Raw genomic sequence first — 55275 nt, 5'->3', positions numbered from 1 at the left:
ACGTCACAGGTGATCTCGACGTGGCAGGCGCGCCCCGGCTGCGCGCGGAGCTCGAGCAGGCCCTGGCGGCCGCCGACCCGCTCAACGTCGTCGTGGACCTGACGGAAGTGCCGTTCTGCGATTCGGTGGGGCTCGGCGTGCTGGTGTCCACGCTCAATCACGTCCAGGAGTTCAACGGGCGCATGATTCTGGTCCTCGCGCCCGGAATGATCCGCCATTTGCTGACCATCACCAATCTCGACCGGCATTTCGAGACGAGCGATTCCCTCACCGAGGCGCGCGCCGCGCTGGCCAGCGCCGCCTGAGCAGCACCTCGCCGAGCACGGGCGAAACCGGTAAGAGGTGTGCGAGAACATGGTCATGTCATGTTGGGCACACCTTCCCACGAGCCGTGCCGACGTCACGGGCGTCGCGGGAGAGCCCCCTTGAGGTGCGGAGGCTTTCACGTTGTTCGACCAGTTCCCCGAGCCTGCTCGCTCCCAGCTCCGCGCCGCCTTCGACGAGGGCAGGACCAGGCCGGAGTGGTGCTTCGCGGAAGGGCAGGCCCGCCTGGCCTACTGGGCGCCCTTTCCTGGCTCGGATCCGGCGATCGTCTGGCAGTTCGACCCGGGCCCCGACCCCGTCGCGGCCGGTGACCTGCTGCGCCGCAGCCTCGCCGCGATGGGCCTGACCAAGGTGATCCACGACATCTCGCTCCAGCCCGGGCTCGACCCCGCCGTCGATCGCGCGGTGGAGCACGAGGCGCTGCTCGAGGCCGGGTTCGTGATGGAGGTCGAGCGGCTGCTGCTGGAGTGGGTGGCCGTGAGCGGCGTCCCCGACGATCCGGGCAGGCTGACGTACCGTCCGGCGCGCCGCATGGACCCGGCCGAGGTGATCGACCTGCTCGTGCGCATCTCCCAGGGCTCGCTCGACCACGACACGCAGGTGGAGCTGGCCACGTCGGGCGCCGAGCACGAGGCCCGCTGGATGTACGACGACCTGATGAGCCGCAAGGCCAAGCCCGGCTGGTTCGTCATCGGCTACCTCGGCGACTCCCCCGTCGGGCTGGTCGCGCCCGACGACCACTCGATCGCCTACATCGGGGTGGTGCCCGAGCACCGCGGCCACGGCTACGTCGACGACCTGCTCGCCCGGGGCACCCGCACGCTTGCCGAGGCCGGCCTGCAGCGCGTCGTGGCCGCCACCGACGTCGCGAACGTCCCCACCGCCAACGCCTTCCTGCGTGCTGGATACTCGGAGACCGGACGGTTGTTCCGCTACTACTGGAGGGCATCGTGAGACTCGGCGTCATGTTCGACCGGGGGCTGCCGCCCGAGCAGCTCGTCCCGTTCGCGAAAGCGCTCGACGAGACGACCGTCGACGACCTGTGGGTGGTGGAGGACCTGGGCTGGACGGGCGGCCTCACCTCGGCCGCCACGGCGCTGGCCGTCACCTCCCGGCTGCGCGTCGGCCTCGGCATCGCCCCCGCGCCCCTGCGCAACCCGATGCTGCTGGCAATGGAGCTGGGCAACCTCGCGCGCGTGCACCCGGGGCGGCTGGCGGCCGGGATCGGGCACGGCGTACAAGACTGGATGCGCCAGGTCGGCGCCGCGCCCGCCTCGCCGCTCGCCCTCCTGGAGGAGACGATCACGTCCGTGAGCGCGCTGCTGCGCGGCGAGACCGTCACCCTGCACGGCAAGGAGGTGCACCTCGACGAGGTGTCCCTGGTGCACCCGCCGGCCGAGCCGCCGCCCGTGCTGGCCGGGGTCAAGGGCCCGCGCTCGCTGGCGCTGTCGGGCCGGCTCGCGCAGGGCACGATCGTGCCCGAGGGCGTGGGGCCCGGCCAGGTGCCCGGCATCGTCGAGACGATCGGCGCCGGCGAGGATCACGAGCTGGTCGTCTTCACGTTCCTGCGCATCGGCTCCGACAGCGCCGAGGAGGTGGCGGCGATGGTGGCCGGGCAGGCCGGGTTCCTGGGGGTGCCGCCCGAGGACGTCGCGATGGCGTCCGGCGGCGCCGAGGGGGCGGCGGCATTCGTCAAGAGCCTGTGGGTGGCCGGGGCCGCGACGGTCGTCGTGCGGCCGCTCGGCGCCGATCCGCTCGGTCAGGTGAACGCGCTGCTGTCGGCGCTGTAGCTCGATTGGCCGAATGGCCGAGGCGGGCCTGGAGCGGGTCGGCCGGACGGTCGATGGCCGGGCCGGGCCGTTCGGCCACGATCGGTGCCATGAGGCGAATCGCGGCATCAGCGGCATGTGCGGCGCTCCTGGCGACAGTGGTCGCCGGCTGCGGCATGGACCTGGAGGCTGAAGAGGTCCATGCCGCCCAGTCGTTCCCCTTCAGCGGGACCGACCTCAAGATCAACGCGTCCCTGGGCGGCGTGCGCGTCCTCCAGGGCAGCGCCGGCACTGTGCAGGTGGAGCGCTGGGTGCGCGGCAAAGCGGCCGACGCCCCCTCCTGGTCACTGCGGGACGGCGCCCTGCGGCTGTCCGCCAGCTGCACCATCGTCTTCGGCGACTGCGGCGCCCGCTACCACGTCAAGGTCCCGCCCGGCGTGCGGCTCTCGATCGACGTGCCGGACGGGCTCGTCCTCGACGACCTCACCCAGGACGTCGACGCGAAGAGCCGGGAGCGCATCCAGGTGACCGGCGCCTCCGGCCGGCTGCGGCTGCGCAGCGACGGCTCGATCAAGGCGCAGGGGCTGAAGTCCGCGTACGTGCGCTGCCGCACCTCGGACGGGTCGATCGACGTGGCCTTCGCCACCCCGCCGACCACCCTCGACCTGCAGTCGAAGGACGGCGGGGTGACGGCGAGAGTCCCCTCCGGCACCTACGCGGTGACGGCCACCAGCAAGGACGGGAGCACGCGCTCGGAGGTCCAGAACAACCGGGACGGCAAGCGCAGGATCTCGGCCGCCAGCACCACGGGCGACGTCCGCATCCTCACGCGGTGAGGCCGCCGGCGCTGCCCCGAGGAGGCCGCGGTGCGGCCGTGCCGCCTCTGGCGCCGGGTTCTTACTGCCAGATGGCGGCGTACTTGCCGTTCTCCGCGTTGACCTGCACCGGCGCGAGCCCCTTGCCCTTGAGCTCGTCGAAGCGCCGCTGGTAGCCGGCGGCGCTCATGTCCACGTAGTGCGCCCAGGACTTCACCCCGTCCTTGCGCCACACCGCCGTGTACGTTCCGTCAGGCGCCACGGCCACCTTGACCGGCCGGAACCCCTTCTCCTTCTTGGCGTACACCTCGGCCTCGTGCTGCTTGAGCGACTTGCCGTAGGTGTAGTACCAGGCGCCGCCGCTGTTGGCGCTCCACACGCCGACGTACCGGACGTCGTCGGGGGTGCCGTAGGCGTCCACCGAGGTCAGCGCGAGCCCCTTGGCGGTGGCCTGCTTGTTGGCGGTGGCGAAGGCGGACGGGGTCAGGCCGGACCTGGCGAGGAACGCGCCGGACTTCTTCTCGAAGACGGCGGTGAACACGGCCGAGTCGGCGGGCCCGGTGGCGGAGACGCTGACCGGCTGCGCCCCTTCCTTCAGCCCGGCGTCGAACCGCTTCTGGAACCCGCCGGCCGACATGCCCTGCCAGATGCCCCACTCGTTGGACGACCCGCCCTTGACCCAGACGGCGGCGTACCGCTCCCCGTCGGAGACGTTCACCGTGATCGGCCGGTAGCCCTGCTCCTTGAGCTGCTTGACCCGGGCGACGCTCTGGCTCGCGCTCAGGTTGTGGTAGGCCACCCACGCCCCCTGCGCGGCCTGCGCCGTAGCCGTCATGGGAACGGCGGCCCCGGCCAGCACCGTCGTGATGATCGCGATCTTCCCAGCGGTCCGCATGACCCTCCCAGGCAGAAATCTTTACTCGTTCACGGGATAAGGCTCGACCCTAACAGCCCTTACTGGCTGTCCGCAGGCGGGTCATGCGGAGGCGAGGGAGACCGCGCGGCGCGGTCAGCCGAGGCGCTCGAACGGGGTCGGGGACTGGCCGGTCCAGCGGTAGAGCTGGGCGGTGCCGGTGTGCTTGGAGACGCCGTCCTCCGTCACCTTGTCGGCCTTGGCGACGTAGTAGCGGCCGCCGCCGAGCGAGATCAGCCCGTACTCGCCGTTGAACTGCCACCCGCGCACGCCCGTCGCCGCGTCCTGGAGACCGCCGGGCGCCAGCGTGAGGAGCTTGCCGCGCTCGGCCTGCGGCTGGCCGGCCAGCTCGCCCGTCCTGGGGCGGGCGCCGCCGTCCACCATGAAGAACGGGTAGTTGGGGAACTGCGGCTTGGTGCCCTTGTAGACGCCCATCATCCAGTTGCCGGTGTGCTCGTCGTACTGGAGGTTCTGGACGCCGTAGGTGGTGTTGCCGGTGTAGGCGAAGTACTTGCCGTCCACCCGCTCGGGGCCGCTCTTGTGCGGGTCGCTCTCGGTGAGCGGGCGCTCGTACTTCTTCCACTGCTGGATGTCGTACTGGAGCAGGACCTGGTAGTCGTTGTCCTGACGGGTGGTGTTGGCGTAGATGCCGTAGGCGACGGTCAGCTTCTGCTTGCCGTGCTTCTTGCCGAACTCGGGGCCGAAGGAGACGCCGTCGATGCCGCTGCAGCCGTAGCGGTGGTCGGGGGTGTTGCCGACGTTGCCGTCGAACTTGCCGTCGCCGTTCATGTCGGCCACGTAGTCGTCCACGACCTCCTTGAGGTAGACGGTCTTGACCACGTCGGTGGTCTGGGCGTCCATGTCGGGGGCGGTGATGCGGTCGACGTCGAAGATCGCGATGTAGAACGACTCCTGCTCCTTGTACTCCAGCGAGCCGTACACGCGGCCGTCCTGGGTGTTGAAGTCGAGGTCGCCCAGGTGGCCGGTGAAGCCGGTGACGGAGCCGACGAGCTTGCCCTGGAGGTCGGTCTTGACGAGGAGGTTGGTGAAGGAGAAGTACATGAACCCCTTGCGCTGGTCGATGGCCATGCCCTGGACGTGGCCGGCCGTCCAGGCGCCCCCGTAGACCTCGGACGGGAGGTCCCGGGGCGGTCGGCGGCGGTGGCCGGGGTGGCGGTCAGGAGGGAGAGGGCGGAGGTGGCGGCGAGGGTGAGTGTCAGGACCTTGCGCATTGGTGCGGTACCCCGTCTTCGACGTTCGGTGATCAAAGGCAGACGTTATACCGGCTTCATGCTGATGTCTGACAATTTCCTGAACTAAGAGTGAAGTGGCGTCGAATCCTGATTCGTCACGCCATGGCGGTTTTGTCCGATACGTGACCGGGCCGCCCCCGCTCAGGCGGTCATGTCGCCTGCCGGAGCCCGTCCAAGAAGTCGGCCATGTCGGTGCGCAGCTCGGCGTCCGGCTCTGACGCGTGCGCCGCCCGTACCCATGCGACCGCCTCCTCCGGCGGGCGCAGCCAGGCGCGCACCGCCCGCAACCCGCACCGGCGGGCCCGGACGCCCCGGCCGGCCAGCGCCGCCCGGATGAGCGGCAGACCCAGGCCGGGGTGCCACTCCAGCTCCGACACCACCAGCTCCAGCGCGCGCTCGTGACCGTTGCCGACGACGACCCGCTCGGCCGGCCCGCAGGCCAGGGCGTCCAGCGGCAGCAGCTCCTCCGCCAGCGCGACCAGCGTGCCGGTGTCGGCCAGGCCGAGGACGTCCTGCCAGGTCGCGTCGTCGGCGGCGTCCACGCGGAGGCGCGCCACGAGCTGCGGCAGGATCGGCAGGCCCAGCCTGGACGCGCAGCGCCGGGCCAGGTCGAAGCCCACCCCCTCGGGATCCTGGACACCCGCCAGCGCCAGCTCGGTCCAGCGCGGCTGGCCGATCACATCCGAGTAGCGCCGCCGCAGCGCCGCCACGTCCCTGTCGAGCCAGTGCCCGGGGGGCTGGTGCAGGTGCCGGCGGATGGTCAGAAGGTGGTCGAGGCGCTGGAGCGTGGCCCGCCCCGACGCGGCCAGGTCGGCGTAGCGGGCCAGGGCGGGCACCGCCTCGCCGTACGCGCTGAGCCCCGTAGTGGGGCCGCCCTCGCCGCGAGCCAGCGCGGCCAGGATGCCGCCGGCGCCGTCCACCAGCGCCTCGTCCGGCTCGGGGTCGAGCAGCGCCGCGTACAGGTCGCCGGTCGTGGCGGCGAGCGGCGCGAGGTACTCGTCCATGACGCCGTTGCGGAAGCCGTCGCGCAGCAGCCACGCCTTGATCTCGGGGTCGTCGGTGTCCTCCAGGCGTTCGACGGCATGGATGCGGCCCCAGCCGCTCACCCGCCTGGCCAGCTCGTACACCGCCCGCTCCCCCTCCCCGGCCGGCTGGGTGCGCAGCAGGGCGACGACCGCGTACAGGGTGAACTCCTCCAGCGTGCCGAGCAGGAGCAGCAGCTCCCGGTCCCGCTCGCTGCCGGACACGCCGACCAGCACGATGCCGACCTTCACGGCCTCGCGCCGCGTGCCGTGCTCGGCCAGCCACCGGCCGGCCTCGTACACCTGCCGCCGGCCCAGCCGCCTGCCCACCAGCTCCCGCACCAGCTCGTCGCTCAGCTGCAACGCGCCGGCGTCCGCGAGGCGGTCGTGCAGCCTCCGGTACGGAACCCGCTCCTGGAGCAGCCCGGCGACCTCCCGGGCGGTGTCGCGGTCGGGGGTGAAGGCGAAGTGGTGGGTGCGGACGCCGTCCATGACCACGGAAGGCATGTACGGGACGCCGTCCGGGCGAGGAGGCTCGTCGGGAAGGTCCGCCATGGCCTGCGCCGGCCAGGGGCCGGGGCCGTGCCTGTCGGACATGGAGATCGCGTGTGCCAGGAAGGTGAGCCGGTCGCCGCCGTCGCTCAGCTTCCTCGTGCCGGGCCTCACCGGCCGGGGCGGTGGCCGCCCTTTCCATAGATCATGAACGTCATGATGCCGCCGCCCGCGCCTCCCTGTCCACCCGCTCTTCACGGTCTTGCCACCAGCTCCACCTCGAACCCGTCCCGATCCTCCAGGTAGGCCGCGTAGTGCCCGTCCCCGCCCGCGTACGGGTGCCGGTCGGCGAACATGAGCGTCCAGCCGTACGCGGGCGCCTGCCCGGCCAGGGCGTCCACCCGGTCGCGGGTGCCGGCGTGGAAGGCCAGGTGGTTCAGTCCGGGACGGCGGCGGTCGTGGCGGGCGGCGGTGAGGGCGGGGGACTGCTCGATCACGACGTACGTGGCCCCCAGACGCCAGCTCCGCCCGTCCGGCCAGCTCTGGTAGAGGGTGTAACCGAGCTGCTCCAGCAGCCACCGCCAGCTCGCCTCGGCGCGGCCCAGGTCGGGGACCCAGAGCTCGACGTGGTGCAACTGGCCGGTGGCGGACGTTTCTGTCATGCGGGGACCCTATGGCCCGTCGGGGCCCGCCGCTCGCCTACTCGTCCTCAAGGGGGGTCTCGCGCCACTTTTCGACCGCGCGGATCATGTCGTCGCTGAGCTGGCGGAGGTGCCGGCCCATGTTTTTGAGGCGGGCGCCGGCCGGGGTGGTGGGGCCCAAGGCTTGGGCGCCGTCGTGGGCGACGTCGGCCAGGTGGGCGCTTCTGCGGGCGCTCGCGAGCCACGACTGGTACCAGATGTCGCCGTCGATGACGTAGCGGTCGCGGCGGCGGCGGGGGTCGCGGTCGCGGCGGATGAGCTGCTGCTGTTCGAGCTGGGCGACGGCCATGGAGATGGAGGCCGGGCTGACCTGGAGGCGCTGGACGAGCTCGGCGGCGGTGAGGGTGCCGCTGTCGGTGAGGTAGAGGGCGGCGAGGACGCGGGCGGGGGTGCGGGCGAGGCCCGTGTCGACGAGCATGGTGGTGAAGCGTTCCTCCAGCGTCCTGATGGTGGCGGGGTCGCGTCCGTCGGCGGGGGCCGGGCGTGGCGGGCGGGTGGTCGTGCCGCGGCGGGCGCGGGTCGCGGTGGCGGCGTGGGCGCGGTCGGCCTGGTAGGCGGCGGGACCGCCGTTGCGGGTGACCTCGCGGGTGACGGTGGAGACGGGACGCTGGAGGCGGCGGGCGATCTCGGAGTAGGTGAGCCCGTCGGCCAGGCCCTGCTCGATGGTCCGGCGTTCGTCGTGGGTGAGCCTGCCGCCTGGCATGGGGGGTACGCCTCCTGGGCTGGGGTCGGGGAATTCAGTTTGCCTTCAGCGGCATCTCATTGCAAGCCCTCCGTTTTTGCGTTCAGCTCCATCGTCATTGCAATGACCTGCGGAAATGCGAGCCGAAGAGTTGACGGGGAAGTGAAAGCAATCTAGCTTTCAGGAATGACTGAAGACGTAATATCTCGTCATCGGCCCGGGACCGCCGTGTCCGCCAGGTCCCTCGCGCCCGATCTCGCCCGCGGCGTGATGCTGCTGCTCATCGCCCTCTCCCACGCGCCCGCCTTCGTCGACGACTGGAACACGGGCCCGGCGTGGCTGGACGCCGGCGCGAAGTTCGTCAAGTCGCTGGTGGCGGACAACCAGGCCAGGAACATGTTCGTGTTCCTGTTCGGGTACGGCCTGATCCAGTTACTCGCGAGTCAGCAGGCCAGGGGCAGCGACTGGCCGGACGTCAGGAGACTGCTGCGGCGCCGGGGGTGGTGGCTGATCGTGATCGGGTTCCTGAACGCCGTGGTGTTCGTGCCGATCGACATCGTCGCCGTCTACGGGCTCACCCTGCTGGTGCTCGCGCCGATCGTACGAGCCCGGATCGCGGCCCTGTGGTGGACGGGCGGCCTGACGCTCGTGCCGGCGACGCTGCTCCTGGCCTGGCAGAGCGTGGCCGCGCAGGACGACCCGGCGACCATCGCCGAGATCATGGAGCCGACGTTCGCGGCCCACCTCGTCGCCGCCCTGCCCGCCTGGCCCGTCAACACCGTCGTCTCCACCGTCATGGTGGTGCCCGCCATGGTGCTGGGCGTCCTGGCCGCGCGCCGCCGCCTGCTCGACGAGCCGGAGCGGCACCTGCCGCTGCTGCGCCGCATCGCCGCCCTGGGGCTCGGCCTGGCGCTGGCCGGGCGGTTGCCGTCCGCGCTGATGGCGGCGGGCGCGTGGACGACGGACTCGGCCGCGGTGAGCTGGGCGGTCGCGGTCGCGCACGACCTGACCGGGTACGCGGGCGGCATCGGCCTGGCCGCCGCCATCGGGCTCGTCGCGGCCGGCGACCGCGAGGGCCGCCTCACCACGGCCCTGGCCGCGCTGGGCCGGCGGTCGCTGACGTTCTACCTGTTCCAGGCGCTGGTGTGGGTGGTGCTGTTCTATCCGTTCACGCTGGGGCTGCACGACGACATGGGGTACGCGGCGGCGCTCGGCGTCGCGGTGGCCGTCTGGGTGGTCTCGATCGTGCTGGCCGAGGTGATGCGCGTGGCCGGGCACCGGGGGCCGGCCGAGATCGTGCTGCGGCGGCTGACCTACGGCCGCCGCCGTACCGGATGACGCCGGTCCTCAGGGACCGGCGCCGACAGCGGGCTGGGCAGCGTGGACGGGGCGGCCTGGGCCAGGACGAGGGTCAGGTCGTCGTCGGCGACCGGCCCGCCGGTGTACTCGTCGAGCGCGTCCAGCAGCTCGTCGAGGGCCTGGTCCAGGGTGGGGGCGGCCAGCGCGGCGTGCAGGCGGTCGTCGAGGCGGAAGAACGCGCCGCCGGGCGTGCGGGCCTCGGTCAGGCCGTCGGTGTAGAGGAGCAGGCGGTCGGTGGGCAGGAGCCGGATCCGCTGCGGGTACGGGTCGGGCGACAGGCCCAGCGGCGGGGACGGCCGACGCACGCCGAGGGTGTCCAGGGTGGCGCCGATGCGGATCGGCGGCGGATGCCCGCAGTTGACGAGCGTCACGTGGTCGCGCCCGAACTCGGCCAGCAGCACCGTCACGAAGTCCTCCTCCCCCAGCTCGCCGGCCAGGCGGGTGTCGAGCTGGCGGGCCAGGCAGGTCAGGTCGGGGGCGGTGAGGGCGCTGCGCCGGAAGGCGGCCAGGACGGCGGCGGCGTGACTGAGGGCGTCGATGCCGTGCCCCTTGGCGTCCCCGACGATCAGGCGCAGGCCGGTGGGGGTCGCGATGGCCTCGTGCAGGTCGCCGCCCAGGCGGGCGCCGGGCGTGGCCGAGCGCGTGCGGGCCGCCAGGTTCAGGCCGCCCAGCTCCGCGGGCAGCGGCGGGCTGATCGCCTGCTGCGTCGTCTCGGCGAGGCGGGCCAGGCGGGTCACGGCGATCCGGTACTCCCGGTACCTCCGCACCGTCAGCACCGCCCACAACCCGCTGGTGGCCACCAGCAGCACGCGGACGAGATGGTCGGGCACCATCTCGGGGGTGACCAGCAGCACGGCCAGGGCGAGCGCCGTTCCCGCGGCCAGGGCGGTGAGCCTGGGGCTGAGGAGGCAGTGCGCGGCGACCAGCGGCCCGATCAGCAGGAGCCCCGACATCGAGACGGTGACGGCCGCCTCGTCCGCCACGGCGATGGCGACCTCGGCGAGCAGGATCGTCGGCAGGATCCAGCGTTGAGACCTCGAAGTCATGCCGGCAGGCCGGCTCCGGCAGCGCCGCTCGCGTACGCGATCCCGACGTCCAGCGGGTCGGCGTCGTAACCCGCCTGGTAGGCCCTCTCGTACGGGGCGTCCCCGATCAGGCTACGCGCCTTGGCCTCGCAGTCCTGGCGCGCCTCGACCCAGGTGGCGATGCCGATCTGCGGCCGGCCGATCCGGTTCCACACCTGCTGGGCCAGGCCGAGCAGGCAGGCGGCCCGCTCCCCCTCGCCCAGCGCGGCGGCGGCGCGGGCGAGCATGTCGAGCAGGACGGCGCCGCCGAGCGCGTCGTTCAGCCGATGCTTGATCTTCAGCGCCGAGCGGGCGTAGGACTGCGCGACGTCGGGACGGCCGCGGCTCAGCTCCGCATCGGTACGGACGACGTCGCTGTGCGAGCGCATCAGGCGTTCACCGTGGCGGTCGCAGTCGCGGTCCAGCAGCTCGCAGACGGCCAGCGCCTCCTCGTTGGAGCTGTAGAAGTTGTAGGCCGCCGCCGCGCACAGGGCGCTCAGGCAGTAGGCCAGGGTCAGCTCGCCCTGCCCGCCCTGCTCGGCCTGCTCCTCCTGCTCGGACATGTGCGCGGGCACGCCCTTCGACAGCATGTGCGCGTGCACGTCCCTCGACAACGCCATCGTCTGCTCGGCCTCGCCCGAGATCAGCGCGGCGGCCATGTAGACGCTCTGTCCCGCCGCCAGCGCGGCGGCGTCGTCCTGCTGCCGGGCCGCACGCATGCTCTCCCGCGCCAGCGCCGTCCCCGCGCGCCCGTCGCCCTGGATCGTGCTGATCAGGCCCGCCACCCACAACACCTTGGTACGGGCCCGCCCCGGCTCCGTCTCGGCGGCCAGCGCCCGCGCCAGGAAGTGCGCGCCCTGCTTGGCGATCCCGCAGCTGTACCAGTAGAACCACAGGTCGCCGGCCAACTCCAGCGCGGCCTGGTCCCCCGGGTGGGCGAGGGCGAACTCCAGGGCGGAGCGCAGGTTGTCGTGCTCGGCGGTCATCCGGTCGTACCAGGCGAACTGGTCGGGCCCGAGCCAGGCGGCGTCGCCCGCGCGGGCGAGCGCCCGGTAGTGGTCGAGGTGGCGGTGGCGCAGCTCGTCCTGCTCGCCGAGCTGGTGCAGGTAGAAGGCGCCGAACTCGCGGATCGTGTCCAGCATCCGGTACCGCTCGCCGCCGCCGGTCGGCTCCCAGATCAGCAGCGACTTGGCGGCCAGCGCCGACAGCAGCTCGGGGATCCGCTCGCCGGGCAGCCGCTCGTCCCCGCACACCTGGGCCGCCGCCCCGACGTCGAAGGAGCCGGCGAAGACGGACAACCGCGCCCACGTCAGGCGCTCCTCGGAGGTGCAGAGCTGGTGACTCCAGCCGATCGCGGTACGCAACGCCTGGTGCCACGGCGGGACGGTGCCGTACACGGCCTGCGCGGTGTCGCCGAGCAGGGACAACCGGTCGGACAGCCGGGTGGCCAGCTCCGCCATCGACATCTCGGCCAGGCGGGCGGCGGCCAGCTCGATGGCCAGCGGCAGGCCCTCCAGCCGCCGGCACACCAGGGCCGCGGCCTCGCGATCGCCGTCGTCCAGGGTGAAGCCGGGCAGCGCGGCGGCGGCCCGTTCGGACAGCAGCCGCACCGCGTCCGCCTCCTCCCGCGCCCCTGCCGTCTCCTCCAGCGCCCGTTTGCCGGAGACCGGCACCGGCAGCGTCCCCAGGACCAGGGTCTCCTCCTCGGTGACGCTCAGCGAGCGGCGGCTGGTGACCAGCACCCGCAGCCGGGGAGCGGCCGCCAGCAGCGTCGTGACGATCGTCGCGCACTCCTCGATCAGGTGCTCGCAGGTGTCCAGCACGAGCAGCAGCTCCCGGTCCGCCAGGTACTCGGCCAGGACCTCGCTGATCGGGCGGGTGGTCCGGTCGGCCATCGGCAGCGACTCGGCGATCGCGTACAGCACCGCGCCCGGCTGGCCGATCGGCGACAGCGGCACCCACCAGGCGCCGTGCTCCAGGCTCGGTTGGAGGGTGGCGGCGGCGCGCAGGGCCAGCCGGGTCTTGCCGACGCCGGCCACCCCGGTCACCGTCACCAGCCTGGCCTGGCCGAGCAGCGCCGCCATGCGCGCCAGCTCCTCCTGGCGGCCGATGAGGCTCGTGGTCTCCACGGGCAGGTTGCCCGCCCTGCCCTTCCCTGCCACTCCAGCCATGATCGCCGCCCTTGCTGGTTCGATCTGTCGCTTTCGTTCGGGACAGCAGTCTGCCGGAGGGATCGGCGTTTCGTAGCCGAATGAGGACGCTTCGCATTCGGGCAGCTCGCTGCCCCCTTCGTCCTGAAGCTCGCGGCCTCAGGTCGAAGCCCCCTCCGTCCGGAGGCTCGCGGCCTCGGCCGGAGGCAAGGGCGGACAGTCCTCCCGCAGCCTCAGGCGGGGGCGATCAGCGCGGCGGCGCGGGTCACGGCGGCGAGCGCGCCGGGATCGCCGGTGCGGTGATGCACGTCGAGCGCCGTGTCGGCCAGCTTGATCACGTGCTCGTCCCCGTGCCGTACGGCCAGCTCGAACACCTCCTCCGCCGACGCTGGCCCGTCCGGCAGCTCCTTCCGTTCCACCGGCTCGGCGGGCGCGTACGCGGCCGTCACCGCGGCGCCCGCCGCCCACGCCGCGTTCAGGCTGGCACCCCACATCTCCCGCGGCAGCGCCGGCAGGGCCCGCAGCACGGCCGTCGGGGCGGTCGCCGTGTGGACCAGCATGACGGCGTTGCCGTGGGCGTGCGTGACGTAGCGGAGGGTCGCCGCGTCCGCCAGCGCGGCGAGGCGCGCGCGGGCCTGCTCGGGGTCGGCGGCCGGTTCGAGCGCGGCCACGGACGCACCCCAGCCGTCGAGCTCCGCCAGTTGCGCGAGCCGGTGGTTGATGCCCTTGCTCTGGTCCGGCACCCGCGGCACCCCGGCCAGGGCCCGCTCCGGCCCCGCCGTCCCGGACGGCGCGCCGAACGCGGCGACCGGCTGCCAGCGCGCCGCCCAGTAACCGAGCGCCTGCCCCAGCTCGGCAAGCCGGCTCTCATCCGCCTCGTCCTCGGCCAGCCGGCTCTCGCCCGCCTGGGCGTGTCGGCCCTCGCCCGTCTGGGCGTGTCGGCCCTCGCCCGTCTGGGCGTGTCGGCCCTCGCCCGTTTTCTCCAGCAGTGCGTGCACCGCGTGCCCCGTGCGGATCACCCCGTGCGTGGCCCCGGCCGCGATGCCGGGCAGCAGCCGGGGCCACCACGTCTCCAGCACGTCCCGCCACGGCCGCTCCCGCACCTCCCTGTCGAAGAAGGCCAGCCAGTCGCCGAGCCGGCGCGCGTCGCCCAGCGCCTCGCGCCACTCCTGCTCGCCGACGGGCGAGGTGCCGCGCGGCAGCTCGTCCAGCCGGGCGACGTAGCCGTCGAGCCAGCGGTGCACGTCGCGGCCGTACCCGTGCCTGACCATCGCCTCGACCGCCATCGGACCGTGGTTGGACAGCCAGCCCTCGAACTCGGGGCCCGTCCTGTGCAGCCGCTCGTACGCTTCTTCCAGCGTCCCGGTGTCGTCCATGACCGGGACGCTACGCCCGGCCGCCGCCACCCGCGTCGGTCCCGAGATCGAGCGGCCCTCCTCCTTTGGACCTAAGCCGCGGGCCACCGTGCAACAGTTCCCGGCGGTTCGTCCTCTTGGGAGTGATGGAGACAACGAAGGGTCGAGACAGTTGGACGGTGATCCCCGCTACGCGGACTTCGTCGCCGAACGGGGTGACGCGCTCCTGCGGTACGGATACGTACTGGCCGGCAATCCGCACGACGCGGCCGACCTCGTGCAGGAGGCGCTGTTGAGGCTGCGCGGCGCCTGGCCGAGGCTGCGCTCGAAGGAGAGCCCCGAGAGCTACGTCCGCACCACGATGGCCAGGCTGCACCTGTCGGTGTGGCGGCTGCGCCGGCGCGAGCTGCTCGCCTGGGACCTGCCGGACGGCACCCACGAGGACACGCTGCCGCGCGGGGACGAGCGCACGCTGTGGCAGGCGCTGTCCGGCCTGCCGCGCAAGCAACGCGCCGTCCTGGTGCTGCGCTACTACGAGCAGCTCACGGACGCGGAGATCGCCAATGTGCTCGGTATCTCACGGGGGACGGTACGGAGCCAGGCGTCACGGGCGCTCGACAAGCTCCGCGCCGCCGTACCGGCCGAAGACCTGCCACCACCTGCGCTGACCGTCGACACACGACCACCCGCACCGGCCGGGGGCCGGCCGCACCCGCACCTGGACGGAGGAGGGAACGCGCGATGAACGACCTTGAGGACACCCTGCGCAGGACGCTCGGCAGCGCGTCCCAGAACGCGCCCCGGATGCCCAGCGGCCTGCCCGCCCACCTGGAGTCCGGCTACCGGCGCCGCCGCCGGCGCGGCTTCGCCCAGGCGGTGCTGGCGGCGGCGGCCGTGGCGGTCGTGGCCGGCGGGACGGTGACCGTGCTGCGCCACGGGGACGTGACGGCGGCGGTGCCCAGCACGTCACGGGAGGCCGCGACCGACACCCCACGGGCCCCCGAAGTTTCCGCCTGGCCGCTGCCCGCGCCCGTGGAGCAGGTGTGGCCCGACGCCGTACGGAAGGTGCCCGCCCGCGGGCCTGGCGGGGCGAAGCTCATGCCGCAGGCGTTCATCGACGACCGGACGGTGCTCGTCACCACCTGGTCCGGCTTCGAGAAGACCAACGCCCTCTACGCGTACGACCTCGGCACCGGCGACCTCCGCAAGGTCGCCGACGTGCCGATTCCCACGGGGACGGTCACGTTCGCCTCGGACTTCACCGTCGGCGCCGGCCTGGTCACCTGGTGGACCGGCACGAAGGACCACCGCGTCCACCTGTGGACGGCCCCGCTGACCGGCGGCGAGGCGACGACGATCGCCGACGTGGAGGTGCGGGGCGGGGACGGCGCCGGCCTCGACGCCCTCGCCATCGCCGCCGACCGGATCGTGTTCTCCCTGGTCGAGGGGGGCGTCTTCACCCTCCCCACCACGGGAGGCACCCCGCAGGCGGTGCCCGGCAGCGAGGGGCAGCACCTGCTCGCCTGGCCCTGGATCGGCTCCCCCGGCATCTACTCCGCGAACGACGGGTCGCGCTTCACCACGATCACCAACGTGGAGACCGGCGAGACCAGCGCCGCCGTCAAGGGCCCCGGCGACCGCAACCTCAACTGCGGCGTCCGCCTCTGCACCGGCACCCGGGACGAACAGGACAAGACCTTCTACCGCCTGCGCGACGGCCTGGAGGAGAAGGAACTCCCGGTGAACGGCCTCATGCCGGACGGCCTCGCCCGCGAACGTTTCCTGGTCGCGCCGATCATGGCCGAGCAGGCGGGGCGCATCGTCGTCCTGTACGACGTGACGACGGGGCGGTCGGCGGATCTCCTGGTGCGGGCCGACAAGAAGGGCGCCCTTCAGCTCCCTGGGGTCGCGCGGGATGGGCGGCTGCTGTCGTACCAGCTGGGCGACGACCTCTACCTCATCGACCTGGCGAAGATCACCTGAGCCGACGATTCCAGGGGGCGGCGGGCTCGGCCCGCGATCCGGACAGGAGAGGTGACCGGGTGGAGCGGCCGCGCCCGGTCAGTCCGCTGTCTTGCACCGCTGGGTCGAGACGTACTCGGTGGCATCGGCCGCGCCGTCGGTGACGGCCAGAAGCTCCTCCCCTACCAGCGCGTACCCCCGTTCCGGATCGTGTATGGACGCGGCGAAGACCATCCCGATGACCGCCCCTTCCTCATCGATCAGCGGAGCACCGCTCAACCCCTCGCTCGTGTCGGCGGAGAACTCGAGGACCATCCTGGACACCTCGCCCTCCTTGTAGAGGTTGGGCCCTTGCGCCTCAAGCCGCCCCTCAAGCACGACCGACTGCGTCTCCAGACGCGTCGCGCCCTTCCGATGACCGAGCAGGAGCGCCTCACCCAACGGAAGCCGAAGAATGGGCAGCAACGGCTTGGGCGCCGCCGTGATGCGCAGCGGGGGTGCGGGCAGCTTCGGGACGTACAGGACGGCGACGTCGACATCGGGATCGAAGGCCACGACACGCCCTTCGTACACCTTGCCGTCGGCCGTCGTCACGAGCGGCGACACGGGAACGGCACCGGCCACCAGGTGCGCCGTGGTCACCACCCGCTGAGGGGCGTACACGAAACCCGTGCCCTTGAACGTCTTGCTACATGATGGCGCGAGGGCCGTGACATGCACGACGCTCCGCTCCCCGTCCGGAGCCTGCGCCGGGCCCGGGACGGCCATCTCGCTCCCGGCCTTCAGCGAGCTGCTGGGCACCGGCGTGGGCGGGGCCGCGATGGAGCAGCCGGCGAGAGCGAGGACGACCGGCAACCATGACCAGCGCGTCACGCCCCTGCGCTTCCCCAGGGCCGTCTCCCCTGCTCCTTGAAGACGTAACTCACGATGCACAATTGATCAAGCTATCGTCGCCAGGTCGCCGCCGTGTCACGCCCCACGCTGCTTCCGGCCCCGAACCTCGGCACCCAGTCGTGTGCTCCAGGGGTCCCGTTCGCCGTTACGGGAGAACGGAGCCGCCCGCCCCCTTAGCGACGCACGACGACCGCGGGTGCCCGTCGTCCCGCACGACGACGGTCAAGGGCGGATCACGGTCAGCCGGAAGGGGGCGGCGTGCTCGGCGGCGTGGGTCACGGCCGCCGCCGCGTCGTCGAGGGCGAACTCGGTGACGGCGAACTGGCCGAGGTCGAGCAGCCCGGACCGGGCCAGGGCGGCCAGCCGCACGGGGGCGTCGCGCGGGTACAGCCACTGCCCGCGCACCGTGACGTTGTTGCGCATGAGCCACCGGTACGGCAGCGGCAGGTCGTCGCCGTTCAGCATGCCGACCCCGCCCATGAGCACGACCCGGCCGCCCTCGCGCACGGTCATGGCGGCGGCGCGGACGGCGGCGACCTGGGCCGTCGGCGGGAGGAGGTCGAGCACGAGGTCCACAGGGGCGGCCGCCGCCGCGGCCATCCGCTCGCGGTCCTCGTCCTCCCCGCCGGTGATCCGCACGGTGCTGACCCGCGCGCCGAACCGGCGTTCCAGGGCGGCCAGGGCGCGCTCGTTGCGACCCGGCGCGATGACGCGGGCGGCTCCCATGGCCAGCGCCACGGCGACCGCCGCGCCGCCGAAGTTGCCGCTGGCCCCGCTCACCAGGACCGTCTCCCCCGGCTGGAGCCGGCCGGCGAGGAGCCCGCCGTACGGCACGAGGCACACGCACAGCGCGCTCCACCGCGCCGCCTCGCCGGGTTCGAGGGGGCCGAGGGGCACGGCGTTCTCGGTGGGGATCAGCAGGCGCTCGGCGAAGGAGCCCTGCCCGTAGTGCCGGTGCAGGCGCAGCCCGCCCTCGCCGCGGGCGCTCAGGCCCTGCAACGTGATGTCGGGGGCCAGCGCGTCGTCCCGGGACCGTACGGTCGGATCGCACAACACCCAGTCGCCCGGGGCGAGCCGGGTGGCGTCGGGCCCACACGCGCGTACCCGGCCGATCGCCCCCGTGCCGGGCGTCGCCGGCAGCGGCAGCAGGTACTGCCGCTGTCCGGTGAACACCTCGGCCGCGTACGGCAGCACCGGCGCCGCCACGACGTCCACCACCACCTCGCCAGGGCCCGGGACGGGCTCCGGCACCTTCTCCACCGACAACGGTGAACCGAACTCCGCCAGCACAGCCGCCTTCATGATCGTGCGCTCCTCTCTCTTGGCAGGCTTCACCTGTTCCTTGGCGGGCTTCATCCTGGCCGCCCGGCCGGCGCCGGGACCAGGACCGGTATCGTCCTGGGATGGGCCGATACCACCCTGCGGAAAGGCGGTGACCATGGCCGAGGTGAGTGGCCGCGCGCTCGGCGACTTCCTGCGCTCCCGGCGGGAACGGCTGACCCCCGAGGCGGTGGGGCTGCCGCCGCGTCCGCGCCGCCGCACGCTGGGCCTGCGCCGGGAGGAGGTGGCCGAGCTGGCGGGCATCGGCATCGACTGGTACGTACGGCTCGAACAGGGCCGCGCCGTCACCCCGTCCGCCGCCACGATCGACGCCCTGGCCGGCGCGCTGCGCCTGGACGAGACCGAGCACGCCCACCTGCGTACGCTGGCCCGCCGCCCACACCTGCCCGCCTTCACCCGGGAACGGGTACCGGACGGCACGGCCCGCCTGCTGCACGGCCTCGACCGGCCCGCCTACCTGACCGGCCGCCGCTGGGACGTCCTGGCGGTCAACGCCGCCGCGGCCGAGCTGTTCACGGGCCTGGACCGGCTGCCGCCCGGCGACCGCAACGTGCTGGTCTACCTGCTGCTCACGCCGGCGGCCCGCGAGCTGTTCGGGGACGGCTGGGCCGCGCAGGCGCGGCACGCCACCGCCCAGTTCCGCGCCGCGTTCGACCTGTGGGCGCCCGATCCGGCCTTCACGGGCCTGGCCGCCCGCCTGCGCCGCGGCTGCCCGGAGTTCGGCCGCTGGTGGGCACGGCACGACGTCACGCGGGGCGGCGCGGGCGGCAAGGTGCTGCGCGGGCGCGCCTTCGACTACGCGACCTTCCAGGCCAACGAGGATCCCGGCCTCCGCCTGACGGTCTACACGCCGCGCTGACCCCCGCCCTGCTTCAGGGCGACGTCAAGGGATGAGTCGAGCGGCTCTGCCTCAGCGGGCCATGAAGGTAGCGGGCCAGGAAGGTGCGGACGCGAGCTCGTACGCGATCAACCACGACACCCAGCGTCGCGGACGCGAGGGATGAAAGTTTCATGACATCTCACCGGAACGGGGCGAACGCATCGCGGCAAGAGCCCAGGCGGGGTGGCGACGGCACCCCGGGCGTCCGAGAGAGGTGATCCACGTGCTTGACGCCGGAACCCTCATTGAATTGACTCGCACTACCGTTGACCGTCGAATCGATTCGGCAGGCCATGAATGTTAGCGCTAACATTGCTGGCCGGGCCTGCCGCATCGGTGCCGTCCGGTCATGACTCCTGATGGGGAGAAGAAGGCATGATGCTTTCCGGGTACCTGAGAAGGTCGCTCGCGGCCGGGGCGAGCGCGTTGCTCGCCACCGTCTGCCTGACCGGCGGTGGTACGGCGCTCGCCACCGTCAGCCTGACCGGCGGTGGTACGGCCCAAGCCGCGACGCCGCAGCCGTGTGACATCTACGCCGCGGGCGGCACGCCGTGTGTCGCGGCGCACAGCACCACGCGTGCCCTGTACGCGGCCTACAACGGCCCGCTCTACCAAGTCAGGCGCTCGTCCGACAACACCACCCGCGACATCGGCGTCCTGAGCGCGGGCGGTGTCGTCAACGCCGCCACGCAGGACTCCTTCTGCGCCGGCACGACCTGTGTGATCACGATCATCTACGACCAGTCCGGCCGCGACAACCGCCTCACCCAGGCGCCGCCCGGCTACTGGAAGGGCCCTGCCCCCGGCGGATACGACAACCTCGCCGACGCGACCGCGGCCCCGATCACCATCGGCGGCCAGAAGGCGTACGGTGTCCGCGTGGAGCCCGGCACCGGCTACCGCAACAACAACACCAACGGCGTCGCGACCGGCGACCAGCCCGAGGGCATCTACGCCGTCGTGGACGGCACGCACTACAACCAGTGGTGTTGCTTCGACTACGGCAACGCGCAGACGGACGGCCAAGCCGACTCCCCCGCCATCATGGAGACCGTCTACTTCGGCGCCAACAAGCAGTGGGGCTACGGTGACGGAGCCGGCCCATGGATCATGGCCGACCTGGAGTGGGGACTGTTCTCCGGGGTGAACGCGGGCTACAACAAACTCGCGCCGATCAACCACCGTTTCGTCACGGCCATGGTCAAGGGCGAGCCGAACCACTGGGCGATCCGGGGCGGGGACGCGCAGTCGGGCGGCCTGACGAACTACTTCGACGGACGACGCCCCAACGGCTACAACCCGATGAAGAAGGAAGGCGCCATCCTGCTCGGCATCGGCGGTGACAACAGCGTCTCCGGCCGCGGCACCTTCTTCGAGGGCGTGTTGACCTCCGGCTATCCGAGCGCCGCCACCGAGGACGCCGTACAGGCCAACATCACCGCCGCCGGCTACGCACCCGCGGGCGGCGGCAACCCGCAGCAGGGCGTCCAGATCGTGGGCGGCCAGTCCGGCCGGTGCGTCGACGTGCCGAACTTCAGCACCACCAACGGCACCCAGCTGCAGATCTGGGACTGCGGGAGCGGCACCAACCAGCGGTTCACCTACACCTCCGGCAAGCAGTTGCAGGTGTACGGCAACAAGTGCCTGGACGCCTACGGGCAGGGCACCGCCAACGGCACCCAGGTGATCATCTGGGACTGCAACGGCCAGGCCAACCAGCAGTGGAACGTCAACACCAACGGCACCATCACCGGCGTGCAGTCAGGGCTCTGCCTCGACGCCAACGCGGCCGGCACCGCCAACGGCACGAAACTCATCCTGTGGTCCTGCAACGGCCAGGCCAACCAGCGGTGGACCCTGCGCAGCTGATTCTGACCACCTGGTCCTGCGCACGAGGGCGGTCGGGTGAAACGCCTTGGCGGAGGTCCGGACACTGGATGGCTGAACCGGTGCAGCTTCCGCTGCTCGGCATACGCAGACGTCTTCCACTGAAGATCGCGTGGGACACGAATGTCAGGGCGCCGGCGTACCTTCCACACCGTGATCTCTTATGTGACCGGCGACGCGACCCATCCCCACGGCCAGGGACCAAAGATCATCGGCCACGTGTGCAACGACACCGGCGGCTGGGGCAGGGGCTTCGTCCTTGCCCTCTCCCGGCGCTGGCCACAGCCGGAAGCCGACTACCGAGCCTGGCACCGCTCTGGGAACGACTTCCAGCTGGGTGCCATCCGGCTGGTGCAGGTCGAGCCCGAGCTATGGGTCGCGAACATGATCGGCCAGCACGGCATCCGGCCGACCAAGGACGGCCCGCCTATCCGCTACGACGCCCTGGACCGTTGTCTGTCCGCTCTGGGCGACGAAGCTCTGAGCCTCCACGCGAGTGTCCACATGCCGCGGATCGGCGCTGGTCTCGCGGGCGGCTCTTGGGAGCAGATCGAACCGCTCATCCTCAAGCAGCTGACCGAGCGCGGTATCGCGGTCACGGTCTACGACCTGCCCTAACCGGTTGGCTCTTCCGAGGCCCAGACCCTTAACCTCCCTGCCCGCACCAACCCGCGGTACTGTCATCCACAGGACACATCGAAGATCATCCAGCTGGAGTGTCACCCGCCTTCCGAGCCGGATCTGTCTCACTGGTCTTGATGCCTGACAGTCTTGCCGCAGCTCAGGCACAGCGTCGGCCGTGTCGGCGAATCTCGGCGGACTGACCACTTGAAGCACGTTACGCCGAGTATCGCGCCGCGAAGTCGGCGGGAACGAAGAGGGAGGACAGGCGATGAGCCTGGGACGCAGCTGGCGTGAGGTCAAGGCGGAAGCGCACCGGTTGCACCCCGAACTGACCGACCCGCAGCGGCAGGCCGCCGCCGACGCGCACCTGGACGCCTACGTCGCCGACCACCATCTGAAGGAGCTGCGCAAGTCTGTCGGCAAGACACAATCCGAGGTGGCGGCCGCGCTTGGGATCTCACAAGCACGCGTCTCCCAGATCGAGAACGGCGATCTGGACTCGATGGAACTCGAGACCATCCGCGCCTACGCGGCTGCACTCGGCGGCCACGTCGATGTGACCATCAGCGTCGGACCTCACTCGGTACGGGTCGCCTGACCACGAACCCGACTGTCGGACATGCGACGCCCTTCGGCTTCTGGCCTTGCAGGTCTCCCGTGCTCCAGTAGCCGGAACCCGCCCCTTTGCTTCACCTTGACCACACATCCCTGAGTCGGCCCGTTCGCGCTGGGCCATGGCTCTGCCTCATAGCCGAGGGCGCGTTCAGGCCTGACGCATCGGCGAAAGCGGCTTGTGAGCTGGGGGTTTGGGGGGCCGCGCCCCCCAATGTCACAGCCTGAACCCCATGCGCGAAGCGCCCCCACGGGAGGACCTCGCCTTTGGACTGGGGGTTTGGGGGGCGGTGCCCCCCGATGTCACTGCCTGAGCTTCCGAGCGCGTAGCGCCTCTCTTGCGATGACCGAGCGTTTCCCCCCGGGGCCCCCAGGGTGCCCCTACTTGAGGAGCTGGCGGGCCATGACCATGCGCTGGATCTGGTTGGTGCCCTCGTAGATCTGGGTGATTTTGGCGTCGCGCATCATGCGTTCCACCGGGAAGTCCTTCGTGTAGCCGTAGCCGCCCAGCAGCTGCACCGCGTCCGTGGTGATTTCCATGGCGGCGTCCGAGGCGGCGCATTTTGCCGCGCTCGACAGGAAGGTCAGGTCCTTCTGGGGTTCGCCGTGCATGGCGTGTTCGGACTTCGCGGCCGCGTGGTACGTGAGTTGCCGCGCCGCCTCCAGTTTCATCGACATGTCGGCGATCATGAATTGGAGGCCTTGGAAGTCGGCGATGGGGCGGCCGAACTGCTTGCGTTCCTTGACGTAGCCGATGGCGAAGTCGAGGGCGCCCTGGGCGATGCCGAGGGCTTGGGCGGCGATGGTGATGCGGGTGTGGTCGAGGGTGGCGAGGGCGGTTTTGAAGCCGGTGCCGGGGGCGCCGATCATGCGGTCGGCGGGGATGCGGACGTTGTCGAGGATGACCTGGCGGGTCGGTGAGCCCTTGATGCCGAGCTTCTTCTCTTTGGGGCCGAAGGAGACGCCTTCGTCCGACTTTTCTACGACGAAGGCGGAGATGCCGCGCGCGCCGGCCGAGGGGTCGGTGACGGCCATGAGGGTGTAGTACTCGGAGACGCCGGCGTTGGTGATCCACATCTTGACGCCGTTGAGGATGTACGAGTCGCCGTCCGCGACGGCGCGGGTCTTCATGGCGGCCGCGTCGGAGCCGGCTTCGGGCTCCGACAGCGCGTACGAGAACATCGCCTCCCCGCGCGCGACCGGCGCCAGGTAGCGGGACTTGAGCTCCTCGGAGGCCGAGAGCAGCAGCGGGACCGTGCCGAGCTTGTTGACGGCCGGGATGAGGGAGGAGGACGCGCAGGCGCGGGCCACCTCCTCGATGACGATCACGGTGGCCAGCGCGTCGGCCCCGGCGCCCCCGTACTGTTCGGGCACGTGGACGGCGTGCAGGTCGGCCGCGACGAGCGCCTTGTAGACGTCCCAGGAGAACTCCTCGGTCTCGTCGATCTCGGCGGCGTGCGGTGCGATCTTCTCGTCGGCCAGGGCGCGGACCGTCTCCCTGAGCATGTCGTGCTCTTCGGCGGGCGCGTAGAGAGGGAAGCTCATGCTGTAGATACTAGGACGTCCGACCATCTTGTTACCAGCCGGTACGGTTTGCGGGGAGATGCAGGTGGCACGTAGGAGGTAGCGGGGGCCGGTAGCATGCCTGCGCGATCGAAAGGAGCTCCCTCGTGCCATATCGCCTCACGGTGATCGGGACCGGATATCTGGGCATCACCCATGCGGCTTGCATGGCTGATCTCGGGTTCGACGTCCTGGGCCTCGACGTCGACGCCGACAAGATCAACCGACTCAACGCGGGCGAGCTCCCCATCCACGAACCCGGCCTCGAGCCCGTGCTCCGGCGCGGCCTCGACTCCGGCCGGCTCCGTTTCACCACCTCCTACGAGGAGGCCGCCGCCTTCGGCGACGTGCACTTCGTCTGCGTCGGCACCCCGCAGAAGCGCGGCGAGTACGCCGCCGACGTGACCTACATGGACGCGGCCATCGAATCCCTCGCACCGCTCCTCGATCGCGAGTGCCTGGTCGTCGGCAAGTCCACGGTGCCCGTCGGCACGGCGGAGCGGCTGGCCGACAAGCTGGCCAGGCTCGCCCCGGCCGGCGGCGAGGCCGAGCTGGCCTGGAACCCCGAGTTCCTGCGCGAGGGCTTCGCCGTCGAGGACACCCTGCGCCCCAACCGCGTCGTGCTCGGCGTGCGCAGCGAGCGCGCGGAGAAGATGCTGCGCGAGGTGTACGAGCCGCTCGGCGAGGTGCCGATCGTGGTGACCGACTTCGCCACGGCCGAGCTGGTCAAGACGGCCGCGAACGCGTTCCTGGCCACGAAGATCTCCTTCATCAACGCGATGGCCGAGGTCTGCGAGGCCGCGCACGCCGACGTCCAGCTGCTGTCGGAGGCCCTGTCGTACGACGACCGCATCGGCGGCCGGTACCTCAACGCCGGGCTCGGGTTCGGCGGCGGCTGCCTGCCCAAGGACATCAGGGCGTTCATGGCGCGGGCCGGCGAGCTGGGCGCGGACCAGGCACTCACGTTCCTGCGCGAGGTGGACGCGATCAACATGCGCCGCCGCGCCCGCATGGTCGACCTGGCCAGGGAGCTGGCCGGCGGCTCCTTCCACGGCTGCACCGTCGGCGTGCTGGGCGCCGCGTTCAAACCGAACTCCGACGACATCCGCGACTCCCCCGCGCTCGACGTGGCCGTGACGATCGGGCATCAGGGCGGGCAGGTCACCGTGTACGACCCGATCGCGCTCGACAACGCCCGTAAGGCTCATCCCGAGCTGAACTACGGCATGTCGGCCGTCGAGGCGGTGCGCGGGGCGCACGTGGTGTTGCTGCTCACCGAATGGCAGGAGTTCCTGCAGCTCGATCCGGTGGAGCTGGGCGCCGTCGTCGCCACCCGGCGGATCGTGGACGGGCGCAACGCGCTCAACGCCGAGATGTGGCGGGCCGCCGGATGGCACTACCGCGCCCTCGGCCGTCCGTAGTGACGTGAAACCCTGCGTCACCGCAGGTGGCGGATCCACTGGGTCATGAGCGGGCGGTAGCCGCGGCGGGCCCAGAACGGCGTCGAGAGCGGGTTCGGCAGGGCGTGGTGCAGCAGCATGACGGGCGCGCCCTGCGCCGCCGCCTGCTGGTGCGCGACGTCGGCGAGCGCCGCGCCGACGCCGCGCCCCCGCACGGACGGCTCGACGTACATGGTGCCCAGGTACGCGGCCGGCTCCTCGTTCACGACGTGCGAGATCCAGGTGGAGCGGGACGGCGGCTGCACGATGACGAGCCCGGCGACGGCGCCGTCCACCTCGGCCAGCCAGCACCAGTCGAGCGGCAGCATCTCGGACTCCAGCGACTCCCTGAGGCACCTGCCCGTGGCCTCCCGCACGGTCACCCAGCCGAACTGGGCGTCGTAGGCCACGAGCCGCTCGTACATGGGTGACAACGTCTCCACGTCGTCGGCGCGGGCCGGGCGGATGGCGAGGCCGGAGTCAGGAGCGGGGCCGGGGCGGAGGCGGCGGACGGCGAGCGAGGTGATGGGGCGAAGCCGCGCACGGCCAGCGCCCGCACGGGAGCGGTGTCGCGGCTCGGCCACACCACGCTCAACGCCTGCTCGGGCTCGTCGCCGCGGGGCATGGCCAGCCACTGGTCGAGGAGCGCGCCGAGCGCGGCCTCCGGGTCGGGGCCGGCGACGCGGGCCCGCAGCCGATGGACGACCAGGGGCGACCAGCAGGATTGCAGGGTGCCGGGGTCGAGCCGTTCCACGGCGGCCAGCCCGATGCCGCCGGCCACTTCGAGCAGGTCTTCGCCGCGCCTGGCGGTCAGCTCGTCCTGGCCGGCGAGCAGCGGGTCGGCGGCGTACACACGGGTGGCGTGCTCTTTGATCGGGTCGTCCATGGCGGCACCCTAACCGCCGCGACCCCCGGGAAAAAAGCGTTCGGTTACCGCGCAACCGCCCCGCTCTTGGGTTCGGTCTTCGGTTACCGCGCAACCGCCCCGCTCTCGGGTTCGGTCACAGCTCGGGCGCCCGGCTCGGGCCCGGTTACAGCTGGGCCGCCTCCGCGCGCAGCTTCTCGCCCTTGGCGTACGCCTGCTCCTTCAACCGCTCCTGGAACTGCGTCATCTTCTCGCGCAGCCCGGCGTCGGAGGCGGCCAGGATCCGTACGGCGAGCAGCCCCGCGTTGCGGGCCCCGCCGACGGCGACGGTGGCGACCGGCACCCCGGCGGGCATCTGCACGATCGACAGCAGGGAGTCCATGCCGTCGAGGTACTTCAGCGGCACCGGCACCCCGATGACGGGCAGCGGGGTGACGGAGGCGAGCATGCCGGGCAGGTGGGCGGCCCCGCCGGCGCCGGCGATGATGACCTGGATGCCGCGGGAGGCGGCCTGGCGGCCGTAGTCGATCATTTCGGTGGGCATGCGGTGCGCCGACACGACGTCGGCCTCGAACGGCACCCCGAACTCGGCGACGGCCTCCGCGGCGGCCTTCATGACCGGCCAGTCGGAGTCGCTGCCCATGACGATGCCGATTTTCACGGCGCCTCCTTCGTCGGCACCGTGAAAATCGAGATGCTGCGTCTCATGGCTCGTTCGCTGCGCTCTCTCACGTGTACTCCCCGGTCATGAGGTAGACGGCGGCGTGGCGGGCGCGGGCGCGTACCTCGTCGAGGTTGGAGCCGAGGGCCGTCACGTGGCCGATCTTACGGCCGGGCCGCACCTCCTTGCCGTAGAAGTGCAGCTTGATGCCGGGGTCGTGGGCCATCACGTGCTCGTACCGCTTGAACAGGTCGGGGTCGTCGCCGCCGAGCAGGTTGGCCATGACGACGTGCTGGGCGGTCATCCTGGGCGAGCCGAGCGGCAGGTCGAGCACGGCCCGCAGGTGCTGCTCGAACTGGGAGGTGGTGGCGCCCTCGATGGTCCAGTGGCCGCTGTTGTGGGGGCGCATGGCCAGCTCGTTGACGACCAGCCCGGTCTCGGACTGGAACAGCTCGACGGCGAGCAGCCCGGTGACGCCGAGCTGGTTGGCGATGGTGAGGGCGATGCGCTGGGCCTGCGCGGACTGCTCCTGGTCGAGGCCGGGGGCGGGGGCGATGACCTCGACGCAGATGCCGTCCTGCTGGACGGTCTCGACGACGGGGTAGCTCACGCCCTGCCCGTGCGGTGAGCGGGCGACCAGCACGGCCAGCTCCCGCTCGAACGGCACGAACGCCTCGGCCATCAGCTCGACCCCGGTGGCGAACGCCTCGGCGACCTCTGCGGACGTGCGGCACACCCACACGCCGCGCCCGTCGTAGCCGCCGCGCACCGCCTTCAGCACCACGGGCCAGCCGTGCTCGGCGGCGAAGCGTTCGGCGTCGGCGGCGGACGGGACGCGCGCCCAGGCGGGGCAGGGCGCGCCGATCGCGGTCAGGCGCTCGCGCATGACGGCTTTGTCCTGGGCGTGGACGAGCGCGTCGGCGCCGGGGTGCACGACGTAGCCGTTCTCGGACAGGGCGCGGATGTGCTCGGTGGGCACGTGCTCGTGGTCGAAGGTGATCACGTCGCAGCCCTTGGCGAACTCCCTGAGGTCGCCGAGGTCGCGGTAGTCTCCGACGCGCGTGTCGACGATGACCCGGGCGGCGCTCTCCTCCGGGTTGTTGGCCAGCACCCGCAGCTCGATGCCGAGCGCGATCGCGGGCGGCTGCGACATCCTGGCCAGCTGACCGGCGCCGACGATGCCGACGACCGGTCCGATGGGGCTGTAGGAACTCACGCCAGGTGAGCTTACCGGGACGCAACGACTTCCCTGCTACGGCCCCCTTGCCGTTTGTCGTGGCAGGGGGGCTGGACAGGCCGTTCCGGATCGCTTGGCGGACGGGGGCTGGACAGGCCGTTCCGGATCGCTTGGCGGACGGGGGCTGGACTGGCCGTTCCGGATGGCCTGGCGGGCGGGGCTGGACGGCCGTTCCGGGTTGCCCGCCGGCCGTGCCGCCGGGCGGCGCGGGTCCGGCGGGCACGGCCGTCCAGCGTTCGCGTGCCCTCGAACTGTTCAGCAGCGTAATCCCCGCCGGGCGGGTATGTCGGTTATCGGAGGATGTTTCGCAAGGCCCATTTTCTGACCTTTGTTCATCCTGCCGACACCCGTGCTCCATCGTGCCCGGTACGCTGGGTGCGCAAGCTCGACGAGGAAGGGACCGAGCAGAGACGTGAACTTCACCAGGCGCCTCTACCACCGGTTCTCCTCTCTTGTGCACGAGCTGGCCAAGTTCGGCAGCATCGGCGCCCTGGCCTTCCTCCTCGACACGAGCCTGCTCAACCTCTTCAACGTCGTCGTCGGCCTGGGCCCGCTGACCTCCAAGGTCATCGCGACGACGATCTCCACCACGTTCGCGTACGCGGGCAACCGCTACTGGACGTTCCGGCACCGCGAGCAGAGCGGCCTGCGCCGCGAATACTTCCTGTTCTTCCTGCTCAACGGCATCGCCCTGTTGTTCGGCATGCTGACGATCGGCTTCACCACCTACACGCTCGGCCTGCACGACGCGCTCAGCTTCAACATCGCCAACATCGTGGGCGTGGGGCTCGGCACGTTGTTCCGTTACTGGTCGTACAAGAAGTGGGTGTTCCTGGAGGCCACCGACCCCATTCCGGTCGAGCTGCCCGAGGGCGGCGTCAAGCAGGACCGCTGACCACGCGGTTGCGCCCATCGTCCTCCGCGGGCCGCAGGAAGATGGCGAACGTGGCGGGCCGCCGCCGCACGAGCTCCAGCCGGCCGCCGTCGGCCGCGGCCAGCGCGCGGGCCAGCGTCAGCCCGAGGCCGGTGCCTCCGCCGCCGCTGACGTTCCTGTCGAAGATCTTGGGGGCGATCTCGTCGGCGATGCCGGGGCCCTCGTCGGCGACCTCGACGACGACGTAGTTGTCGCCGTAGGAGGTGGTGACGGTGACGGCGCCGCCGCCGTGCCGCAGGGAGTTCTCCAGCAGCGAGGCGATGACCTGGCCGAACCCTCCGGTGGTGGCCATGGCCTTCAGCCCGCGCGAGCCTTCGAGCCGCAGGGTGCGGCCCGCGTCGCGGAAGACCGGCTCCCACTCGGTGACCTGCTGCACGAGCACCTCGTCGATCGCGACCGGCTCGGCCTGCGCGTGCCGCTGGCGGCGGGCGGCGGCGAGCAGCTCGTCGATCACGGCGGTGAGCCGCTCGGCCTGCACGATCGCCGCCTCGCCCTCCTCCCGCACGACCTCGGGTTCGTCCGCGGAGGCCACGATCTCCTCCAGGCGCATGGTGAGGCCGGTCAAGGGGGTGCGGAGCTGGTGGGAGGCGTCGGTGGCGAACTCGCGCTCGCGGGTGAGCAGGTCGGAGATGCGGGTGGCGCTGCGGTCGAGCACTTGGGCCACGCGGTCGAGCTCGGGGATGCCGTAGCGGTGCTTGCTCGGACGGGCGTCGCCCGAGCCCAGCCGTTCGGCGATCTTGGCCAGGTCCCGCAGGGGTAGCGTCAGGCGGCGGGACTGCACGACGGCCAGGCTCACGGCCACCGCCAGGGCGGCGCCGGCCAGGGCCACGATGAGCAGCAGGCGGGCCCGTACGTCCTGCTCGACCTGGTCGCGGTCGCGGCTGATCCGCACGTACACGCCGGTGTTGGTCTGCGCGTCCTCGGTCATCAGGTGACCGGACGGCGGGGGGTCGCCGACGACGGTCACCCTCAGGGGGGTTCCGCGTTCCCAGATCTGGATGAACCTGCCCGGGTACTTCTGCTCCAGTTGCTGGGGGTCGAGCGGCGTCTCCTGGACGCGGGCGTACTCCACCTCTCCCACGAGACGCTTGGCTTCCGCCCCGAGCTCCTGAGCCGCCTCATCGACGATCAGACGGCTGACGACGACGCCCAGGGGGACCCCCAGCAGCAGGACCGCGATGACCGCGACGACCAGGGTGGAGGAGAGCAGTCGGCGGCGCATCTCCTACTCGCGCTCGAACCGGAAGCCGACTCCCCGGACGGTCGTGATGTAGCGCGGCTTGGCCGCGTCGTCACCGAGCTTGCGGCGCAGCCAGGAGATGTGCATGTCGAGCGTCTTGGTGGAGCCCCACCAGTTGGTGTCCCAGACCTCGCGCATGATCTGCTCTCGGGTGACGACCTTGCCGGCGTCTCGTACGAGGACGCGCAGCAGGTCGAACTCTTTGGTGGTCAGATGCAGCTCCTTCTCCCCCATCCAGGCGCGCCGCGAGTCGGCGTCGATGCGCACGCCCTGGACGACCGGGGTCTCGGAGGTGCCGCGGCGCAGCAGCGCCCGCACCCTGGCCAGCAGCTCCGCCAGCCGGAACGGTTTGGTCACGTAGTCGTCGGCGCCGGCGTCGAGGCCGACGACGGTGTCGACCTCGTCGACGCGGGCGGTCAGGATCAGCACCGGGGTGCCGTGGCCCTCGGCCCGGATCCGGCGGGCGACCTCCAGGCCGTCCATTTCCGGCAGGCCGAGGTCAAGAACGATCAGGTCGATTCCGCCCGACAAGGCCCTTTCCAGGGCCTGCGGGCCATCGGGACTCACCTCGACCTGATAGCCCTCGCGGCGCAGCGCACGCGCGAGTGGCTCGGAGATCGAGGTGTCATCCTCGGCGAGAAGTACGCAGGTCATGAAGCGATCGTAGGACCTTAGGCGATCGTTTCCCGGGCACAGCGCGCGGTTTGACTCGTCGTTGACCTATCCATTGACCTGGGCAAACACAGCTAAAATACGGTAGGTCGTGATTAAAGCACCGCCGTTTTCGGCGCGGAATTCATCGGACGATCATGCCCGCCCTACCGCGTCCCAACCGGCGGCTGAGATCATCGGGCGCGTGAACGCTCTCGACCGGGCTCGTGAGATGTGGGCGGGTCTGACCCGGACCCCCGTGCCGTTCCCCCGCCCCGGGGAGGTGCGCGTCGTGCTCTCCCCCGACTCGCGCTTGTGCCCGCCGGGATGGGCGGGCGTCGTCGTCCTGGACGGGGGCGTCCTGTGCACCGCGCCGAGCCCCGCCCTGGCGGAGGCGCTGCGCGGCCGGCTCGCGGCGGGCGCCGACCCGGCCCGGCTGCCGGCCGAGGAGGTGCTGGGCCCGGCGGCGCTGGCCTACCTCGACGCGGCCGACTTCCTGCCCGCCCACGGCGAGGACGTGCGCGCCGTGCCGCCGGACCACGCGGACGTCCTGGCGCTGCTGGGCTCGGTGCCCGCGGACGAGGCGGCGGAGTGCGGGCTCGACGAGGTGGAGTCGGAGATGTACGTGGTCCGCGACGGCCCCGAGGTGGTCGCGGCGGCCGGGTACCGGACGTGGGTCGGAACGGCGGCGCATCTGAGCGTGCTGACCGCTCCCGGCCGCCGGGGCCACGGGCTGGCCCGCGCGGTGGCCTCGGCGGCCGTCGCGGACGCGCTGGCGAGCGGGTTGCTGCCGCAGTGGCGGGCGCGGGTCGCGCCGTCGCGCCGGGTCGCCAGGGCCCTGGGCTTCCGCGAGTACGGCGAGCAGCTCAGCCTGCGCCTTGACCCGTGACGACAGCCTCGGCCCGTGACGGCTAGTCGTCGTGGGACGTGGGCTCGGCGTAGCGCGCCAGGTAGAGCTGGATCCCGAGGCTGTTGATCAGCCCCAGCTCCGTCTCCAGGTAGTCGATGTGCTCTTCCTCGTCCTTCAAGATGTCCTCGAAGATGTTGGCCGAGGTGATGTCGCCCTTCTCGCGCATCAGCTGGATGGCCGGCCGCAGCCGCTCCACCACCGACAGCTCCACTTCGAGGTCGGCCTTGAGCTGCTCTTCGACGGTCTGGCCGATGTGCAGGGTGCCGAGCCGCTGGTAGTTGGGCAGGCCCTCAAGGAAGAGGATGCGATCGGTGAGGCGCTCGGCGTGGCGCATCTCCTCGATCGACTCGTAACGGGTGTGCTCGGCGAGCTTGGTGTACCCCCAGTTCTCCTGCATCTTGGCGTGCAGGAAGTACTGGTTGATCGCGGTGAGCTCGGCGGTCAGTTGTTCGTTGAGCAATTCGATGATCTGCTTGTCGCCCTGCATGACGGGCCCCTCATCGCTATCCGGCTATGCGGTCGTCAGTTCTTCAGACCGTTTCAGGATCGCACAGATCTTCCGTACACAACGGGCACAGTCCCCACCAGCACCAGTGGTGTCGCGGATCTGCTTCGCGCTCTTCGCCCCGGCGGCAATGCAGTCGTGGACCTCATTTTCGGTCACAGCACGACAAATGCAGACGTACATCCGGGGACAAGCCTTTCGCGAAGGGGTGGGCGCTATAAGGTTAGGCACACCTAAGGTAACCCACTTTGGTTAGGCTTGCCTACGTTGGGTGGGTCACACTCGCCTACCCCCCCTTCGCGGTCAGTGACCTCGCGCGATCCACTCCTCCAGGTGCGGCGCCTCGGCGCCGATCGCGGTCGAGTCGCCGTGCCCGGTGTGCACGACCGTCTCCGGCGGGAGCGTCAGCAGCCGCTCCCTGATCGACTCGATGATCGTCTCAAACGAGCTGAACGAGCGGCCCGTCGCCCCCGGCCCGCCCTTGAACAGGGTGTCACCGCTGAACACGGCCCCCAGCTCCGGCGCGTACACGCAGACCGCGCCCGGCGCGTGCCCCGGCGTGTGCCGGATCTCCAGGGTGACGCCCCCGGCCGCCAGCTTCTCCCCGTCGGCCAGCGGCTCGTACGCCACCTCCGGCCCGTACACCTGCTCCCACAGCACCTGGTCCGCCGGGTGCAGCCGGATCGGCGCGCCGGTCAGCGCGGCCAGGTCGCGGGCGGCGTTGATGTGGTCGTTGTGCGCGTGCGTGCACAGGATGGCCCTGACCGTGCGCCCGCCGACCCGCTCGGCGATCGCCGCGGCGTCGTGGGCGGCGTCGATGACCACGACCTCGCGCGCGTCGCCCACCAGCCAGATGTTGTTGTCGACGTCCCACGTGCCGCCGTCGAGGGAGAAGGTGCCCGACGTGATGACCCGGTCGATCATTTAGAGGACCACCACCGAACGCAGCACCTCGCCGCGGTGCATCTTCCCGAACGCCTCCTCGACCTGGTCGAGCCCGATCGTCTCCGAGACGAACTTGTCGAGCGGCAGGCGGTTCTGCAGGAACAGGTCGATCAGCATGGGGAAGTCGCGCGAGGGCAGGCAGTCGCCGTACCAGCTCGACTTGAGCGCGCCGCCGCGGCCGAACACGTCGAGCAGCGGCAGGTCGATGCGCATCTCAGGGGTGGGCACGCCGACCAGCACGACCGTGCCGGCCAGGTCGCGGGCGTAGAACGCCTGCTCGTACGTCTCGGGCCGGCCCACCGCCTCGATGACGACGTCGGCGCCGTTGCCCCCCGTCAGGTCGCGGATCGCCTCCACCGGGTCCGCCGAGCGGGAGTTGACCGTGTGGGTGGCGCCGAAGCCGCGCGCCCACTCCAGCTTCCGGTCGTCCACGTCCACCGCGATGATCTTCGCAGCGCCGGCCAGCGACGAGCCCAGGATGGCCGCGTCGCCCACGCCGCCGCAGCCGATCACCGCCACGCTGTCGCCGCGCGTCACCTGGCCGGTGTTGACGGCCGCGCCGATGCCCGCCATCACGCCGCACCCGAGCAGGCCCGCCACCTGCGCCGGAGCCTCGGCCGACACCTTCGTGCACTGGCCGGCCGCGACCAGCGTCTTCTCCAGGAACGCGCCGATGCCGAGCGCGGGCGACAGCTCCGTGCCGTCCTTGAGCGTCATCTTCTGCTGGGCGTTGTGCGTGGCGAAGCAGTACCACGGGCGGCCGCGCAGGCAGGCGCGGCACTGGCCGCACACTGCCCGCCAGTTGAGGATCACGAAGTCACCCGGCTCCAGGCCCGTGACGCCCTCGCCGACCGCCTCGACGGTGCCCGCCGCCTCGTGCCCCAGCAGGAACGGGTAGTCGTCGCTGATCCCGCCCTCCCGGTAGTGCAGGTCGGTGTGGCACACGCCGCAGGCCTGCACGTTCACCACCGCCTCGCCCGGACCCGGATCCGGCACGAGCACCGTCTCGAGGGAAACTTCCTGACCCTTGCCCTGGGCTACCACGCCCTGCACTTCGTACGGCATGCCAGTCATCTTGTGTCAGGAGGATGATCTCCGCAAGACATACGGCTGGACCACGCCGAGCCCTCTCGCCGGGCGCCGCCTGATCCGGTGCGGCTCGTACGGCCCGCCGTCGAGCCCCGCCGCCAGCGCCTCGTCGACGAGGATCGTGCCGGGCCTGGCGATGGCGGTGAGCCGGGCGGCGAGGTTGACCGTCGTGCCGAACACGTCGCCCATCATCGGCACCACCGGCCCGTACGCCATGCCGATGCGCAGCTCCTCGGTCTCCACGAGGTCGAGGGCGATGGCCGCGGCCTGCCCCGGCTCCTGCGCGGTGAACAGCACCTCGTCGCCGAGCGTCTTGACCAGCCGGGCGCCGTGCCCGGCCACCACGTCGGAGGCCCGCGCCTCGAACCCCTCCACCAGCTCGGCCAGCTCCTTCTCGCCCAGCTCGCGGCTGCGCCTGGTGAACGACACCAGGTCCGCGAACCCCACCGCCATCGCCACCCTGGTCGGCACCGGCTCGTCGTTGACGTCGGCGATGGCCAGCAGCCGGGTGCCGGCGGCGGCGAGCTGGGCCCGCCACACGTGGATGAGCACGTGCTCGAAGTCGGGCAGCAGCCCCTGCGCCGTGTCGAGCACCGTCGCCAGGTCGTCGTCGGACGGCTCCGGCGGCAGCATCGTGCCGATCATGATCTCGGCCTGCCACTGCGCCAGCCTGGCCGTGGTCTGGCCGAGCGCGCGGGCCATCCTGATCACGGTCTGCTCGTCGAGCAGGCCGCCGTCGAGCATGCTGCGGACCCGGCGCAACGCGTCGACGTCGGCCTCGGTGAACGCCACGGCGTCGTCGGCCCGCTGCGCGAAGCCGAGCGCCCGCCAGATGCGCTCGGCCAGCTCCTGCCGCACCCCGCTCTTGGCGGCGACCTCCGCCCGCGTGTACCGGGGCGGCAGGCCGACCAGCAGTCGCTCGATCTCCTCGGCGCTCGGGCGGCCGGGACGGGCTTCGCTCATCCGAGGAGGCTACTTCAACGGCCGTCGACCTCGCCGTCGGAGGCGTCCTCGACGAGCCTGAACAGGTCGGTGCGGACGTCCTGGATCTTCGGGATGTCCTTCAGCACGATCTCCCCGCGGTCGCCGGCCGACTCGACCGTCAGCGTGCCGCAGCCGAGCAGCCGCTCGGGGAGGGTCTGGTCGGAGCTGACCGTGTTGACCTTGGTGATCGGGATCTCGTCGGTCGACTTGTTGAGCACGCCGGTGCTGATCGTGAAGCGGTGCGTGGTGAGCACGTAGCCGGTGTTCTTCCACTGCAGGTACGGCACGAACGACCAGATCGTGAGCAGGATGAGCCCGATGACGACGACCGCGATCCGCGCGTAGGACACGTACGCGAAGTCGGGGATGAAGTACAGCGCCGCGCCCGTAGCCGCGGCGATGAGGACCAGCGCGATGAAGGGCACGACGAGCCGCTTCCAGTGGGGGTGGAAGGACCGGACGCGCCGCTCACCCTGCGTCAGATGGTGGTCGGGAAGGGTCATGGGCAGCATCGTGCCACCATCGGGGTGCCGGGGCCATGTCCATGACGCAACGGGCAGGTGGCTCCGGTGATGCAGCTACCCGCTCAGTCCACCGCCCGCACGTGCACGACGTCGCCGGCGCTCAGCGTGTAGCGCTCGCCGGCCGACTCCACCTGGAGGTGGCCGGCGCCGTCCACGCCGGTCGCGCGGCCGGTCAGCGCCTGCTGGGCGGGCAGCTCCACCCGCACGTCGCGGCCGACGGTGGCGCTGACGGCGAGGTACGCCGCGCGCAGCCCCGCCGCGTCGGCGTCGCCCTTGGCCTCGGTCCAGTCGCGGTAGTGGCTCTCGAACTCGCGCAGCACGGCCCGCAGCAGCGGGTCGCGGTCGAGGCAGGCGGCCTGCTCGATGCCCAGCGACGTGGCCGTCTCGGTGGGCAGCTCGTCGGGGCGGAGCGTCACGTTCAGGCCCATGCCGATGACGACGGCGTCCTCGACCCGCTCGGCCAGCACGCCGGCCAGCTTGCGCTCGCCGATCAGCAGGTCGTTGGGCCACTTGAGGCCCACCTCGACCTCCGCGAGGCGGCGCACGGCGGAGGCGGCGGCCACGCCGTACAGGAGCGGGAGCCAGCCCTGCGCGAGCGGCGGCACCTCGGGCCGCAGCAGGATGGAGAACGTCAGCCCCGAGCGGGCCGGCGCCGACCAGGTGCGGCCGAGGCGCCCGCGCCCGGCCTCCTGCGCCTCCGCGACCAGCACCGTGCCCTCGGGCGCGCCCTCTCTGGCGGCCCGGGCGAGGTCGGCGTTGGTGGAGCCGGTGCTGTCGACGACGGTGACAGCCGTCCACATCGAGCCCGGGTGGACCAGGGCGCGGTTGAGCGCCGCCTCGGACAGCGGCGGGCGGTCGAGGTCGGAGTAGCGTGAGTCGGCCATCTCCCCATCTTCCCTGATGGCCGGCGCCGGAAGATGGAGGAGGCAAGATGGTGGGGTGAGCGAGCGCCCCGGGCCGACCACCCGGATCAGGATCACGGAGCTGTCCGGCTCGTCCGCCCGGGAGCGGCGCGACGACCTGGCCACGGAGGAGCCGCTGGAGCTGCGCCTGACCGCGCCCGACGGCACGCGCCGGACCGTCGCGATCACCATGCGCACGCCGGGGCACGACTTCGAGCTGGCCGCCGGCTTCCTGCACGGCGAGGGGCTGGCCCGGCACGAGGACATCGCGTCGATCGCCTACTGCACCGACGAGGATCTGCCGCCCGAGGCCCGCTACAACACCGTCACCGTGCGCCTGCGCGGCCCGTTGCCCGACCTGCCCGCGCTCGACCGCCACTTCCTGACCTCCAGCGCGTGCGGCGTCTGCGGCTCGGCGAGCCTCGACGCGCTGCGCGACCGGTGCGCGGCCGTCCCGCGCGGCTCGCTCAAGCTCACCCCCGAGGTGCTGTACGGGCTGCCGGACGCGTTGCGGGCGGCCCAGGGCGTCTTCGGCAAGACGGGCGGCCTGCACGCGGCCGGGCTGTTCTCCGCCGACGGGACGCCGATGGCGGTGCGCGAGGACGTGGGCCGGCACAACGCGGTGGACAAGCTGGTCGGCTGGGCCTCACTGACGGGGCGGCTGCCGCTGGCCGAGCACGTGCTCATGGTGAGCGGGCGGACCAGCTACGAGATCATGCAGAAGGCGCTGGCGGCGGGCGTCCCGGTGGTGTGCGCGGTGTCGGCGCCGTCGTCGCTGGCGGTGGAGCTGGCCAGGGAGTTCGGGTTGACGCTGGTGGGCTTCCTGCGCGGGGAGCGCTGCAACGTGTACGCGGGGGCGGAAAGGATCATCGGCTAAACAGTGGAATGAAGCATTCCGTTCTGCTATTCTGGGAACAGAACGAAACATTCCGTTCCTTCTCTCGGAGGTTCGTCCATGAGCACCATCACCCCCTTCCGCGTCCAGATCCCCCAGGCCGACCTCGACGACCTCCAGGCCCGCCTCGCCCGCACCCGCTTCGCCGACGAGATCCCCGGCGCCGAGCAGGGCGTCAGCGTCGAGCGGGTCAAGCGGCTGGTCGCCCACTGGCGCGACGGGTTCGACTGGCGGGCGCTGGAGGCCACGCTCAACGCGTACCCGCAGTTCACCACCGAGATCGACGGCCAGAACATCCACTTCCTGCACGTCCGCTCCGACAACCCCGACGCGCTCCCCCTGATCCTCACCCACGGCTGGCCCGGCTCCATCGCCGAATACCTGCGCGCCATCGAGCCCCTGTCGCGCCACTTCCACCTGGTCATCCCGTCGCTGCCCGGCTACGGCTTCTCCGGCCCCACCCGCGAGCTCGGCTGGAACAACCAGCGCATCGCCAGGGCCTGGGCCGAGCTGATGTCCCGCCTCGGCTACGAGCGCTACGGCGCGGTCGGCAACGACGGCGGCTCGATGATCTCCCCCGAGATCGGCCGGATCGCCCCCGAGCACGTCGTGGGCGTGCACGTCACCCAGATCTTCTCCTTCCCCTCGGGCGACCCGGCCGAGTTCGCCGGCCTGAGCGAGGAGGAGCAGGCGGGGCTGGCCGTGCTCGACTGGTTCTGGAAGGAGAAGGGCGCGTTCAACGTGTTGCAGTCCCAGCAGCCGCAGACGCTCGCGCACGCCATCACCGACTCCCCCGCCGGGCTCGTCGGCTGGCTCGCCCAGCTCTTCGACGAGGACCTCGACGACGACTTCGTGATCGCCAACGCCGCCATCCACTGGTTCACCGGCACGGCCGGCTCCGCGCTGCGCCTCTACTGGGAGAACGCCCGCGCCGAGCAGCCCAAGGAGCCGACCACCGTGCCGATCGCGCTGGCCATGGGCGAGGGCGACTTCACGTCGATCCGCCGCTTCGCCGACCGCGACCACACCAACATCGTCTCCTGGAAGACCCTCCCGGCCCCGGCCCACGGCCACTACACGGCCCACTCCGCCACGGAAGCCCTCACCTCGGACGTCATCGCCTTCTTCCGCAGCCTCGGGTGAGCGCGGGAGGCGCCCCCTCGGGGGTCACCTCCCGCTCACCGGGAGCGTCAGCCGGTGTTCTGGAGGCCGGCCGCCACGCCGTTCACCGACAGCAGCAGCAGGGTGGAGAGGCGGTCGCGGTCCTGGTCCGAGAGGGTTTCCGTGCGCAGCGCGCGCAGCGCCCTGAGCTGGAGGTGCGACAGGGCGTCCACGTACGGGTCGCGGAGCTGGACGGCGCGCGAGAGCACCTTGCGGTTCTCCAGCAGCCGCGTGTGCCCCGTGACCCGCAGCACCAGGTCCCTGGTCCGGTCGTACTCCTCCAGCACCTGCTGGGCGAAGTCCTCCCGGCCGCCCAGCGCCAGGTAGCGCTTGGCGATGGAGCGGTCGGTCTTGGCCAGGGACATCTCGGCGTTGTCCAGCATCACGTTGAACAGCGGCCACTCCGCGTACGCCGCCCGCAGCTCGTCGAGGGAGTCGACGGCGGCCAGGCCGGTGCCGAGGCCGTACCAGCCGGGGAGGTTGACGCGGGTCTGGGCCCAGGCGAAGACCCAGGGGATGGCGCGCAGGTCGTCCAGGGAGCGGGGGCGCCGAGGCCGCGGCGGGCGGGCCGGGAGCCGAGGCGCAGGCTGCCGAGCTCCTCGAGCGGGCTGACCAGGCCGAACCACTCGGGGAAGCCCGGCGCCTCGGTGAGCGCGCGGTACGCCTGCTCCGAGGCGGTGGCGACCTGCTCGGCCATGCCGCGGAAGCGTTCGGCGGCGGTGGCGGTGCGGGCGCCGACGGTGGGCGAGGAGGCCAGGAGGACGGCGTTGGCCACCTGCTCCAGGTGGCGGCGGGCGATGGCGATGTGGCCGTAGCGGGCGAAGATGACCTCGCCCTGCTCGGTGACCTTGAAGCGGCCGGCGACCGAGCCGGGCGCCTGCGCCAGCACCGCGCGGTTGGCGGGGCCGCCGCCGCGGCCGAGCGCGCCGCCCCGGCCGTGGAACATGCGCAGCTGGACGTCGTGCTCGGCGGCCCAGGCGGTCAGCGCCTCCTGCGCCTCGTAGAGGCGGAGGGTGGCGGCGGCGGGGCCGAGCTCCTTGGCCGAGTCGGAGTAGCCGAGCATGATCTCCATGCGCCGCCCGGTGTCGGCCAGCCGCCGCTGCACCTCGGGGATGTCGAGCATGCCGGTGAGCACGTCGGGCGAGTTGGCCAGGTCCTGGCCCGACTCGAACAGCGGCACCACGTCCAGCACCGGCGCCCGGTCGCCGAGCGCGTGCCTGGCCAGCTCGTACACCGCCGCGATGTCCTCGGCGGAGCGGGTGAAGGAGACGACGTAGCGGGAGCAGGCGGTGACGCCGTACCGCTCCTGGATCCAGCCGATCACCCGGATCGTGGCCAGGACCTCCTCGGTGCGCTCCGACAGCGCGCCGCCGGCCCGCAGCTCGGCCAGGGCCGCCGCGTGCACCTGGGAGTGCTGGCGCACCTCCAGCTCGGCCAGGTGGAAGCCGAACGTCTCCACCTGCCAGATGAGGTGCTGCAGCTCCCCGTACGCCTGCCGCGGCGCCGAGGCGGCCAGCGACTCCTGCGTCAGCCGGAGGTCGGCCAGCAGCTCGGCCGGGGTGCGGTAGGCGAGGTCGAGGTCGCGGCGGCGGGTGGCGGCGATGCGCGCGGCCACGAACAGCAGCCACTGCCGGTGCGGCTCGCGCGGCGAGCGGGTGGCCACCTCGGACACCACCTCGGGGTGCGCGTCCACGGCCGTGGCCAGCGCCGCCTTCAGCTCGGGCGAGCAGGGCGCGAACTGGGCGGAGGCGGTGAGCGTGCGGGCGATGCGCGCGCACGCGGTTTCGAGCGCCGTCAGCACGTGCTCGGACTGGATCTGGATGGTCTCCCTGGTGACCTTGGAGGTCACGTTGGGGTTGCCGTCGCGGTCGCCGCCGATCCAGCTTCCGTACCGGATGAAGGGCCTGGCCAGCGGCGGACGGGTGCCGCTGCGCTCGTCGAGAGCGGTGTCGAGCGAGCGGTAGACCTGCGGCACCATGCGGAACAGCGTCTCGTCGAAGGCGGCCATGGCGGTGCGCACCTCGTCGAGCGGGTCGAGCTTGGTGGAGCGGAGCTGGGCGGTGCGCCACAGGAGGTCGATCTCCTCCAGCATGCGCCGCTTGCTCTCGGCGCGCTCGGAGGCGCCACGTCCCGGCGCGTTGTACTCGCTGAGCTGGCCGCTGATGCGCTGGATGGCGGTGACGACGGCGCGCCGGCGCGCCTCCGTCGGGTGCGCCGTGAGCACCGGATGCAGCTCCAGGCCCTCCAGCAGCTCGCTGACGCGCTCGTGGCCGAGCTCGTGTACGGCCTGTGCCAGCGACTCGCGCTGCACCCTGCCCTCGGCGTCGCGCTCCCGCAGCGTACGGATGCGGTAGTGCTCCTCGGCCAGGTTGGCCAGGTGGAAGTAGCAGGTGAACGCGCGGGCCACGGCCACGGCCCGCTCGATCTCCCATCCGGCGACCATCTCGGTGATCACGTCGGCCGAGATCTCGCCCCTGCGCGCCGCGATGACGGCCTTGCGCAGGCGTTCGACGTCGGCCAGCAGGTCTTCGCCGCCTTGCTCGGCGAGCACCTGGCCGAGCAGTTTGCCCAGCAGACGCACATCGTGACGTAGCTCGTCCGGCATCTCGGTTACGGCGGCACTGCGACGCTCGAGCCCCTGGTCAATCATGTCTCGAAGGGTAGCGAGTCACTTTTGGACGCCGTAGACCGGTCTCAGTTATTGGACTAGACCACTGCTCAGGTGGCCTTTGAGACGGCCGCCAGCAGCTCCGGTGTACGGGCGAAGCCGATCCGCGCGGCGAGCCGACGGCCGAGCACCTCCAGGAGCAGGCCGTAGAACGGGGCGAGCACGCACACCCACGTGAGGCCGAGCAGGAGCGGCACCACGAACGGCAGCGTGAGCAGCCCGATCGCCACCATGGAGCCCATGGAGGAGGCGAGCGCGATGCCGCCCTGGCCGGGGGCGGCGCTGCTGAAGGCGTTCATCCGCTCGGGCACGCTGTACGGCAGCACCACGCTGGCCACCGACCCGACGCCGAACCCGATGCCGAGCGCGCCCCACCCGACGGGTACGGCGGCCAGGATCGCCTCGGGATGCCCGGTGAGCAGCGCGGAGGCGACGGCGAGCACGGCCAGCAGCGGCACGGCGACGGCGGAGGCGGCCAGGTGCCGCCCGGCCAGGTCGGTGGCCAGGCCGCGCTCGGAGCCGAAGGCGACGGCGTTCATCCACAGGGAGCGGCCCTCGACGCCGAACGCGTTGGCCGACTGCAGTGCCATCAGCAGCCCGCCGAAGGCGGTGAGGAGGATCGGCAGCCCGGCCGCGCCGCCGCCCGACCTGGTCAGGGAGAACGACAGCACGATCGTCACCAGGACCGCGCTGAACCAGCCGACCCGGTAGCGGGGCTCGCGCCTGATGTACTTCAGCTCCTTGGTCACCACGGCCGCCAGCGGCCCGTCCGGCAGGAACCGGTCGACGAGGCCGCTCTCCTTGCGGACGGACGCGGCCTGCGTGGAGACGTCGGGCGTGACGAGCGCGCGGCCGAGCGCCTTGATCCACAGCCAGGCCAGCGCCACGGTGAGCAGCGCCACGAAGACCACCTCGGCCAGCCCGACGAGGCCACCGTCGGCGATGGCGTGGGCGAGCATGCCGGGCGGGGTCCAGCGCAGCGCGGCGGCGAGCTGCCGCAGCACGGCTCCGGGGTCGCCGAGGCCGCCGTTCATCAGCAGGTTGGGCAGCTGGGCGAGCAGCACGACGAGCAGCGCGGCCACGGCCAGCACGTCCCGGCCGCGCCGGGTGCGCAGCCCGCTGGACAGCGCCGTCGTGATCAGCCGGGACGTCACCACGCACAGCGCGAACTGCACCAGCACGGCCGGCACCCCGAGCAGCCAGCCCCCGGCGCCGTCGGCCAGCCCGATCCAGGCGCCGAACATGACGAACAGCATCGCCACCGGCCAGACCCCGGTCACGGACGCGGTGAACAGGCCGATCGCCATCCGCCGCGTCCCCAGCGGGAACAGCGACAGCTTGGCCGGGTCGAGCGTGTCGTCCAGGCCGAACGCCATCAGCGGCACGACCATCCAGCCGAACAGGAACACGGAGAAGGCCACGATCACGAGCGCGGCCGAGAGGTCCGGCGAGGCCAGCCGCAGCAGGCCCAGCTGGAGGAAGCCGAGCACGGCGAACCAGACGGCGGCGATGAGGGTGAGGATGAAGCCGAGCTTGCGCTGGAGGTCGCCGCGCAGGTTACCGGCCATCAGGCGGAGCTTGAGCCGCGCGAACAGCGCGACGGTGCTCATCGACGAGGTGCTGACCGCGGGGGTGCTCCCGGACGGGGTGCTCATGGGCGCGGCTCGGACGGCCGGGCGCCGAGCCAGCTCAGGCCCGGCCCGCCGGTGTGCGCGGAGCGGCCGACGAGCTCCAGGAACGCCTGGTTGAGCGAGGGACGGTCGCCGCGTACGTCCGCCAAGGGGCCCTGTGCCACGATGTGGCCCGCGCTCATCACCGACACCCAGTCGCACAGCCGCTCGACCAGGTCCATCACGTGGCTGGAGAAGATGACGGTGGAGCCGGAGGCGGTGTAGCGCCGCAGCACCTCCGTCAGCGTGTCGGCGCTGACCGGGTCGACGCCCTCGAACGGCTCGTCGAGGAAGAGCACGGACGGGTTGTGCAGCAGCGCCGCGGCCAGGCCGATCTTCTTGCGCATGCCGGTGGAGTAGTCGACGACGAGCTTGTCCGCGGCGCCGGTCAGGTCCATCACGGCCAGCAGCTCGGCGGCGCGCTGCTCGACGTCGGCCTTGGGGATGCCGCGCAGCCGCCCGTTGTAGAGGAGCAGCTCGCGGCCGGACAGCCGCTCGAACAGCCGTAACCCCTCGGGCAGCACCCCGATGCGCGCCTTCACCTCCACGGGGTCGCGCCAGACGTGGAAGCCGTCGACCTCGGCGGAGCCGCCGTCGGGGCGCAGCAGCCCGGTGATCATGCTGAGGGTGGTCGTCTTGCCCGCTCCGTTGGGCCCGACCAGCCCGGCGAAGCTCCCGGCGGGGACCACGAGGTCCACCCCCGCGACGGCGATTTGCTGCCCGAATCTTTTCACGAGGGCGTGCGTGCGAACCGCGTCCGACATGGCTCCACTCTAGGAGGACGGGTTAGCCTTGCGCGCATGAGTACTGCGGAGGCGATGCCGGAGCAACCGGATATCCACACCACCGCCGGAAAGATCGCCGATCTGGAGCGGCGGCTCGACGAGGCCGTGCATGCGGGCTCGTCAGCGGCGGTGGACAAGCAGCACGCCAAGGGCAAGATGACGGCCAGGGAGCGGGTGCTGGCGCTGCTGGACGAGGGCTCGTTCGTGGAGTTCGACGAGTTCGCCCGGCACAGGTCCACTATGTTCGGGATGGAAGAGCGCCGGCCGTACGGCGACGGCGTCATCACCGGGCACGGCACGATCGACGGCCGCCAGGTGTGCGTGTTCTCGCAGGACGTGACGGTGTTCGGCGGCTCGCTCGGCGAGGTGTACGGCGAGAAGATCGTCAAGGTGCTCGACCTGGCGCTGAAGACCGGCTGCCCGATCATCGGCATCAACGAGGGCGGCGGCGCCCGCATCCAGGAGGGCGTGGTCGCGCTCGGCCTGTACGCCGAGATCTTCAAGCGCAACGTGCACGCCTCCGGCGTCATCCCGCAGATCTCGCTCATCATGGGCGCCGCGGCGGGCGGGCACGTCTACTCCCCCGCGCTGACCGACTTCGTGGTGATGGTGGACCAGACGTCGCACATGTTCATCACGGGGCCCGACGTGATCAAGACGGTGACCGGCGAGGAGGTCACGTTCGAGGAGCTGGGCGGGGCGCACGCGCACAACACCCGCTCGGGGGTGGCCCACTACCAGGCGTCCGACGAGCAGGACGCGCTGGAGTACGTCAAGGCGCTGCTGTCGTACCTGCCGTCGAACAACCTGGACGAGGCTCCGGCGTACGAGCCGGTCACCGACCTCGACCCGGATCCGGCGCTGGACGAGGTGATCCCCGACTCGCCGAACCAGCCGTACGACATGCGCCAGGTGATCGAGCACGTGCTGGACGACGGGGAGTTCCTGGAGGTCCACGCGCTGTTCGCGCCGAACGTGGTGGTCGGGTACGGGCGGCTGGACGGCCAGCCGGTGGGCGTGGTGGCCAACCAGCCCATGCATTTCGCCGGATGTCTGGATATCAACGCATCCGAGAAGGCCGCGAGATTTATTCGAACATGTGATGCGTTTAATATTCCTATCCTGACTTTTGTAGATGTGCCGGGTTTCCTGCCCGGTACCGATCAGGAATGGAACGGAATCATCCGGCGCGGCGCCAAGCTCCTGTACGCCTACGCCGAGGCCACCGTCCCGCTGATCACGGTCATCACCCGCAAGGCGTACGGCGGCGCGTACGACGTCATGGGCTCCAAGCACCTCGGCGCGGACATCAACCTGGCCTGGCCCACCGCGCAGATCGCGGTCATGGGGGCGCAGGGCGCGGTCAACATCCTGCACCGGCGCAGGCTCGCCGCCGCCGCCGACCCCGAGGCCGAGCGGGCCGCCCTCGTCACCGAGTACGAGGACACCCTGGCCAACCCGTACATCGCGGCCGAGCGCGGCTACGTGGACGCGGTGATCCGGCCGTCCGAAACCCGGCCCCAGGTCATCAGGGCGCTGCGGGCCCTCAGGAACAAGCGGATGACGCTGCCGCCCAAGAAGCATGGGAACATCCCGCTATGACGCCTCACCTGCGGATTGTCCGGGGCGACGCCACGCCCGAGGAGATCGCCGCGCTCACCGCCGTCCTGGCGGCGCGGCGCGCCCGGGCGGAGGCGCCCGCCGAGCCCGGAAGACAGCCGGCCCGACAAACGTGGCGAAACCCGGCTAGAGCTATGCGTAAGCCTGTCGCACCAGGGAAGTCGGCATGGCGGATGAGCGCACTACCCTAGATAGATCCTGCGAATCGGGTGTCAAGTTCCCCGGGAGTTGGGACTATCTAGAGAAAGTAGGCGTATATAGTCGGCCGATCAACTAACACCGCGGCCTGGAGGACGACATGGCCATCCCAGACCTCATGCCGCATCCTGTGGCAGCCAAGTACGCCGTCCTAGTGGATGTCGGTTATCTGTACGCGGCGGCAGGTGAGGTACTGCTCGGCGCGAAGGAGCGCAAGGAATATCGGGTGGCCGCCGATGAGCTCATCCAGAGTCTACAGAAACATGCAGAGGAACGCATTTCGGGCGAACTTCTGCGGATCTATTGGTATGACGCAGCCCGTGATCGCGTGCCTACCGTCGACCAGCGTGTCATCGCTCAGCTTCCGTGGGTCAAGGTGCGACTCGGCAACCTGAACGCCCGCGGCCAGCAGAAGGGTGTCGACGCACAGATCCGGAGTGATCTGGAGGCCCTGGCCAGGCATCATGCGGTCACCGACACGATCCTGCTGGCAGGTGATGAGGACATGGTCCCGGCGGTGGAGGCGGCGCAGGCGTACGGCGTGCGCATCCACCTGTGGGGCGTCGAACCGCCGTACGGCACCAACCAGGCCGAACGCCTGGTGTGGGAGTCCGACACCGTCGAAGTGATCAGTGCTGATTTCCTAAGACCGTTTTTCAGCCGTGCTCCCCAGCCCGTTCCCGTCCCACCGCCCGCCGCCGCACCCTCGCCCGCGCAGGTCTTCGCCGGGCGCGCCCCCGTCAAACCGCACGCCAAGCCCGGCCAGGTCGCCAAGCTCGGGCCGAGCCGGCCCCGCGTGGAGGACGTGGGCGAGCACGTGGCCCAGAAGTGGATCCTCACCCGTGGCCGCGACAACATCCGCGACCTGCTGCCGGGGCCCATCCTGCCCACCGTGATCGACACCGAGCTGCTGATCGAGGCGGAGAAGGAGCTCGGGCACTCGCTGCGGCCCTACCCGGAGGCGCGGGTGTGGCTGCGTGATGGGTTCTGGGCGCGGGTCTACCGGGAGTTCGACCTGGGGGTGGGCGTCTCCTCGAAGTAGCCGTCCCGTCAAGTAGCCGACCTTCAGGAGCCGTCCTCCAGGTGGCCGTCCGCCAGGAGGGCCTCGGCGGTCGCCGTGCGGGCGTACAGCACGTAGCGTCCCGTACGGTGGGCCGTGCACAGGCCCGCCCGGCGCAGGGCGGTGAGGTGCTGGTTCGCGCCCGGCTCCGACAGACCGGCGCGGCGGGCCAGCTCGCGCGTCGAGGCCGGCTGGTCCAGCTCGGCCAGCAGCCGGGCGCGCGTCCTGCCCAGCACGGCCGCCAGCGCCTCCGGCGGCGCCACCTCGCGGCGCTCCCACAGCGTCGCGATGCCGCGCGGCGCGTACCGCACGGTCGGCTGGTACGGCGGCAGCGTCACCGAGAACACCCGCGGCCAGACGAACACGGACGGCACCAGCAGCAACCCGAGGCCGCGCAGCGGTCGCGGGCCCGAGACGTACCGGTGCCGGATGCTCAACGTCCCGTCGTGCCAGGTGACGGCCTCGTCGAGGTCGGCCAGCATGCGCTGCGCGCCGCCCTCCGCCAGCAGCCTGGCCCGGTAGAGGATCTCGCCCTCCAGCAGGGCTCTGATCCGCGGCCAGTACGGCGCCATCGCGGCCCGCCAGAAGTCCGTGACCTCGCCGGCCAGGCGTTCCAGCCCCTTCTCCGGGTCGTCGTAGAGCGCCTGCACCCGTTTCGTGCGGGGACCTGGCACCTCGTCCAGATCCGCGCGGACCCGTCCGGCCGCGCCCCGCATCGTGGCCAGCTCCAGCTCCAAGTCCGGCATGGACGTGGACGGCGGCGTGCAGGTGAAGCCCGCGATCGTGATCGTCGGCATCGGCACCAGGTCCGACAGCAGCCCCCACTCGACGTCGCGCAGGCGCCGCCGCACCTGCTCGGCCCAGGGGCGCAGCAGCGGGTGCGCCGCCGGGTCCTTCGCCACCCGCACGGCGGCCACGACCTCGCCCAGCGGGGAGATCGCGAAGCGGATGTTCGCGAGGTCGGGCGCGGTGAAGACGAGGTCGAGAGTCATTGGATTCGCGCCTCACTTAATCGATGGCACCTTTGCCGACATTTCACCATCGTGGCGGTCATGTCAACGACGGTGAAGGAAGAGCCGCTGCTGCGGCTTCGCGGCTTCCGCAACCTCTTCGTGGCCGGCGCGGTCAGCCAGCTCGGCTCCCAGATCAGCTACGTCGCCCTGCCCCTGCTCGCCGTGACCGCCCTCGGCGCCGGCGCGGGCGAGGTCGGGCTGCTCTCGGCGCTCGGGACGCTCACCGTGCTGCTGCTCGGGCTGCCCGCCGGCGCCTGGGTGGACCGGGTGCGGCGGCGCCCCCTCATGATCGCCACCGACCTGCTCCGGGCCGCCGTGCTGCTGTCGGTCCCGCTCGCGTGGTGGGCCGGCCAGCTGTCCATGGGGCACCTGTACGTCGTCGCCGTGCTCACCGGGGCCGGGACGCTGCTGTTCGACGTCGCCGCGTACAGCATCGTGCCGGCGCTGGTGGGGCGGGAGCGGCTCACGCCCGCGAACACGCTGCTCGTCGGCACCGGGGCCGGGATGGACGTGGCCGGGCGCAGCGCGGCCGGGGTGCTCGTGCAGGTGGCGGGGGCGCCGGTGGCGATCCTGCTGGACGCGCTGAGCTACGTGTGGTCGGCGGCCTGGCTCCGCACCGTCCCGGAGCCCGGCGGGGCACGGCGGGGCTGCGCGGACGACCCGATGGAGCGGCCGGAGCCGATGGAGCGGCAGGAGCCGATGGGGCGGCAGATCGCGGAGGGGGTGCGTTTCCTCTTCGGCAACCCGATCCTCGTCACCGCCCTGCTCCAGGGCACGATGGCCAACCTCGCGTTCCCGCTCTGCTCCGTCCTGCTCCCGGTCGTCCTCGTCCAGCAGCTCGGCCACCCCGAGTGGGTGGTGGGTGCGTACCTGGCCGCCGGCGGGCTCGGCGTGCTGGCGGGCTCGGCCGGCGCGAACGCCATCGGCCGCCGGCTCGGCACCGGGCGGGCCGCCTGGCTGGCGAGTGTCGTCACCACGCCCGCCGCGCTCGTCGTGCCGCTCCTGACCTGGGGCGGGCCGTGGGTGTGGGCGAGCGCGGCGGCCTGGTTCGTCCTGACGTTCCGCACCGGGCTCAACAACGTGCTGCTGGTCAGCCTGCGGCAGCGGGTCACGCCGGACGCCATGCTGGGCCGGATGACGGCCACGATGCGGTTGCTCCTGACCGGCGCGCTCGGGGCGGGCGGGCTGCTCGCGGCCGGCGTCGGCGAGCTGTGGGGCGCGGGCGCCGCGATGGCGCTCGGCGCCGCCGTCATGGCGCTGAGCTGGCTCCCCTATGTCCGATCCCCGCTACGCCACGAGCCGTAGACGGCAGCTCCGGGGCTCGGACGTTCGCGTCCGAAATCCGCCAGTCGGTCCCCTTGGGGAGCGCATACTGTCGGAGACATGTCGCCACTAGAGCTCGACTTCGACTCCTGCTACCGGGCCGTCTCCTCCAGGGACGCCCGGTTCGACGGGCGGTTCTACACGGCGGTGACGACGACGCGCATCTACTGCCGTCCCATCTGCCCGGCCCGCACCCCTTCGGCGCGCAACGTGCGCTTCTACCGGCACGCGGCGTCGGCGGAGGCGGCCGGGTTCCGGCCGTGCAAGCGCTGCCGCCCGGAGCTGTCGCCCGGCGACCCCGGCTGGGACGTGCGCGGCGACCTCGTCGGGCGGGCGCTGCGGCTCATCGACGACGGGGCGGCCGACGAGCAGGGCGTCGCCGGGCTCGCGCAGCGCCTGCACATCACCGAGCGGCACCTGCACCGGCTGTTCGTGACCGAGCTGGGCGTCGGGCCGCTGGCGGTGGCCAGGACGAAGCGGCTGCTGCTGGCCAAGCAGCTCCTGACGGAGACGGCGCTGCCGGTGACCGAGGTGGCGTTCGCGGCCGGGTTCGGCAGCGTGCGGCAGTTCAACGCGACGATGCGGGAGACGTACGGTTTCACGCCGAGCGAGCTGCGCGCCACGGCCGGCCCCCGGGCCCGGAACCCTGAAGCCACGAAAGGGACCGGGGCGGGAGGTGCGACGTTGCGGCTGCGGCTGCACCGGCGGGAGCCGTACGACGTGGACGGCGTCTTCGCCTTCCTCGCCTCCCGGGCGATCCCCGGCCTGGAGGTGGCCGACCTCACCTCGTACGCCAGGGCCGTGCCCGGCGGGACGATCACGCTCACGCCTCGGCGCGACCACATCGCGCTGGACGTGAGCGTGGCCGACACCCGCCAGCTCGCCCGCGTCGTGGCCCGCTGCCGCCGTCTGCTCGACCTGGACGCCGACCCGGAGGCCATCGCGCAGGCACTCGGCCCGACCTCGCTCGGCCCGCTCGTCGCGGCCCGGCCGGGGCTGCGGGTGCCGGGCGCGTTCGACGGGTTCGAGCTGGCGGTGCGCGCGGTCGTGGGCCAGCAGATCTCGGTGGCGGGCGCCCGTACGCTGCTCGGCCGGATCGTCGCCAGGGCCGCCGCGCCGGACGGCCTCTTCCCCACGCCCGCGCGTCTCCTGGACACCGACCTGACCGGGCTCGGCCTGACGGGCCGCCGGATCGACACGCTCAAGGACCTCGCCGCCCGCGTGGCCCACGGCCACATCGACCTGGACGGCGGCCAGGACCCGGCCGAGGCCGTGGCCGAGCTGCTGGAGGTTCGCGGCATCGGCCCGTGGACGGCCAGCTACATCGCGCTGCGCGCGCTGCGCGACCCGGACGCGTGGCCCACGGGCGACCTCGTGCTGAACAAGCGCATGGCCGCCCTGGGCATCCCCCATGACCACATCGAGCGGTGGCGCCCGTGGCGGGCGTACGCCGCCCTGCATCTTTGGAGCTCCTCATGATCGCTGCCCAGCTCGTACCGACGCCGGTGGGCCCGCTGGCCCTGCTGGCCCGCGAGGGCGTGCTGGTCGCGGCCGGCTTCACCGCCGACCCGACGGACATGTTCGCCCGGCTCACGCCCGCGCTCCAGGCGGAGGGCCTGGAGGTCGTGGACGACCTCGGCCTCGCGGCCGAGGCGTCCCGCGCGTACTTCGACGGCGACCTGCACGCGCTGGACGCCGTCCCGGTCTCGCAGCCCGGCTCGCCCACCCGCAAGCGCCTGCACGCGGCGTTGCGCGAGGTCAAGGCCGGAACGACCGTCTCCTACGCGGAGCTGGCGGAGCGGGCGGGCATGCCGCGAACGGCGGCACGGGCGGCGGGCTCGGCCTGCGCGCAGAACCTGATCGCCCCGTTCGTCCCGTGCCATCGGGTGTTGCCCACAGGAGGCGGGTACGGCGGGTACTACTACGGCGTGCCGGTGAAGGAGTGGCTGATCGCCCACGAGAACGGCGGCATCGCCACGTGACGGCCGGTCAGGCGGGCACGAGCCGCCGGGCCTGCACCCCCGCGACCCCCGCCACGCCCAGCCCCACCAGGCCGAGCAGGGCGGCCGTCCAGGCGGGGGCGGTGTAGCCGAGACCGGCGTCGATGGTGAGGCCGGCCGCGAACGAGCCGATGGCGTTGCCCAGGTTGAAGGCGCCGATGTTGGCGGCCGAGGCCAGGGTGGGGGCGCCCGCGGCGGCGTCCAGGACGCGGGTCTGCAGGGGCGGGACGGTCGCGAAGGCGGCCACGCCGAACAGCGTGATCGTCACGACGAAGGGGATCTGACTGGCCGAGACGAGCGCCACGACGACGGCGAGCAGGGTGAGCAGGCCGACCGAGCCGTAGATGCTGGGCATGACGGCGCGGTCGGCCAGCTTGCCGCCGATGAGGTTGCCGACGACGAGCCCGACGCCGAAGACGGCCATCACGACCGGCACCGCGCCGGGCGAGAAGCCGCCGACGCCGGTCATGATCGGCGCGATGAACGTGATGACGGCGAAGACCGGGGCGAAGCCGAAGACGGTCATGGCCAGCGCGAGCCAGACGCCGGCCTTGCGGAAGGTGGCGAGCTCGCGCAGCAGGCCGCCGCCCGCGGGCCGGGGCTGGCGCGGCACGAGGGTCAGCACGCCCACGAAGCCGACGACGCCGATGGCGACGACGACCCAGAACGTGGCCCGCCACCCGGCCGCCTGCCCGATCCACGTGCCGAGCGGCACGCCGAGCACGTTGGCCAGCGTCAGGCCGGTGAACATGAGGGCGATGGCACTGGCCCGCTTCTGCGGGGCGACCAGGTCGGCGGCCACGACGGAGCCGACCCCGAAGTAGGCGCCGTGGGCGAAGGCGGCCAGGACGCGGCCGACCATCAGCACGCCGTACGAGGGGGCCAGCGCCGACAGCAGGTTGCCGGCGATGAACAGCACCATCAGGGCGAGCAGCATGGTCTTGCGCGACAGCCGGCCGCCGAGCATGGTGAGCGGCGGCCCGCCGACGGCCACACCCAGGGCGTACCCGGAGACCAGCAGGCCGGCGGCCGGGATCGTCACGCCGAAGTCCGTGGCCAGCTCGGGCAGCAGCCCGTTGATGATGAACTCCGTGGTTCCGATGCCGAAGGCGCTGATCGCGAGGGCGAACAGGGCGAGAGGCATAGAATTCTCCTCAGACGACGTTAGTAGGCGTACACATTATTTGCACACGCCGACTAACTGACAATACAACGATGTCGGAGGAGGCTGTCCACATGCCCATAGCCGATGACGCCGTCGAGGCACGTGCGCAGGGCTGGCGCACCCTCGCGGCGCTGCACGCCAAGATCGAGGACCGGCTGGAGAAGGCCCTGCAGAAGGAGCACGAGCTGAGCGTCAGCGAGTACACCGTGCTCGACGTGCTGGCCAGGCAGGACGGCTGGCACATGCGCATGCAGCAGCTCGCCAGGGCCGTGGTGCTCAGCCAGAGCGCCACCACGCGCCTGGTGACCCGGCTGGAGAACCGCGGGCTGCTGCGCCGCTACCTGTGCGAGGACGACCGCCGCGGCATCTACTCCGAGGTCACGCCGACGGGCCGGGAGCTGCTGGAACGCGCGCAGCCGACGCACGACACCGTGCTGAAGGAGGTGCTGGCCGAGGCCGCCGAACAACCGGAGCTGGCCCCGCTGACCACCGTCCTCACCACCTGAGGATCACCCGGCAGGTGCCTGAGGGTCACCCGGCGGGCGCCTGAGGGTCACCCGGCGGGCGCCTGAGGGTCACCCGGCGGGCGCCTGAGGGTCATCCGGGGGGCGCCGTGACGTTGCTCTGGATCTCGCCGACCGGCACGTCCCGCGCCGTCTGCAGCTGCACGGGCGCGAACTGGAACGGCACCACGCCGCCCTGCGCCTGCACCTCCACCGGCCACACGGTGGTCACGGTCAGCGTGTACTTCTCGCGCGGCTGGTCGATCGACGCGCGCAGGTATCGCACGCCGCAGGTGAACGGCGCGCCCTTCGTGTACGCCTTGCCGGCCGCCCCGCAGCCGCTCTCGGTCACCTCGGCCCGGTCCCGCGTCGTCCCCGGGTCGATCTCGATGTTCTTGAGAGTGGCCACCAGGGTCACGCTCATGACGCCCGGCAGCTCCGCCGTGACCGTGCGGCGCGGCTCGCCCACGCCCTCCAGCCACACGAAGGTGGGCAGGTTGACGTAGCTCTTGGCGTCGGGGCTCAGCTTGATCGTCGGCTCCGGCACGGTCAGCGCGGCGCGGGCGATCTGCGCGAGCTGCTCGATCGTCAGGCCCGAGGGCGGCGTGGTGCCGGTGGGCACGAAGATGAACTGCTCCAGGTTCGTCCAGCAGGCCACGCCGTTCGGGTCGGCCTCGTTCAGGCCGGGCAGCCACCAGCGGCCGTCCTGCCCGATCTTGTCCTTGAACTGCTGGATGAACGCCTGGAAGCTCTCCTCGTCAATGCGCGCCCGGTTCGCCGCGTCGCGGCCCTCGCTGCGCTGGCGCAGCATCTCCTCCGGGGTCGGCCCCGGCTCGTACCAGCACGGGCGCGGGATGCGGTAGCCGTCGCCGCTGCCGCCGCTGACGTCGCCGCTGACCCTGATGCTGGTGTGTTTGCCGCGCCAGCCCACCGTGTTGCCGGACTGTTCCTTCTGCTGCGTGGTTTGGTCGCCGGGGCCCGGGACCACCGGGTCGAGGAGCAGCGGCGCCATCAACAGGGCCGCGAGCCAGGCTTTCATCGGGTGCATCTCTCTCTGGAGGTGACGTAGGTCCTGATGCGCCACACCCCGTCGTCGCCGCGGCGGGCGGCCACACTCTGGCCGTAGGGGGTGCGCAACCACTCTGGCTGGGGTCTGATGGCCTGCCCGTCACGGGTGGAGACCATCCGGATCCCTGATTCGTCCACACATGCGTCGATCTGAGCGCCCTTGCCCACGCGCGCGCTGACCCGCAGGTTGTACAGCCGCCCGACCCCGCGCATCGACCACCGCGCGTCCGCGAACGACTGCACCCACTCACTGGCCTGCACCGCGGCGTCGAGCTCCAGACCGTCCTTGTAGACGCTCCGCCGCTCCACCACCGCCCTGCGGGTGCCGACGTACTGGTCGACCATGACCTTGAGCAGCGGATCCGGGTTCGCGGGCCACTCGACGCGGGCCCGCAGGCCCGCCGCCACCTGGATCGTCTCCGGCCCCGACGGCAAGCCGGCCTCGCGGGTCGTCGCCCGGGGCGTGCTACTCGCCGTCGTAGCGCTCTCCTGCGGCCGGTACGGCCGCTCCGGGGCCGCACAACCCGCCGCGAGCAGCACGCACACCATGATCACCGCACGTCTCATGCCGACGACTCCCTCACCACATGGATGCGCCACGTGGGCAGCAGCTCCTCGATCAACGCCTCGGTCTCGGGGGCCATCGCGCCTCCGTACGGGTGCGAGGCCGCCCGCCTGGTCAGGCCCTCGACGACGGCGCGCAGGCGGACCGTGTCCTGCGTCGCGTGCGTGGCACGCAGCAGGTCCCGCCACAGGCTCTCGTCGTCGGGGGCCAGCAGCAGCGCCGCCCGTACGGCGGCCACCGCCGCGTCCGGCTGGCCGTGCGCGAGCCGCAGCTCGCACAGGTGGTGGGCGGCGTCGGCCACGGCCGCGGTCACGTCGTACTCCAGGTCGTCGTCCGTCAGCCAGGCGTACCGGCCGGGGCCGCGGGCCGCCAGCAGCGGGCCGCGCACCAGGCCGAGCGCCTTCTCCAGCAGCACGGCCCGGGCCGTCGGGTCGCCCTGCGAGCGGCGCACGAGCTCGCGGAACAACGCCCAGTCCGTACGCACGCCGGGCCCCAGCCGCAGCCGACCCGCCTCGTCGGTCAGCAGATGCTCGGGCCCCAGCCACTGGGCGACCCTGGCGATCGTGGCGTCCCTGACCAGGTCCTGCACGCCGCGCGGCCACAACACGCCGCCGAGCACCACGGGATGCACGCCGCCCACGTGCGTGGCCAGGTACACCAGCAGCTCCGTGGCCAGTTCCATCCGGCCTTCCTCCAGCGGCGGCAGGCCGGCGATCTCCACGGGGCCGAGGATCCTGATCTCGACGGCCGGCGGGTGCAGCCCCGCCAGCGGCTCCGGCTCGGGGATCGCCTCGCCCTCCAGCCGGCCGGCGGTGCGGAACAGGTCGATCAGCGCCTGGTAGTGGCGGCGCGGCAGGAGCTGGGCGGCCACCTCGAAGCCCAGCTCGGCGATCCGCGCCCGGCCGTCGTCGGCGATCTCCAGCGTCCAGGTGGCGTGCGGGACCTCGCCGGCCACCACGTACCCGGCGGTGTCGCGGCGGGCCAGCAGCGCCAGGCGGCGGGCCTCCTCGTGCGTCGGCGCCACGGCCGACAG

Annotated in this window: 54 protein-coding genes and 1 pseudogene (2 of these 55 only partly in view); 23 read left to right on the top strand and 32 right to left on the bottom strand. The window is 71.8% G+C overall.

The window, feature by feature from the left end; genetic code table 11:
- The 4 genes from KIS93_RS39195 to KIS93_RS39180 form a co-directional block, all read left to right on the top strand.
- Window positions 1-305, top strand: the 3' portion of a protein-coding gene (locus tag KIS93_RS39195) for an STAS domain-containing protein (RefSeq protein WP_080042910.1). Its footprint begins 43 nt before the window's first position; only the last 305 of its 348 coding nucleotides appear in the window; its start codon lies beyond the left edge, outside the window; its stop codon occupies window positions 303-305.
- A gap of 142 nt (window positions 306-447) precedes the next feature.
- Entirely contained in the window at window positions 448-1278 is an 831-nt protein-coding gene (locus KIS93_RS39190; protein WP_080042911.1) for a GNAT family N-acetyltransferase, read from the top strand.
- A complete protein-coding gene (locus KIS93_RS39185) occupies window positions 1275-2114 on the top strand; it encodes an LLM class flavin-dependent oxidoreductase (protein ID WP_230465587.1) in 840 nt (279 codons plus the stop codon). Before KIS93_RS39190 ends, KIS93_RS39185 begins: the two co-directional genes overlap by 4 nt.
- Window positions 2115-2203: 89 nt before the next feature.
- Window positions 2204-2929: a DUF4097 family beta strand repeat-containing protein gene (locus KIS93_RS39180; RefSeq protein WP_186404652.1), complete on the top strand. Its 726-nt coding sequence runs from the start codon at window positions 2204-2206 to the stop codon at window positions 2927-2929.
- A gap of 61 nt (window positions 2930-2990) precedes the next feature.
- On the opposite strand, the gene KIS93_RS39175 is transcribed toward KIS93_RS39180, so the two are convergent.
- The 5 genes from KIS93_RS39175 to KIS93_RS39155 all read right to left on the bottom strand — a co-directional run bounded on the left by KIS93_RS39175 (window position 2991) and on the right by KIS93_RS39155 (window position 7992).
- Complete coding sequence (locus KIS93_RS39175; protein ID WP_080042914.1) at window positions 2991-3803, bottom strand: hypothetical protein; 813 nt, start codon at window positions 3801-3803, stop codon at window positions 2991-2993.
- A 114-nt stretch (window positions 3804-3917) separates the two neighbouring features.
- The gene (locus KIS93_RS39170) at window positions 3918-4910 is read right to left on the bottom strand and encodes a hypothetical protein (protein WP_222107724.1); all 993 of its coding nucleotides are present in this window, start codon (window positions 4908-4910) and stop codon (window positions 3918-3920) included.
- Window positions 4911-5223: 313 nt separating this feature from the next.
- Window positions 5224-6762: a hypothetical protein gene (locus KIS93_RS39165; RefSeq protein WP_080042916.1), complete on the bottom strand. Its 1539-nt coding sequence runs from the start codon at window positions 6760-6762 to the stop codon at window positions 5224-5226.
- A gap of 80 nt (window positions 6763-6842) precedes the next feature.
- Window positions 6843-7250, bottom strand: coding sequence for a VOC family protein (locus KIS93_RS39160; protein WP_080042917.1), 408 nt, complete (start codon window positions 7248-7250; stop codon window positions 6843-6845).
- 37 nt (window positions 7251-7287) lie between these two features.
- The gene (locus tag KIS93_RS39155) at window positions 7288-7992 is read right to left on the bottom strand and encodes a GbsR/MarR family transcriptional regulator (RefSeq protein ID WP_080042918.1); all 705 of its coding nucleotides are present in this window, start codon (window positions 7990-7992) and stop codon (window positions 7288-7290) included.
- A 207-nt stretch (window positions 7993-8199) separates the two neighbouring features.
- Between KIS93_RS39155 and KIS93_RS39150 the strand changes: the two genes are divergently transcribed.
- On the top strand, window positions 8200-9309 hold the full coding sequence (locus KIS93_RS39150; RefSeq protein ID WP_230465588.1) for a DUF418 domain-containing protein: 1110 nt from the start codon (window positions 8200-8202) through the stop codon (window positions 9307-9309).
- On the opposite strand, the gene KIS93_RS39145 is transcribed toward KIS93_RS39150, so the two are convergent.
- From KIS93_RS39145 to KIS93_RS67740, 3 genes are all read right to left on the bottom strand, one after another.
- The gene (locus tag KIS93_RS39145) at window positions 9285-10376 is read right to left on the bottom strand and encodes a PP2C family protein-serine/threonine phosphatase (RefSeq protein WP_080042920.1); all 1092 of its coding nucleotides are present in this window, start codon (window positions 10374-10376) and stop codon (window positions 9285-9287) included. The two genes, KIS93_RS39150 and KIS93_RS39145, sit on opposite strands and share 25 nt — an antisense overlap.
- Window positions 10373-12565 carry an ATP-binding protein gene (locus tag KIS93_RS39140; RefSeq protein WP_155128554.1) on the bottom strand — a complete coding sequence of 731 codons (2193 nt, stop codon included), beginning with the start codon at window positions 12563-12565 and terminating at the stop codon, window positions 10373-10375. Before KIS93_RS39140 ends, KIS93_RS39145 begins: the two co-directional genes overlap by 4 nt.
- A 212-nt stretch (window positions 12566-12777) precedes the next feature.
- The gene (locus KIS93_RS67740) at window positions 12778-13920 is read right to left on the bottom strand and encodes a questin oxidase family protein (protein ID WP_080042922.1); all 1143 of its coding nucleotides are present in this window, start codon (window positions 13918-13920) and stop codon (window positions 12778-12780) included.
- Between the two features lie 151 nt (window positions 13921-14071).
- Here KIS93_RS67740 and KIS93_RS39130 point away from each other — a divergent pair, with 151 nt between their 5' ends.
- Both KIS93_RS39130 and KIS93_RS39125 read left to right on the top strand, forming a co-directional pair.
- Window positions 14072-14644, top strand: a complete 573-nt coding sequence (locus KIS93_RS39130; protein WP_155128555.1) for a SigE family RNA polymerase sigma factor — start codon at window positions 14072-14074, stop codon at window positions 14642-14644.
- Window positions 14641-15882 carry a TolB-like translocation protein gene (locus KIS93_RS39125; RefSeq protein WP_080042924.1) on the top strand — a complete coding sequence of 414 codons (1242 nt, stop codon included), beginning with the start codon at window positions 14641-14643 and terminating at the stop codon, window positions 15880-15882. The genes KIS93_RS39130 and KIS93_RS39125 overlap by 4 nt, the downstream gene beginning before the upstream one ends.
- 78 nt (window positions 15883-15960) lie before the next feature.
- Here the strand turns inward: KIS93_RS39125 and KIS93_RS39120 are convergent, their stop codons facing one another.
- Together KIS93_RS39120 and KIS93_RS39115 are read right to left on the bottom strand one after the other, a co-directional pair.
- A complete protein-coding gene (locus tag KIS93_RS39120; RefSeq protein ID WP_186404651.1) occupies window positions 15961-16629 on the bottom strand; it encodes a S1 family peptidase in 669 nt (222 codons plus the stop codon).
- 348 nt (window positions 16630-16977) lie between these two features.
- Complete coding sequence (locus tag KIS93_RS39115; RefSeq protein WP_080047254.1) at window positions 16978-18057, bottom strand: quinone oxidoreductase family protein; 1080 nt, start codon at window positions 18055-18057, stop codon at window positions 16978-16980.
- 136 nt (window positions 18058-18193) lie between these two features.
- Here KIS93_RS39115 and KIS93_RS39110 point away from each other — a divergent pair, with 136 nt between their 5' ends.
- From KIS93_RS39110 to KIS93_RS39095, 4 genes are all read left to right on the top strand, one after another.
- Window positions 18194-18955: a helix-turn-helix transcriptional regulator gene (locus tag KIS93_RS39110; RefSeq protein WP_080047255.1), complete on the top strand. Its 762-nt coding sequence runs from the start codon at window positions 18194-18196 to the stop codon at window positions 18953-18955.
- Between the two features lie 396 nt (window positions 18956-19351).
- Window positions 19352-20845 (top strand): arabinofuranosidase catalytic domain-containing protein, encoded by a 1494-nt coding sequence (locus KIS93_RS66020; protein ID WP_080042926.1) that lies wholly within the window; start codon window positions 19352-19354, stop codon window positions 20843-20845.
- Window positions 20846-21016: 171 nt separating this feature from the next.
- Entirely contained in the window at window positions 21017-21481 is a 465-nt protein-coding gene (locus KIS93_RS39100; RefSeq protein WP_230465589.1) for a macro domain-containing protein, read from the top strand.
- 274 nt (window positions 21482-21755) lie between these two features.
- Window positions 21756-22085, top strand: a complete 330-nt coding sequence (locus tag KIS93_RS39095; RefSeq protein WP_080042928.1) for a helix-turn-helix domain-containing protein — start codon at window positions 21756-21758, stop codon at window positions 22083-22085.
- A 395-nt stretch (window positions 22086-22480) separates the two neighbouring features.
- Here the strand turns inward: KIS93_RS39095 and KIS93_RS39090 are convergent, their stop codons facing one another.
- A complete protein-coding gene (locus tag KIS93_RS39090) occupies window positions 22481-23644 on the bottom strand; it encodes an acyl-CoA dehydrogenase family protein (RefSeq protein ID WP_155128559.1) in 1164 nt (387 codons plus the stop codon).
- 125 nt (window positions 23645-23769) lie between these two features.
- Here KIS93_RS39090 and KIS93_RS39085 point away from each other — a divergent pair, with 125 nt between their 5' ends.
- Window positions 23770-25083: a UDP-glucose dehydrogenase family protein gene (locus KIS93_RS39085; protein ID WP_080042930.1), complete on the top strand. Its 1314-nt coding sequence runs from the start codon at window positions 23770-23772 to the stop codon at window positions 25081-25083.
- Window positions 25084-25100: 17 nt separating this feature from the next.
- Here the strand turns inward: KIS93_RS39085 and KIS93_RS39080 are convergent, their stop codons facing one another.
- The 4 genes from KIS93_RS39080 to KIS93_RS39065 all read right to left on the bottom strand — a co-directional run bounded on the left by KIS93_RS39080 (window position 25101) and on the right by KIS93_RS39065 (window position 27843).
- Entirely contained in the window at window positions 25101-25526 is a 426-nt protein-coding gene (locus tag KIS93_RS39080) for a GNAT family N-acetyltransferase (RefSeq protein WP_186404650.1), read from the bottom strand.
- A complete protein-coding gene (locus KIS93_RS39075) occupies window positions 25481-25987 on the bottom strand; it encodes a hypothetical protein (RefSeq protein ID WP_186404649.1) in 507 nt (168 codons plus the stop codon). Before KIS93_RS39075 ends, KIS93_RS39080 begins: the two co-directional genes overlap by 46 nt.
- A 145-nt stretch (window positions 25988-26132) precedes the next feature.
- Complete coding sequence (gene purE / locus KIS93_RS39070) at window positions 26133-26627, bottom strand: 5-(carboxyamino)imidazole ribonucleotide mutase (protein ID WP_268966897.1); 495 nt, start codon at window positions 26625-26627, stop codon at window positions 26133-26135.
- Between the two features lie 67 nt (window positions 26628-26694).
- Entirely contained in the window at window positions 26695-27843 is a 1149-nt protein-coding gene (locus KIS93_RS39065) for a 5-(carboxyamino)imidazole ribonucleotide synthase (protein ID WP_080042932.1), read from the bottom strand.
- 433 nt (window positions 27844-28276) lie between these two features.
- Between KIS93_RS39065 and KIS93_RS39060 the strand changes: the two genes are divergently transcribed.
- The gene (locus KIS93_RS39060; protein WP_080042933.1) at window positions 28277-28759 is read left to right on the top strand and encodes a GtrA family protein; all 483 of its coding nucleotides are present in this window, start codon (window positions 28277-28279) and stop codon (window positions 28757-28759) included.
- Here the strand turns inward: KIS93_RS39060 and KIS93_RS39055 are convergent.
- Together KIS93_RS39055 and KIS93_RS39050 are read right to left on the bottom strand one after the other, a co-directional pair.
- Entirely contained in the window at window positions 28743-30020 is a 1278-nt protein-coding gene (locus KIS93_RS39055) for an ATP-binding protein (RefSeq protein WP_080042934.1), read from the bottom strand. The genes KIS93_RS39060 and KIS93_RS39055 overlap by 17 nt on opposite strands.
- 3 nt (window positions 30021-30023) lie before the next feature.
- A complete protein-coding gene (locus tag KIS93_RS39050) occupies window positions 30024-30692 on the bottom strand; it encodes a response regulator transcription factor (protein ID WP_043620820.1) in 669 nt (222 codons plus the stop codon).
- 202 nt (window positions 30693-30894) lie between these two features.
- Between KIS93_RS39050 and KIS93_RS39045 the strand changes: the two genes are divergently transcribed.
- The gene (locus KIS93_RS39045) at window positions 30895-31578 is read left to right on the top strand and encodes a GNAT family N-acetyltransferase (protein ID WP_222107723.1); all 684 of its coding nucleotides are present in this window, start codon (window positions 30895-30897) and stop codon (window positions 31576-31578) included.
- A 22-nt stretch (window positions 31579-31600) separates the two neighbouring features.
- Here the strand turns inward: KIS93_RS39045 and bfr are convergent, their stop codons facing one another.
- The 7 genes from bfr to KIS93_RS39010 all read right to left on the bottom strand — a co-directional run bounded on the left by bfr (window position 31601) and on the right by KIS93_RS39010 (window position 36530).
- The gene (bfr, locus tag KIS93_RS39040) at window positions 31601-32086 is read right to left on the bottom strand and encodes a bacterioferritin (RefSeq protein ID WP_080042936.1); all 486 of its coding nucleotides are present in this window, start codon (window positions 32084-32086) and stop codon (window positions 31601-31603) included.
- 24 nt (window positions 32087-32110) lie between these two features.
- The gene (locus KIS93_RS39035) at window positions 32111-32287 is read right to left on the bottom strand and encodes a (2Fe-2S)-binding protein (RefSeq protein ID WP_080042937.1); all 177 of its coding nucleotides are present in this window, start codon (window positions 32285-32287) and stop codon (window positions 32111-32113) included.
- 120 nt (window positions 32288-32407) lie between these two features.
- A complete protein-coding gene (locus tag KIS93_RS39030; protein ID WP_080042938.1) occupies window positions 32408-33028 on the bottom strand; it encodes an MBL fold metallo-hydrolase in 621 nt (206 codons plus the stop codon).
- Window positions 33029-34114, bottom strand: a complete 1086-nt coding sequence (locus tag KIS93_RS39025; RefSeq protein WP_080042939.1) for an S-(hydroxymethyl)mycothiol dehydrogenase — start codon at window positions 34112-34114, stop codon at window positions 33029-33031.
- 15 nt (window positions 34115-34129) lie between these two features.
- Window positions 34130-35101: an adenylate/guanylate cyclase domain-containing protein gene (locus tag KIS93_RS39020; RefSeq protein ID WP_080042940.1), complete on the bottom strand. Its 972-nt coding sequence runs from the start codon at window positions 35099-35101 to the stop codon at window positions 34130-34132.
- A 14-nt stretch (window positions 35102-35115) separates the two neighbouring features.
- Window positions 35116-35625 (bottom strand): PH domain-containing protein, encoded by a 510-nt coding sequence (locus tag KIS93_RS39015; protein ID WP_080047257.1) that lies wholly within the window; start codon window positions 35623-35625, stop codon window positions 35116-35118.
- A gap of 83 nt (window positions 35626-35708) precedes the next feature.
- Window positions 35709-36530, bottom strand: coding sequence for a biotin--[acetyl-CoA-carboxylase] ligase (locus KIS93_RS39010; protein WP_080042941.1), 822 nt, complete (start codon window positions 36528-36530; stop codon window positions 35709-35711).
- A gap of 55 nt (window positions 36531-36585) precedes the next feature.
- Between KIS93_RS39010 and fdhD the strand changes: the two genes are divergently transcribed.
- Together fdhD and KIS93_RS39000 are read left to right on the top strand one after the other, a co-directional pair.
- Entirely contained in the window at window positions 36586-37425 is an 840-nt protein-coding gene (gene fdhD, locus KIS93_RS39005) for a formate dehydrogenase accessory sulfurtransferase FdhD (RefSeq protein ID WP_230465591.1), read from the top strand.
- A 78-nt stretch (window positions 37426-37503) separates the two neighbouring features.
- Window positions 37504-38586, top strand: coding sequence for an epoxide hydrolase family protein (locus KIS93_RS39000; RefSeq protein WP_080042943.1), 1083 nt, complete (start codon window positions 37504-37506; stop codon window positions 38584-38586).
- 47 nt (window positions 38587-38633) lie between these two features.
- Here the strand turns inward: KIS93_RS39000 and KIS93_RS38995 are convergent.
- From KIS93_RS38995 to KIS93_RS38985, 3 genes and pseudogenes are all read right to left on the bottom strand, one after another.
- Window positions 38634-41254 (bottom strand): annotated as a pseudogene (locus tag KIS93_RS38995) (phosphoenolpyruvate carboxylase).
- A gap of 68 nt (window positions 41255-41322) precedes the next feature.
- A complete protein-coding gene (locus KIS93_RS38990; RefSeq protein ID WP_230465592.1) occupies window positions 41323-42927 on the bottom strand; it encodes a hypothetical protein in 1605 nt (534 codons plus the stop codon).
- Window positions 42924-43706: an ABC transporter ATP-binding protein gene (locus tag KIS93_RS38985; RefSeq protein ID WP_080042945.1), complete on the bottom strand. Its 783-nt coding sequence runs from the start codon at window positions 43704-43706 to the stop codon at window positions 42924-42926. The genes KIS93_RS38990 and KIS93_RS38985 overlap by 4 nt, the downstream gene beginning before the upstream one ends.
- A 36-nt stretch (window positions 43707-43742) precedes the next feature.
- Between KIS93_RS38985 and KIS93_RS38980 the strand changes: the two genes are divergently transcribed.
- From KIS93_RS38980 to KIS93_RS38970, 3 genes are all read left to right on the top strand, one after another.
- Window positions 43743-45329, top strand: coding sequence for an acyl-CoA carboxylase subunit beta (locus KIS93_RS38980; RefSeq protein ID WP_080042946.1), 1587 nt, complete (start codon window positions 43743-43745; stop codon window positions 45327-45329).
- Window positions 45326-45538: an acyl-CoA carboxylase subunit epsilon gene (locus KIS93_RS38975; protein WP_080042947.1), complete on the top strand. Its 213-nt coding sequence runs from the start codon at window positions 45326-45328 to the stop codon at window positions 45536-45538. Before KIS93_RS38980 ends, KIS93_RS38975 begins: the two co-directional genes overlap by 4 nt.
- A gap of 107 nt (window positions 45539-45645) precedes the next feature.
- Window positions 45646-46587 (top strand): NYN domain-containing protein, encoded by a 942-nt coding sequence (locus tag KIS93_RS38970; protein ID WP_080042948.1) that lies wholly within the window; start codon window positions 45646-45648, stop codon window positions 46585-46587.
- Between the two features lie 23 nt (window positions 46588-46610).
- On the opposite strand, the gene KIS93_RS38965 is transcribed toward KIS93_RS38970, so the two are convergent.
- The gene (locus KIS93_RS38965) at window positions 46611-47597 is read right to left on the bottom strand and encodes a DUF5937 family protein (protein ID WP_080042949.1); all 987 of its coding nucleotides are present in this window, start codon (window positions 47595-47597) and stop codon (window positions 46611-46613) included.
- Window positions 47598-47657: 60 nt separating this feature from the next.
- Here KIS93_RS38965 and KIS93_RS38960 point away from each other — a divergent pair, with 60 nt between their 5' ends.
- From KIS93_RS38960 to KIS93_RS38950, 3 genes are all read left to right on the top strand, one after another.
- Window positions 47658-48923, top strand: a complete 1266-nt coding sequence (locus tag KIS93_RS38960; RefSeq protein WP_080042950.1) for an MFS transporter — start codon at window positions 47658-47660, stop codon at window positions 48921-48923.
- Between the two features lie 78 nt (window positions 48924-49001).
- Window positions 49002-50420 carry a DNA-3-methyladenine glycosylase 2 family protein gene (locus KIS93_RS38955; RefSeq protein ID WP_080042951.1) on the top strand — a complete coding sequence of 473 codons (1419 nt, stop codon included), beginning with the start codon at window positions 49002-49004 and terminating at the stop codon, window positions 50418-50420.
- Window positions 50417-50923, top strand: a complete 507-nt coding sequence (locus KIS93_RS38950; RefSeq protein WP_080042952.1) for a methylated-DNA--[protein]-cysteine S-methyltransferase — start codon at window positions 50417-50419, stop codon at window positions 50921-50923. Before KIS93_RS38955 ends, KIS93_RS38950 begins: the two co-directional genes overlap by 4 nt.
- Window positions 50924-50930: 7 nt before the next feature.
- Here the strand turns inward: KIS93_RS38950 and KIS93_RS38945 are convergent, their stop codons facing one another.
- Window positions 50931-52085 carry an MFS transporter gene (locus KIS93_RS38945; protein WP_080042953.1) on the bottom strand — a complete coding sequence of 385 codons (1155 nt, stop codon included), beginning with the start codon at window positions 52083-52085 and terminating at the stop codon, window positions 50931-50933.
- A gap of 92 nt (window positions 52086-52177) precedes the next feature.
- On the opposite strand from KIS93_RS38945, the gene KIS93_RS38940 reads away from it, so the two are divergent.
- Entirely contained in the window at window positions 52178-52612 is a 435-nt protein-coding gene (locus tag KIS93_RS38940) for a MarR family winged helix-turn-helix transcriptional regulator (RefSeq protein ID WP_080042954.1), read from the top strand.
- Between the two features lie 91 nt (window positions 52613-52703).
- Here KIS93_RS38940 and KIS93_RS38935 read toward each other — a convergent pair whose 3' ends face one another.
- The 3 genes in view from KIS93_RS38935 to KIS93_RS66015 are tightly spaced (each overlapping or abutting the next) and all read right to left on the bottom strand, a layout consistent with a single transcriptional unit that may run on beyond the window.
- Entirely contained in the window at window positions 52704-53648 is a 945-nt protein-coding gene (locus KIS93_RS38935) for a hypothetical protein (RefSeq protein WP_230465593.1), read from the bottom strand.
- Window positions 53645-54244, bottom strand: coding sequence for a hypothetical protein (locus KIS93_RS38930; protein ID WP_155128561.1), 600 nt, complete (start codon window positions 54242-54244; stop codon window positions 53645-53647). The genes KIS93_RS38935 and KIS93_RS38930 overlap by 4 nt, the downstream gene beginning before the upstream one ends.
- Window positions 54241-55275: the end of a BTAD domain-containing putative transcriptional regulator gene (locus KIS93_RS66015; protein WP_230465594.1), read on the bottom strand. 2070 nt of this gene lie beyond the right edge of the window; 1035 of the gene's 3105 nt are visible here — the last part of the coding sequence; its start codon lies beyond the right edge, outside the window; it ends in the stop codon at window positions 54241-54243. Before KIS93_RS66015 ends, KIS93_RS38930 begins: the two co-directional genes overlap by 4 nt.

This window comes from [Actinomadura] parvosata subsp. kistnae (assembly GCF_900323885.1).
GTDB classification, from domain to species: Bacteria; Actinomycetota; Actinomycetes; order Streptosporangiales; family Streptosporangiaceae; genus Nonomuraea; species Nonomuraea composti.
This window is presented reverse-complemented; position numbering and strand designations above follow the sequence as displayed.

Coding starts and splice junctions, on each gene's coding strand:
- KIS93_RS38940 (WP_080042954.1), top strand. CDS start 52,178: ATGCCCATAGCCGATGACGCCGTCGAGGCACGTGCGCAGGGCTGGCGC.
- KIS93_RS38980 (WP_080042946.1), top strand. CDS start 43,743: ATGAGTACTGCGGAGGCGATGCCGGAGCAACCGGATATCCACACCACC.
- KIS93_RS39110 (WP_080047255.1), top strand. CDS start 18,194: ATGGCCGAGGTGAGTGGCCGCGCGCTCGGCGACTTCCTGCGCTCCCGG.
- KIS93_RS39095 (WP_080042928.1), top strand. CDS start 21,756: ATGAGCCTGGGACGCAGCTGGCGTGAGGTCAAGGCGGAAGCGCACCGG.
- KIS93_RS39120 (WP_186404651.1), bottom strand. CDS start 16,629: ATGGCCGTCCCGGGCCCGGCGCAGGCTCCGGACGGGGAGCGGAGCGTC.
- KIS93_RS38985 (WP_080042945.1), bottom strand. CDS start 43,706: ATGTCGGACGCGGTTCGCACGCACGCCCTCGTGAAAAGATTCGGGCAG.
- KIS93_RS39080 (WP_186404650.1), bottom strand. CDS start 25,526: ATGTACGAGCGGCTCGTGGCCTACGACGCCCAGTTCGGCTGGGTGACC.
- KIS93_RS39175 (WP_080042914.1), bottom strand. CDS start 3,803: ATGCGGACCGCTGGGAAGATCGCGATCATCACGACGGTGCTGGCCGGG.
- KIS93_RS39055 (WP_080042934.1), bottom strand. CDS start 30,020: ATGCGCCGCCGACTGCTCTCCTCCACCCTGGTCGTCGCGGTCATCGCG.
- KIS93_RS66020 (WP_080042926.1), top strand. CDS start 19,352: ATGATGCTTTCCGGGTACCTGAGAAGGTCGCTCGCGGCCGGGGCGAGC.
- KIS93_RS38950 (WP_080042952.1), top strand. CDS start 50,417: ATGATCGCTGCCCAGCTCGTACCGACGCCGGTGGGCCCGCTGGCCCTG.
- KIS93_RS38960 (WP_080042950.1), top strand. CDS start 47,658: ATGTCAACGACGGTGAAGGAAGAGCCGCTGCTGCGGCTTCGCGGCTTC.
- KIS93_RS39075 (WP_186404649.1), bottom strand. CDS start 25,987: ATGGACGACCCGATCAAAGAGCACGCCACCCGTGTGTACGCCGCCGAC.
- KIS93_RS39125 (WP_080042924.1), top strand. CDS start 14,641: ATGAACGACCTTGAGGACACCCTGCGCAGGACGCTCGGCAGCGCGTCC.
- KIS93_RS39170 (WP_222107724.1), bottom strand. CDS start 4,910: ATGGCCATCGACCAGCGCAAGGGGTTCATGTACTTCTCCTTCACCAAC.
- KIS93_RS67740 (WP_080042922.1), bottom strand. CDS start 13,920: ATGGACGACACCGGGACGCTGGAAGAAGCGTACGAGCGGCTGCACAGG.
- KIS93_RS39000 (WP_080042943.1), top strand. CDS start 37,504: ATGAGCACCATCACCCCCTTCCGCGTCCAGATCCCCCAGGCCGACCTC.
- KIS93_RS38935 (WP_230465593.1), bottom strand. CDS start 53,648: ATGAAAGCCTGGCTCGCGGCCCTGTTGATGGCGCCGCTGCTCCTCGAC.
- KIS93_RS39155 (WP_080042918.1), bottom strand. CDS start 7,992: ATGCCAGGCGGCAGGCTCACCCACGACGAACGCCGGACCATCGAGCAG.
- KIS93_RS38970 (WP_080042948.1), top strand. CDS start 45,646: ATGGCCATCCCAGACCTCATGCCGCATCCTGTGGCAGCCAAGTACGCC.
- KIS93_RS39020 (WP_080042940.1), bottom strand. CDS start 35,101: ATGAGCGAAGCCCGTCCCGGCCGCCCGAGCGCCGAGGAGATCGAGCGA.
- KIS93_RS39035 (WP_080042937.1), bottom strand. CDS start 32,287: ATGTACGTCTGCATTTGTCGTGCTGTGACCGAAAATGAGGTCCACGAC.
- KIS93_RS39140 (WP_155128554.1), bottom strand. CDS start 12,565: ATGGCTGGAGTGGCAGGGAAGGGCAGGGCGGGCAACCTGCCCGTGGAG.
- KIS93_RS38930 (WP_155128561.1), bottom strand. CDS start 54,244: ATGAGACGTGCGGTGATCATGGTGTGCGTGCTGCTCGCGGCGGGTTGT.
- KIS93_RS38955 (WP_080042951.1), top strand. CDS start 49,002: ATGTCGCCACTAGAGCTCGACTTCGACTCCTGCTACCGGGCCGTCTCC.
- KIS93_RS39090 (WP_155128559.1), bottom strand. CDS start 23,644: ATGAGCTTCCCTCTCTACGCGCCCGCCGAAGAGCACGACATGCTCAGG.
- KIS93_RS39145 (WP_080042920.1), bottom strand. CDS start 10,376: ATGACTTCGAGGTCTCAACGCTGGATCCTGCCGACGATCCTGCTCGCC.
- bfr (WP_080042936.1), bottom strand. CDS start 32,086: ATGCAGGGCGACAAGCAGATCATCGAATTGCTCAACGAACAACTGACC.
- KIS93_RS39015 (WP_080047257.1), bottom strand. CDS start 35,625: ATGACCCTTCCCGACCACCATCTGACGCAGGGTGAGCGGCGCGTCCGG.
- KIS93_RS39025 (WP_080042939.1), bottom strand. CDS start 34,114: ATGCCGTACGAAGTGCAGGGCGTGGTAGCCCAGGGCAAGGGTCAGGAA.
- KIS93_RS38990 (WP_230465592.1), bottom strand. CDS start 42,927: ATGAGCACCCCGTCCGGGAGCACCCCCGCGGTCAGCACCTCGTCGATG.
- KIS93_RS39010 (WP_080042941.1), bottom strand. CDS start 36,530: ATGGCCGACTCACGCTACTCCGACCTCGACCGCCCGCCGCTGTCCGAG.
- KIS93_RS39180 (WP_186404652.1), top strand. CDS start 2,204: ATGAGGCGAATCGCGGCATCAGCGGCATGTGCGGCGCTCCTGGCGACA.
- KIS93_RS38975 (WP_080042947.1), top strand. CDS start 45,326: ATGACGCCTCACCTGCGGATTGTCCGGGGCGACGCCACGCCCGAGGAG.
- KIS93_RS38965 (WP_080042949.1), bottom strand. CDS start 47,597: ATGACTCTCGACCTCGTCTTCACCGCGCCCGACCTCGCGAACATCCGC.
- KIS93_RS39115 (WP_080047254.1), bottom strand. CDS start 18,057: ATGAAGGCGGCTGTGCTGGCGGAGTTCGGTTCACCGTTGTCGGTGGAG.
- KIS93_RS39050 (WP_043620820.1), bottom strand. CDS start 30,692: ATGACCTGCGTACTTCTCGCCGAGGATGACACCTCGATCTCCGAGCCA.
- KIS93_RS39160 (WP_080042917.1), bottom strand. CDS start 7,250: ATGACAGAAACGTCCGCCACCGGCCAGTTGCACCACGTCGAGCTCTGG.
- KIS93_RS38945 (WP_080042953.1), bottom strand. CDS start 52,085: ATGCCTCTCGCCCTGTTCGCCCTCGCGATCAGCGCCTTCGGCATCGGA.
- KIS93_RS39030 (WP_080042938.1), bottom strand. CDS start 33,028: ATGATCGACCGGGTCATCACGTCGGGCACCTTCTCCCTCGACGGCGGC.